General features: G+C 41.7%; 54 protein-coding genes (2 of these 54 only partly in view). 6 read left to right on the top strand and 48 right to left on the bottom strand.

What is annotated here, in order from left to right; genetic code table 11:
- The 6 genes from IRB79_RS18945 to IRB79_RS18970 all read right to left on the bottom strand — a co-directional run.
- A protein-coding gene (locus IRB79_RS18945; RefSeq protein ID WP_243504064.1) for a GNAT family N-acetyltransferase crosses the window boundary here: on the bottom strand, nucleotides 1-496 show its 5' portion. 314 nt of this gene lie to the left of the window's left edge; the window shows 496 of its 810 coding nt (coding positions 1-496); its start codon is at nucleotides 494-496; the stop codon falls past the left edge of the window.
- 17 nt (nucleotides 497-513) lie between these two features.
- On the bottom strand, nucleotides 514-1455 hold the full coding sequence (locus tag IRB79_RS18950) for a hypothetical protein (protein WP_243504065.1): 942 nt from the start codon (nucleotides 1453-1455) through the stop codon (nucleotides 514-516).
- A gap of 112 nt (nucleotides 1456-1567) precedes the next feature.
- Complete coding sequence (locus IRB79_RS18955; protein ID WP_243504066.1) at nucleotides 1568-2245, bottom strand: NAD(P)H-dependent oxidoreductase; 678 nt, start codon at nucleotides 2243-2245, stop codon at nucleotides 1568-1570.
- 119 nt (nucleotides 2246-2364) lie between these two features.
- On the bottom strand, nucleotides 2365-2820 hold the full coding sequence (locus IRB79_RS18960) for a GNAT family N-acetyltransferase (protein ID WP_243504067.1): 456 nt from the start codon (nucleotides 2818-2820) through the stop codon (nucleotides 2365-2367).
- A gap of 153 nt (nucleotides 2821-2973) precedes the next feature.
- Nucleotides 2974-3672: an alpha/beta fold hydrolase gene (locus tag IRB79_RS18965; protein WP_243504068.1), complete on the bottom strand. Its 699-nt coding sequence runs from the start codon at nucleotides 3670-3672 to the stop codon at nucleotides 2974-2976.
- A gap of 5 nt (nucleotides 3673-3677) precedes the next feature.
- The gene (locus tag IRB79_RS18970; protein WP_243504069.1) at nucleotides 3678-4079 is read right to left on the bottom strand and encodes a VOC family protein; all 402 of its coding nucleotides are present in this window, start codon (nucleotides 4077-4079) and stop codon (nucleotides 3678-3680) included.
- Between the two features lie 132 nt (nucleotides 4080-4211).
- On the opposite strand from IRB79_RS18970, the gene IRB79_RS18975 reads away from it, so the two are divergent.
- Nucleotides 4212-4841, top strand: a complete 630-nt coding sequence (locus IRB79_RS18975) for a flavodoxin family protein (protein WP_279401029.1) — start codon at nucleotides 4212-4214, stop codon at nucleotides 4839-4841.
- Between the two features lie 56 nt (nucleotides 4842-4897).
- Here IRB79_RS18975 and IRB79_RS18980 read toward each other — a convergent pair whose 3' ends face one another.
- The 7 genes from IRB79_RS18980 to IRB79_RS19010 all read right to left on the bottom strand — a co-directional run bounded on the left by IRB79_RS18980 (nucleotide 4898) and on the right by IRB79_RS19010 (nucleotide 11748).
- A complete protein-coding gene (locus tag IRB79_RS18980) occupies nucleotides 4898-5929 on the bottom strand; it encodes an STAS domain-containing protein (RefSeq protein ID WP_243504070.1) in 1032 nt (343 codons plus the stop codon).
- Between the two features lie 266 nt (nucleotides 5930-6195).
- On the bottom strand, nucleotides 6196-7617 hold the full coding sequence (locus IRB79_RS18985; protein WP_243504072.1) for a sensor histidine kinase: 1422 nt from the start codon (nucleotides 7615-7617) through the stop codon (nucleotides 6196-6198).
- Nucleotides 7601-8287: a response regulator transcription factor gene (locus IRB79_RS18990; protein ID WP_243504073.1), complete on the bottom strand. Its 687-nt coding sequence runs from the start codon at nucleotides 8285-8287 to the stop codon at nucleotides 7601-7603. The genes IRB79_RS18985 and IRB79_RS18990 overlap by 17 nt, the downstream gene beginning before the upstream one ends.
- A 71-nt stretch (nucleotides 8288-8358) precedes the next feature.
- A complete protein-coding gene (locus IRB79_RS18995) occupies nucleotides 8359-9372 on the bottom strand; it encodes a hypothetical protein (protein WP_243504075.1) in 1014 nt (337 codons plus the stop codon).
- Nucleotides 9373-9511: 139 nt separating this feature from the next.
- Complete coding sequence (locus tag IRB79_RS19000) at nucleotides 9512-10882, bottom strand: MATE family efflux transporter (RefSeq protein ID WP_243504077.1); 1371 nt, start codon at nucleotides 10880-10882, stop codon at nucleotides 9512-9514.
- Nucleotides 10883-10999: 117 nt separating this feature from the next.
- Nucleotides 11000-11326, bottom strand: coding sequence for an ArsR/SmtB family transcription factor (locus IRB79_RS19005; protein ID WP_206843520.1), 327 nt, complete (start codon nucleotides 11324-11326; stop codon nucleotides 11000-11002).
- Nucleotides 11326-11748 carry an SRPBCC family protein gene (locus IRB79_RS19010; protein ID WP_430538223.1) on the bottom strand — a complete coding sequence of 141 codons (423 nt, stop codon included), beginning with the start codon at nucleotides 11746-11748 and terminating at the stop codon, nucleotides 11326-11328. The genes IRB79_RS19005 and IRB79_RS19010 overlap by 1 nt, the downstream gene beginning before the upstream one ends.
- A gap of 166 nt (nucleotides 11749-11914) precedes the next feature.
- Here IRB79_RS19010 and IRB79_RS19015 point away from each other — a divergent pair, with 166 nt between their 5' ends.
- Entirely contained in the window at nucleotides 11915-12715 is an 801-nt protein-coding gene (locus tag IRB79_RS19015; protein WP_243504078.1) for a DUF169 domain-containing protein, read from the top strand.
- A 100-nt stretch (nucleotides 12716-12815) separates the two neighbouring features.
- Nucleotides 12816-13418 (top strand): class I SAM-dependent methyltransferase, encoded by a 603-nt coding sequence (locus tag IRB79_RS19020; RefSeq protein ID WP_243504079.1) that lies wholly within the window; start codon nucleotides 12816-12818, stop codon nucleotides 13416-13418.
- 491 nt (nucleotides 13419-13909) lie between these two features.
- Here the strand turns inward: IRB79_RS19020 and IRB79_RS19025 are convergent, their stop codons facing one another.
- The 8 genes from IRB79_RS19025 to IRB79_RS19060 all read right to left on the bottom strand — a co-directional run bounded on the left by IRB79_RS19025 (nucleotide 13910) and on the right by IRB79_RS19060 (nucleotide 22473).
- Complete coding sequence (locus IRB79_RS19025) at nucleotides 13910-15082, bottom strand: phenylacetate--CoA ligase family protein (RefSeq protein ID WP_243504080.1); 1173 nt, start codon at nucleotides 15080-15082, stop codon at nucleotides 13910-13912.
- Nucleotides 15082-15870 carry an ABC transporter ATP-binding protein gene (locus tag IRB79_RS19030; RefSeq protein ID WP_110065244.1) on the bottom strand — a complete coding sequence of 263 codons (789 nt, stop codon included), beginning with the start codon at nucleotides 15868-15870 and terminating at the stop codon, nucleotides 15082-15084. Before IRB79_RS19030 ends, IRB79_RS19025 begins: the two co-directional genes overlap by 1 nt.
- A gap of 258 nt (nucleotides 15871-16128) precedes the next feature.
- Nucleotides 16129-17307 carry an ABC transporter substrate-binding protein gene (locus tag IRB79_RS19035; protein ID WP_221880173.1) on the bottom strand — a complete coding sequence of 393 codons (1179 nt, stop codon included), beginning with the start codon at nucleotides 17305-17307 and terminating at the stop codon, nucleotides 16129-16131.
- Nucleotides 17308-17391: 84 nt separating this feature from the next.
- Entirely contained in the window at nucleotides 17392-18453 is a 1062-nt protein-coding gene (locus IRB79_RS19040) for a branched-chain amino acid ABC transporter permease (RefSeq protein ID WP_243504081.1), read from the bottom strand.
- A gap of 3 nt (nucleotides 18454-18456) precedes the next feature.
- Nucleotides 18457-19341 carry a branched-chain amino acid ABC transporter permease gene (locus IRB79_RS19045; protein ID WP_243504082.1) on the bottom strand — a complete coding sequence of 295 codons (885 nt, stop codon included), beginning with the start codon at nucleotides 19339-19341 and terminating at the stop codon, nucleotides 18457-18459.
- Complete coding sequence (locus IRB79_RS19050) at nucleotides 19341-21248, bottom strand: AMP-binding protein (RefSeq protein ID WP_243504083.1); 1908 nt, start codon at nucleotides 21246-21248, stop codon at nucleotides 19341-19343. The genes IRB79_RS19045 and IRB79_RS19050 overlap by 1 nt, the downstream gene beginning before the upstream one ends.
- Nucleotides 21249-21300: 52 nt before the next feature.
- The gene (locus IRB79_RS19055) at nucleotides 21301-22071 is read right to left on the bottom strand and encodes an ABC transporter ATP-binding protein (RefSeq protein ID WP_206843501.1); all 771 of its coding nucleotides are present in this window, start codon (nucleotides 22069-22071) and stop codon (nucleotides 21301-21303) included.
- A 207-nt stretch (nucleotides 22072-22278) separates the two neighbouring features.
- On the bottom strand, nucleotides 22279-22473 hold the full coding sequence (locus IRB79_RS19060; RefSeq protein WP_243504086.1) for a hypothetical protein: 195 nt from the start codon (nucleotides 22471-22473) through the stop codon (nucleotides 22279-22281).
- Nucleotides 22474-22604: 131 nt separating this feature from the next.
- Between IRB79_RS19060 and IRB79_RS19065 the strand changes: the two genes are divergently transcribed.
- Nucleotides 22605-23069, top strand: a complete 465-nt coding sequence (locus IRB79_RS19065) for a hypothetical protein (protein WP_243504088.1) — start codon at nucleotides 22605-22607, stop codon at nucleotides 23067-23069.
- Between the two features lie 96 nt (nucleotides 23070-23165).
- Nucleotides 23166-23540, top strand: coding sequence for a nucleotide excision repair endonuclease (locus tag IRB79_RS19070; RefSeq protein ID WP_243504090.1), 375 nt, complete (start codon nucleotides 23166-23168; stop codon nucleotides 23538-23540).
- A gap of 125 nt (nucleotides 23541-23665) precedes the next feature.
- Here the strand turns inward: IRB79_RS19070 and pssA are convergent, their stop codons facing one another.
- The 20 genes from pssA to IRB79_RS19170 form a co-directional block, all read right to left on the bottom strand.
- Nucleotides 23666-24361 carry a CDP-diacylglycerol--serine O-phosphatidyltransferase gene (gene pssA / locus IRB79_RS19075; protein ID WP_009333556.1) on the bottom strand — a complete coding sequence of 232 codons (696 nt, stop codon included), beginning with the start codon at nucleotides 24359-24361 and terminating at the stop codon, nucleotides 23666-23668.
- Between the two features lie 192 nt (nucleotides 24362-24553).
- A complete protein-coding gene (locus tag IRB79_RS19080) occupies nucleotides 24554-25681 on the bottom strand; it encodes a CaiB/BaiF CoA transferase family protein (protein ID WP_243509543.1) in 1128 nt (375 codons plus the stop codon).
- Nucleotides 25682-25701: 20 nt separating this feature from the next.
- A complete protein-coding gene (locus tag IRB79_RS19085) occupies nucleotides 25702-27270 on the bottom strand; it encodes a fatty acid--CoA ligase (protein WP_243504091.1) in 1569 nt (522 codons plus the stop codon).
- A gap of 19 nt (nucleotides 27271-27289) precedes the next feature.
- Complete coding sequence (locus IRB79_RS19090) at nucleotides 27290-28441, bottom strand: thiolase family protein (protein ID WP_243504092.1); 1152 nt, start codon at nucleotides 28439-28441, stop codon at nucleotides 27290-27292.
- Nucleotides 28442-28453: 12 nt separating this feature from the next.
- Nucleotides 28454-29599 carry an acyl-CoA dehydrogenase family protein gene (locus IRB79_RS19095; RefSeq protein ID WP_243504093.1) on the bottom strand — a complete coding sequence of 382 codons (1146 nt, stop codon included), beginning with the start codon at nucleotides 29597-29599 and terminating at the stop codon, nucleotides 28454-28456.
- Between the two features lie 169 nt (nucleotides 29600-29768).
- Nucleotides 29769-30536: a 3-hydroxyacyl-CoA dehydrogenase gene (locus tag IRB79_RS19100; RefSeq protein ID WP_243504094.1), complete on the bottom strand. Its 768-nt coding sequence runs from the start codon at nucleotides 30534-30536 to the stop codon at nucleotides 29769-29771.
- 151 nt (nucleotides 30537-30687) lie between these two features.
- Nucleotides 30688-31209 (bottom strand): RNA polymerase sigma factor, encoded by a 522-nt coding sequence (locus IRB79_RS19105; protein ID WP_243504095.1) that lies wholly within the window; start codon nucleotides 31207-31209, stop codon nucleotides 30688-30690.
- Nucleotides 31210-31241: 32 nt separating this feature from the next.
- Nucleotides 31242-33218, bottom strand: coding sequence for a DUF6449 domain-containing protein (locus IRB79_RS19110; RefSeq protein WP_243504097.1), 1977 nt, complete (start codon nucleotides 33216-33218; stop codon nucleotides 31242-31244).
- Nucleotides 33172-34068 carry an ABC transporter ATP-binding protein gene (locus IRB79_RS19115; RefSeq protein WP_243504098.1) on the bottom strand — a complete coding sequence of 299 codons (897 nt, stop codon included), beginning with the start codon at nucleotides 34066-34068 and terminating at the stop codon, nucleotides 33172-33174. The genes IRB79_RS19110 and IRB79_RS19115 overlap by 47 nt, the downstream gene beginning before the upstream one ends.
- Complete coding sequence (locus IRB79_RS19120; RefSeq protein WP_243504099.1) at nucleotides 34052-34450, bottom strand: GntR family transcriptional regulator; 399 nt, start codon at nucleotides 34448-34450, stop codon at nucleotides 34052-34054. The genes IRB79_RS19115 and IRB79_RS19120 overlap by 17 nt, the downstream gene beginning before the upstream one ends.
- A 157-nt stretch (nucleotides 34451-34607) precedes the next feature.
- Nucleotides 34608-36398, bottom strand: coding sequence for an L-lactate permease (locus tag IRB79_RS19125; RefSeq protein WP_243504101.1), 1791 nt, complete (start codon nucleotides 36396-36398; stop codon nucleotides 34608-34610).
- 255 nt (nucleotides 36399-36653) lie between these two features.
- Nucleotides 36654-37430 (bottom strand): IclR family transcriptional regulator, encoded by a 777-nt coding sequence (locus IRB79_RS19130; protein WP_243504102.1) that lies wholly within the window; start codon nucleotides 37428-37430, stop codon nucleotides 36654-36656.
- A 44-nt stretch (nucleotides 37431-37474) separates the two neighbouring features.
- Complete coding sequence (locus tag IRB79_RS19135) at nucleotides 37475-38254, bottom strand: fumarylacetoacetate hydrolase family protein (RefSeq protein WP_243504105.1); 780 nt, start codon at nucleotides 38252-38254, stop codon at nucleotides 37475-37477.
- Between the two features lie 81 nt (nucleotides 38255-38335).
- A complete protein-coding gene (locus IRB79_RS19140) occupies nucleotides 38336-40513 on the bottom strand; it encodes a malate synthase G (RefSeq protein ID WP_243504107.1) in 2178 nt (725 codons plus the stop codon).
- A 238-nt stretch (nucleotides 40514-40751) separates the two neighbouring features.
- Nucleotides 40752-42212 (bottom strand): FAD-linked oxidase C-terminal domain-containing protein, encoded by a 1461-nt coding sequence (locus IRB79_RS19145; RefSeq protein ID WP_243504110.1) that lies wholly within the window; start codon nucleotides 42210-42212, stop codon nucleotides 40752-40754.
- Nucleotides 42209-43567, bottom strand: a complete 1359-nt coding sequence (locus tag IRB79_RS19150; RefSeq protein ID WP_243504115.1) for a (Fe-S)-binding protein — start codon at nucleotides 43565-43567, stop codon at nucleotides 42209-42211. Before IRB79_RS19150 ends, IRB79_RS19145 begins: the two co-directional genes overlap by 4 nt.
- Nucleotides 43568-44890, bottom strand: a complete 1323-nt coding sequence (locus IRB79_RS19155) for an FAD-binding oxidoreductase (protein WP_431833448.1) — start codon at nucleotides 44888-44890, stop codon at nucleotides 43568-43570.
- 61 nt (nucleotides 44891-44951) lie between these two features.
- Entirely contained in the window at nucleotides 44952-45644 is a 693-nt protein-coding gene (locus tag IRB79_RS19160; protein ID WP_243504118.1) for a FadR/GntR family transcriptional regulator, read from the bottom strand.
- A gap of 760 nt (nucleotides 45645-46404) precedes the next feature.
- Nucleotides 46405-47694, bottom strand: coding sequence for a C40 family peptidase (locus IRB79_RS19165; RefSeq protein ID WP_431833392.1), 1290 nt, complete (start codon nucleotides 47692-47694; stop codon nucleotides 46405-46407).
- A 358-nt stretch (nucleotides 47695-48052) separates the two neighbouring features.
- Nucleotides 48053-48412 (bottom strand): Na-translocating system protein MpsC family protein, encoded by a 360-nt coding sequence (locus tag IRB79_RS19170; RefSeq protein WP_009333537.1) that lies wholly within the window; start codon nucleotides 48410-48412, stop codon nucleotides 48053-48055.
- 180 nt (nucleotides 48413-48592) lie between these two features.
- Between IRB79_RS19170 and fdhD the strand changes: the two genes are divergently transcribed.
- Nucleotides 48593-49390: a formate dehydrogenase accessory sulfurtransferase FdhD gene (fdhD, locus tag IRB79_RS19175; protein WP_243504120.1), complete on the top strand. Its 798-nt coding sequence runs from the start codon at nucleotides 48593-48595 to the stop codon at nucleotides 49388-49390.
- A 136-nt stretch (nucleotides 49391-49526) separates the two neighbouring features.
- On the opposite strand, the gene IRB79_RS19180 is transcribed toward fdhD, so the two are convergent.
- The 7 genes from IRB79_RS19180 to IRB79_RS19210 all read right to left on the bottom strand — a co-directional run.
- Complete coding sequence (locus IRB79_RS19180) at nucleotides 49527-49850, bottom strand: 8-amino-7-oxononanoate synthase (RefSeq protein WP_243504121.1); 324 nt, start codon at nucleotides 49848-49850, stop codon at nucleotides 49527-49529.
- Between the two features lie 17 nt (nucleotides 49851-49867).
- Nucleotides 49868-50764 (bottom strand): HD domain-containing phosphohydrolase, encoded by an 897-nt coding sequence (locus IRB79_RS19185; protein WP_243504122.1) that lies wholly within the window; start codon nucleotides 50762-50764, stop codon nucleotides 49868-49870.
- Between the two features lie 223 nt (nucleotides 50765-50987).
- Nucleotides 50988-51554: a helical membrane plugin domain-containing protein gene (locus tag IRB79_RS19190; RefSeq protein WP_243504123.1), complete on the bottom strand. Its 567-nt coding sequence runs from the start codon at nucleotides 51552-51554 to the stop codon at nucleotides 50988-50990.
- The gene (fdhF, locus tag IRB79_RS19195; protein ID WP_243504124.1) at nucleotides 51547-54513 is read right to left on the bottom strand and encodes a formate dehydrogenase subunit alpha; all 2967 of its coding nucleotides are present in this window, start codon (nucleotides 54511-54513) and stop codon (nucleotides 51547-51549) included. Before fdhF ends, IRB79_RS19190 begins: the two co-directional genes overlap by 8 nt.
- A 237-nt stretch (nucleotides 54514-54750) precedes the next feature.
- Complete coding sequence (locus IRB79_RS19200) at nucleotides 54751-56109, bottom strand: LVIVD repeat-containing protein (RefSeq protein WP_243504125.1); 1359 nt, start codon at nucleotides 56107-56109, stop codon at nucleotides 54751-54753.
- A gap of 486 nt (nucleotides 56110-56595) precedes the next feature.
- On the bottom strand, nucleotides 56596-57267 hold the full coding sequence (locus IRB79_RS19205; protein ID WP_243504126.1) for a GNAT family N-acetyltransferase: 672 nt from the start codon (nucleotides 57265-57267) through the stop codon (nucleotides 56596-56598).
- A gap of 20 nt (nucleotides 57268-57287) precedes the next feature.
- Nucleotides 57288-57671, bottom strand: partial view of a GNAT family N-acetyltransferase gene (locus tag IRB79_RS19210; RefSeq protein ID WP_243504127.1) — the 3' portion only. It continues 285 nt past the right edge of the window; 384 of the gene's 669 nt are visible here — the last part of the coding sequence; its start codon lies beyond the right edge, outside the window; its stop codon occupies nucleotides 57288-57290.

Below are 57671 nucleotides of genomic sequence, written 5' to 3' on the forward strand. Positions count from 1 at the left end.
CTATCCCCTGGCTAAGGAATCCAGGCATGCCAAATCCCTTTGTATACACCTCACCGAAAAGACCAAAATCCTTTCTTTGCATCCTGCGTATATCAATACCAGCATGAATGGGAAGGTCCATAAGATCTGAAGGCTCCGCAAACAAAGTGGTATGGAAATCACATTGATAAAATCCTTTTTGATGAAGCATCTTCAGTAAATCTGATGATCCGTTTGATGGTGTGATCTCCAATCGAGTTGGGATTCCTTTTCCCAGGTAAAAATCAACTATTTGATCCAGTACTTCGGCATCAGCTTCGTTAAATCCTTTTACAAGATTGAAGGATGGACCCGGTATATTCCTGGCAAAAAAAGCGGTTGTCTGGCCAATTCTTTTAATTTCCACGCCCATGGGGTTTCCATCCCGATTTTTAATAGCCGTCAATCTGGAGTGCAGCACATCTGTCTCTGCCTGGTCCAGCCTCTCAGCTAAGTCACTTTTCATCACTAGATTCATAATTTCCACCTCATTTATTAAACGTCAAGCCTTCCAAAAGAATGCAATATTTTATATCGCTTAACTGCAAGTATTCCTTTCCAATGATTGCGTGCAACTTGGAATTCATTATCAAATTGTCCCCAGCTCCAGGAAATATCCCATGTCCCTTCATTTGAGATCTGCTCAATATAGAAATCAAGATTATCATCAATTAACGTTCCAAATTTCATAGAAAGAGAATCTTCAGGATGCTCAGCAAAATCCAATGGAGTGGCTGTATAGCCTAATCCCCAATTTCCTTTGTTCTTCCCGGCAGCTTTGTATGCAAGTGCATTCACTTTTTCAGCCGTATGCTTGAGAGGGTAATTAATTCTGGAATTAAATTCAGTTTCCTGCTTAGACATTAACTTTACCAACTGCTGAAAATTGTTTATTTCATGTCTATCCATCTCATCAGCTTCCATTAAGTGAACAACTGCATTCTTAATCGTTTCCCACCCTATTTCAGCAGCACTGCTTCCGGGTGGTGACCAATGCAATAAGAACCCAGCAAGCTCTGCACTTGGATTATAAGACCAATTTTCCTGGACTCTCTCTGTCCAATGCCACCATGGAGCATGTGGGTACTCATTGTTTGAAGGCACCACAGATGGCCACAATTTCTTCTCATGCATATATGTAAGTTCTAAATAATTTACTAGTTTTTGTACAACATTTAACTCGGGTTTTGCTTCAATGTCCATCAAAATTTGTCCGGCCGCCCATGAAGCCATCGGTGATGAGTGAGCTGACCAGAAATCAGGTTCAATGCCATGGCCAAATCCTCCGTCGTCATTCTGAAAAGCTTCAATACATTTTATTACCCCTTCAGCATTACGATCTTCAAAATGGTATGACCATAAAGCTGATTCAAGCGGCCTTGCATTTCTCTTTATCCATCTGCTTGTGTTCTCAAATCTTTCTTTCGTTATCTTCATAAATAATTTCCTTTCTTAATTAGGCGCATTTGATTTCTTATTAGTTTTCTAGCTATAATTTCAATTTCCTTTTTTAAACAATAAAAAAAGGAAAAGAGTCAAAGCTCTTTTCCTAATCAATCCACTTTACAATATCATCGAATGGTCTGCGTGTTTTCGGCCTTGGGTCTTTCACTCTGTACCCAAAGGTACACATTACCGACAGCCCGAAACTTCCTTCTTCAAGCAAACCTTCCTCATCCAGCAGCTTATTCATTTTTTCAATGTCAAAACCTTCAATTGGGCAGGAATCTATTCCAATTTGTGCAGCAGCAGTCATCATATTTCCAAGTGCGATGTAGCTTTGCTTACAAGCCCAATCAAAGAGAGGGCGGTCTCCTTCCAGAAGATCAAAATCGGACTTCTGGAATTCCTCAATCCGCTGCAAATATTTTTCCATCATTTCTTCCGGCATCCCCAGGGTATTTCTAAAATGATCCTGCAGATACTGGGAATCATATTTAGTATCTTTTTTCGTTCTTGCCAGGATTAAAACAAAATGGCTTGCTTCAGGCAATTTACCGAATGCTCCCCAGGAGGCATTCTTAATTTTCTCACGGAGCTCCTGGTTCTGAACAACCACAAAACGCCATGGTTCAAAACCAAATGAACTTGGTGACAGACGGCCTGTCTCCAATATAAATCGAAAATCTTCTTCGGGGATTTCTTTATTTGGATCAAATTCCTTTGTCGCATGCCTGAATTGATAGGCATTCAGAATGTCTTCCTTTAAAGTTTCCTTTTCACGCAAACCCAAACACTCCTTTTCTGACTGTTCTAATTTTAACGTAACACATTACAGCATAACATTCATGAAATCAGCTTTTAGTTTGCCCTTTTCACTGCCGTTCCTAATTATTTGGGGCACTCTCATTGTAAATCCATAGACAGTCTGATCATATCCCTGCAATGAATTCCATTTTCAAGGATATCTTCTTTGTAATGCCGCACAAAAAAATCTTTATCGACCCCAGTGATTCTAAAACCGCATTTTTGATAAAGAGCCAGCTGCCCAATACTGGAATTCCCCGTACCAATTTCAAGGGTCTTATTTCCTCCTTGAAAAGCAAGCCCTATTGCATGCTGAAGAAGTTTTCTGCCGATGCCCTCTCCCTGATATTTTTCACTAACGGCAATATTAACAATCTCACAGGTTCCTGGCCTTGTGGCAAGAAGGATATAAACGCCGACTACTGCTCCGTTTAGTTCAGCAATATATGTTTCCCCTCGATTTAAATAATCCTCAATAAATTCAATTGAAGGATCCGCCAATAATAGCAGATTCATAGGAGGGGGCTCTGAATGATCAATTTTTCGTATATTCATTACGTCCTCCTTTTTATGTCAAGGCTTGCAAAATAATCTTTGAAAATACTTTCTGTCTGTTCTTTCGGATCAAAAACAGAATGTCCTGCCCCTGCAATCACCTCTTCTTTTAATGAAGGATGATATTGTCTAAATTCTTCTGCCTCAGCTTCATTAATCAGAGTTCCTTCTTCCTCTCCGTAAGAGAAGTACCGGCCCTTCAATTAGATTCAGTCCGTGCGTTAAGTCCAGATCCTCTGAATCTATCTGAAGTTTCATGGGGAGATCTTTATGAACCCTTGCATGTATTCCATCTTCTTTTTTCACATAGAATTCCTCCTTGCGTTCTGCAAATTCTTCCGGGCTGATTTCCTGATTCGGGGAGATAGACTGATAAAGCTCCTCCCACGTCTGATGAATTTTATATCTGGCGATTAAATTTTCAACCCATTCCCTCTTCATAACAAAGCTTTTTGCAGGATAGTCCCCTACAACAAAGCCCTGAATTTTCCCCGGAAAATCCAGGGCAAATTGCACAGTAATCGGAACTCCCCTGGAAAATGAAATAAAGTGTGCTTTCACAATTCCTGTGTGCTGGAGAACCGCCTCAATATCGCTGGCTAAATGCCTGATTGTAAAGCCGGTCTCCGGAAGGCCGCTGTCCCCGCACCCTCTTAAATCAATCGAAATGACCCGTCTTGGTGTTCCCCATCTCCCTTGAGATATTTTTTCTCCAATCCATCTAAACATTCTTCCATTTGAAAGGTTCCCATGAATGCATATTACTGGAAGGCTGTCATTCTTGAACGCTGGCTTCCATTCCAGATAATGAAGGGCAAAGCCTTCCTCTCTTTCTATAAAATGATGATCCATAGCTCTCATCTCCCCAGTTTATTTTTGATTACTTTTTTTATTTGAGTTTCCTTTTCATGCTTATCGATAAATTCAAAATATCCAATTCTATTTCCCCAAGGATCCGAAAATGTAGCCCACTTAACAGGGACTTCTTTCCTTGTATGAATATCAAATGGTGTTATTTTTAATTCTGTGATTAGCCTTTCACGTTCCTGTTCAAGATCAGGCACACCCAGCCTAATCGGACCGCTTCCTTTACTGGGGGAACCCTCAGCTATCTGAAGCCAGCACCCTTTGATGAGTTCCCACTCTGCAAATCCTTCATGCGGAATGAAATCAGGTTTTTTATTAAGAAAAGTTTCATACCACCACAGTCCCTTTTTCATATCCAGCACCTGGAATTGAACCGTCATTTCATAGATCATTTCAGCCCCTCCAATCTCATACCAAATTATGTAATTCGTTGAATTTCTCACATTTCCTTCATTTTTATTGTTTTTGGTCCTTAGCACAGGGAATTAAGAGTAGTGAATAATAGAAAGGGAGTTGTATGAAACATGTCAATTAAGGCTTTAGTTTTAAACTGTACACTTAAAAAAAGCAGTGACCCTTCCAATACCGGTGCACTTATAGATGAAATTGTTAAATTTTTTCATAAAACGGAAGTGGAAACAGAGGTCATTACAGCTGCAGACTTTAAGATTGGATACGATATTACTTCTGAAGCAGTGGATCAGGAGGATGAATGGCCGGATATTTTTAAGAAGGTTGAAGAGGCAGATATCCTAATCCTTGGTTCTCCCATCTGGCTTGGCGAGCAAAGCAGCATCACCACTAAAGTAATCGAAAGATTATATGGAGGAAGCAGTCTGACCAATGAAAAAGGCCAGTATATTTATTACAACAAGGTTGGCGGCGTTGTGGTGACCGGCAATGAAGATGGAGCCAAACAAGTTTCCCGTTCCGTGTTATATTCACTCTCCCATATGGGGTTCACCATACCGCCAAACGTTGACACCTATTGGGTTGGTGAGGCTGGTCCCGGCCCATCCTTCATTGAAGCAAAGGGCTATGAAAATGACTTCACAAGACAGCATGCCAAAATAATGGCCTACAATTTAATCCATTTTGCTAGAATGTTAAATGCTCATCCGATACCTGCAGAAGGAAATATCGTCAAAGGCTAGTTACATTAATAAGCAGTAAAAAACCAGCATTGGCCCTAAATGCTGGTTTTTACTCTTTATTTTTTAGGAGAAATCTCCAATCCCAATTGATTTAGTGCGTGGGTGATTCCCTGCTGCAGAATAGAAAAACACGGAATTTGTGTTTCTTTATTTCCGCTCTCGATTATTTGGAGGCTAAGATCCGGTGAAATCCCGACAAATATGCAGTTGCTGCCCAGTAGTGAAGCGGCTCTGACGAATTTTTTCAGGAAATCAAGAGTATATTGATCGACACCCTTTAATGCAGTTAAGTCCAGTATTAAATACTCAGCTTTATATCGGGGAAGATTCAGTAATGTTCTGTTCAGCAACTCCTCTGCCCGCAGCTCTTCATATCTTCCAACCAAAGGGATGACCAAAATGGAGTCGATCACAGGTATAATAGGAGAAGAAATCTCTTTAATGATTTCCGACAATACTCTGGTCTGCTCAACAATTTCCTTTTCCAGCTCTTTTTGGGCGCTTTGAGTCCGCTCTTTTATCATTGCGCTAATATTCTGGGAAGGTGTAATTTCGGATTCAAAAAATTCATATTCGGAATACTGATCCCCCTGGACCTGGCTATGTCTCACCTTATACCACATATTTGTTTCAAACAGGCCGCTTAACACCCCTGCCCAATGTCCAGGCAAAAAAGTGCCTTCTGTTTTTTTCTTTTGAGCAATATTAATCTTATATTCCCAGCCGCTGTTAACACGTACAATGGCTTTCTTTTCTTCGAGACAGAAGGAAACAATGTCTGTTTTTCCCCATCCGGCAGTTAGATAAATATTGGGCAGATGATTGATAATGTCTTCTTTTTCTTTATTCGATTCCAAATAAAATTTGCTGACAATTTTCCCTGTACGGTACCCAGCTGTTTCTAGCACAAGCTCGGCCGACTTTTCACCAGAGATTTCTTCAATGGAGTCCAGCAGTGTCTTGAATGCTGTGTTTACCCAAAATACCACCACTTCGTCATTTTCAAATCTAAACGTTGCATCATCCAAATCCCAATCGAATAAAGATCCATTTACATTTATTTCATACTTGGAAGAGTAAGTCTCCATCGAATGTCCTCCTCATCTTATACATTCATTGCTGTCTAGTCATCTATTTAAAGAACATTATTATTCTACCCTCAAGATTATTTCGGAGTCAAAAATGTATATGCTGCCGTTAAAACCTTATTAAATATGAAAAAAATCAATGTAATATAGCTCCTGGAATTTGCCGCCTGCGTGCCCAAAATCTATTCAACTTTCCGCATCTCATCGTGCAGAGTTTTTATTCACCTCCAAAAAAGGATAGGCAAGCAAGTCTTCCCCGCTTATACCTACCCTTCTTCTTCCCACTTAATCATAAATGCACTGCCTTTTGCCGAACTTTCTTTTAAAAATAAATTTGCGTTCAGAGCATCAGCCAGCAGTTTGCTGAATGGAAGCCCCAAGCCGAGCCCTCTTACTTTCAGCTTCTTCTGTTCACCCCTGTAAAAACGCTCAAAAATATAAGGCTGCTCCTCTTCGGCTATTCCTGATCCATTATCATGAACCTCAATAAATCCCTCACTCAATATAACAGTAATGCTGCCAGCTTCATCAATGGCATGATAAGCATTATTCAACAAATTAATCATAATCTGCTGCAGACGGTACGGGTCTGTTGATCTGCAGATGGTTTCAGCGGGCGCTTCAACACTATAGTGAAAATTGCCTTTCTTTGCTAGTGCCCATTGCCTTACAATATCTTTCACGAGCTTATTCATATCACAGTATTCGGGCCTGATTGAAAAAGCACCGGACGAAAGTGAATTGAAATCGAGTAAATCCTCAATCATTTTCTGCAAACGGCTGACTTCTTTTAGAGAAATATCAAGAAATTCCTCTTTTTCTTCACCGCTTACAACATCATCACGCACCGCCTGAATTAAACCGCTTATAGATGTGACAGGTGTTTTCAAATCATGTGTGACCCCAGCCAGCAATTCTGCCCTAAGTTTTTCAAGGTGCATAAGCCGCTCTGTCATTTCTTTAAACGATATGATTAAATTATGAATCTCTTCCTCATTGGCCCTGGCTTTCAGATCGATTTTATAGTCACCTTCGCTGACTTTCGAGGCAGCTTGAGCTACTTCCTGAATGGGCCTCGAAATTTTCCTGGAAAGAAAATAAATGACACTCCATCCAAGAAGACCCAATCCTGTGAGCATGATAAACAACAGGGAATATTCCTGATTTACGTTCGTCAAATCATCTGCGCTTTGGACCACTACGACCCATCCCACCTGGTTATTATCGAATGTTATATCCGACTTGACCGCATACACGGCTTGCCCATCCTGTGTATCCAGTTTTTGAACATTCTTTTGGTTCTCAAGCAAATCTGCAGGCAGAGTTCCGAGATCAGGGCCAGTCTGGTTATTCCTCTGCATGCGTCCGGTTTTCTTATATAATATTTGGCCATTTAAATCGCTTATAAAGACCTGGGGTTCAAACTTAAATTCCAGCAGCTTCGCTCTTTCCTCCAGCATTCTGTTAAAAAAAGGATCAAATTCGATGCCGCCGTCCTGCTGCACGACACGATCTGCTGTTTCAACAGCAACGTACTGCAGCAAATTCAGCCTGTTTTCAAGAGTTGTCTGCCTAATCCACCACATAGATCCTGCTGCCAGTATGATAAGTCCGATGACAAGTGTAAAAAGATAGCGGGTTGTCCAATAGCGGAGCAGTGTTGTTCTTTTGTTATTTTTCATAAACATGGAATTGGTACCCCATTCCTCTGAGCGTCCTTATTTCACCTTCTGTTTCCGGCCAGTCCGTTAATGCCTGCCGTATCCTCTTTACGGCCAAATCGACAGCACGGTCGCTTCCGTCATAATCCATTCCCCAGACATGTTCAATCAACTGATCCCTGGTGAAAGTTCTGTTAGGCCTTTCAGCCAAAAACAGCAGCAAAGATAAATCCCGCGGAGTCAAACTTACTTCCTTGCCATGCAGGAAAATGGTATGCGCATCAAAATTTATCGTTAAGCTTCCATATTGCTTTATATGTTCATCCGTGTACACATTTGCTGATCGCCGTAATACAGCGTTCACACGTGCAATTACCTCATCCCCGATAAAAGGCTTTGAAATATAATCATCTGCACCTGTATTCAAGCCCTTTAACTTATAATCAATATCCCCCAGCGCTGTAAGCATGATGACAGGACATGCGCTTTTTTCACGAATTTTTTCGAGCACACTCCAGCCATCCATGCCAGGCATCATGATATCCAGGATCACAAGCTGAGGTGAGTGATTGAAAAATTGCTCAAGGGCATTGCTGCCGTCATATGCTGTTAGAACTTCAAACCCTTCTCGATGCAAATAGGCGCTTAAAACTTTGGAAATAGCCAATTCATCTTCTGCCACAAGGATTTTTTTCATATTACCTTCCTCCAATAAGTTAACTATAAAGAAAAATCCCCGAATTTGTACACGGGGATTTTTAAAACTTATTACAAAGAGCCTGAATCTGTACTTGTATCAATTTGACCTTCTTTAGATACCCGCTGCTTCATGCTGCCATCTTTGCCATGCCCATGACTGCCTCTCATTTCCTTCATGCCCAATCCTTTGATCCCCATAAAAGTTTCTCCAAGTACATCCTGTAATTTAGCACTGTCTTTCTCTTCTATTTCCGCGATAAGGTCTGCTGTTGATTTATCATTGGTGGAAATACCCAAGTCCTTAGCGAGATCTGCCACTTTTTTCTCCCTAACCTCTTGAGCGATTTGCTGAATGAATTTCCCATCTATTGAAATGCCCAGTTCCTTCGCCTCTTTTTTGACCTTCACTGAAAAGACCTCTTGTGCCGCTTCCCGGATATCTTTGCCTTCTATGGAGATTCCTAGTTTTTCAGCCTCTTTTTTTACTGATGCTGTGTATATCTCTTGTTTTAGAGTCTGCAGATCTGTGCCATCAGCAGAAATTCCAAGCTCTTTTGCCTTCTTATTTAAGGAAGCTGTCTGAATATCCTTCTTGAGGGTCTCCAAATCTTTGTTTTCAGTCGTCACTCCCAGTTCTTTGGCCTCCTCTTTCAGTTTTGCTGTACCGATTTCTTCATGGAGAGCTTCTGCATCTTTTCCTTCTGTCTTGATGCCCAATTCTGCAGCTTTCTTTTTCAGCTTAGCAAGCATTACTTCCTCCATAAGGTCTTCAGTGTCTTTTCCATCCGTTTTAATCCCAAGCTCCTTCGCTTCTTTCAGAATTTCTGCTTCGCGGATTTCCCCATTTAAAGTTCCGGCACCTTTTCCTTCTGTTTTAATGCCGAGCTCTTCAGCCCTTTGAAGGATAGATTCAGAGTCATTAGTAAACCCCCTGCCATGATGGCCAGACCCCTTGCTTTTAAATTTCCAGCTTAACTCGCCTTTTTCTGCAGAAGCTTCTGTATCTGCTGCAAAAGATGTTGTTGCATACCCCCCTGCCAGTAATAAACCTGCAAGGCTAAAACCAATGATTGTTTTTTTCATTACTATACCTCCTGATCATTTTCAAGGCCAAGCATTCTTAACCTCGACTTTACTATATCGGTGCAATATGTCAGGAAGATGTCAAAAAAACTCAACAATAAAAAAACCGCCAATGCCGCAATAATCGGCCAAACGGTTTTTAGCCTGCTTCCCGTATTTCTTCATTGATAAATTTCTTCTTCTGGATAAAGATGAGCCTCATTGAAAGACAAACACCTGCAGCAAGAAGCCCGAACGTAAGGCCAAGCCAATATCCAGTAGCCCCGAGGCTGGTATGATGTGCAAGAACGTACCCAGCAGGCAGACAGATCAGCCAATAGGCAATCAATGTGATAACAAAAGAAATATTCACATCTTTATATCCTCTTAATGCAGCTTGTGCAGTAGCTTGGATGGCATCAGAAATCTGGAAAAACAGGGCGTAAATTAGAAAATGGGCAGTTAAGGCAATAACAGCACTATCAGTAGAATAAAAACCTGCAACTTCATATCGGAAAAATACGACAAGCAGCCCAGTAAACAAGGCAATCAATACGGCTAAATAGATGCCAAGCCAACTGTAGGACTTTGCATCCTTATACCTGCCTGCACCCACTTCAAATCCGACTAACACTGTCTGCGCCATGGAAATGCTAATCGGGATCATATACAGGAAGGAAACAATGTTTAATGCAGACTGATAAGCGGCAATTGTTGTCACATTGAACTTGCTGATTAAGATGGTCACCACGGCAAACATACTCGTTTCAAAAAAGATTGACAATCCCATGGGTACTCCAATCTTTAAGATTTCTTTGCATTTTCCCCATGAAAAATCTTTAAGACCGCTGAATATCCCATAGCTTGAAAAAGGCTCCTTCGTTTTTATAATAAAAGCAGTCATGATAAGGATGAACCAGTAAGTAAAAGAAGTTGCATACCCGCCTCCTGCTCCTCCCAATTCAGGAAATCCCCAATAGCCAAAGATCAGGACATAATTCAGGAAGAAATTGATTGGAAGTGAACAAAACAAAATCACCATTACAACTCTCGTTTTGCCGAGTGCATAGATGAAAGATCTTAAAACATTAAATATGAATAAAGGAATGATTCCAAAGCTGAGTCCCACAAGATAGCCCCGAGCCGTTGCTTCCACAGCATTAGTCAGATTCATGCTATCAAGCAGCGGGTCAAGCAAAAATGAACCCAATAGGATGACTGCGAAGGCAATAACAAAGCCCAGAACTATTCCATTTTTAACAATAGAAGTAACTTCTTTGTTCTTTTTCTCTCCAAACGCTTGAGCCGCAATTGGAGATACAGCCATTAAAATTCCGCTGAGCCCGGTAAAAACAGGATTCCAAATGGAGGAGCCTATCGCTACGCCAGCAAGGTTGGAAGCATTATATCTTCCCGACATGATCGTATTAAAAAAGACCATTGCAAACATGCCAAGCTGCGTAATTAAAATAGGAATTAACATGATTGTAATTTGCCTGATCTTCTCCTGAAAAGTAAACGTTTGATACATCCTAAGGACTCCTTCACAAAATATTAAACACAAATATCATTATATTATATCTTTAAGAAGAAAGACCTTACTTTTATACAAAAGAAAAAAGAGCTTCAGAAGCTCTTTTTCAGGACATCACTCATTTTCTTCTTCAACTATATATTTAAGTTTTTGCAGCTTATTATTCCAGAATTGTTCATAATAGGATAGCCATTGCTTCAATTCTGTCAGCGGCTCAGGCTGGAGATGGTAGATTCTTTCTCTGCCTGCCTTTTTCCCTTTTACTAACTCAGCTTCAGAAAGGATATGAAGATGTTTTGATATGGCGGTCCGGCTTATGGGAAAATGAGCACTTATCTCTGAGATTGGGCGTTCTTTTTCAGCCAGCAGCCTTAATACTTCTCTCCGCGTTGGATCGGCGATTGCCTGAAACACATCATGTTTCCTGGCAGAAGCACCCATTATTCCTCAACAACCTTGCCAAGCTTTGCGAGAATTCCAGTCCATCCCTGAGACATTCTTTCACGGATAACCGCACTCTCGGCTTGAGCTTTCTCAACCAGTTCATCTGACTGTTTCCAGCCGCCATGTATAAGAGTAAATTCAGTTTTGCCGCCCAAATCTTTCAAAAGGAAAGATACAAACCATCCATCTGTATCCCATTTAAAAGAAAGCCGGTTAGGTTCATCCAGTTCTGTGACCTTACACGGGGACGGACCAAATGGTGACTGAATATGAAATTCATAGCCCAGCTCAGCCTTAAAATCATTTGGCATAAACCAGGCTTCGATCCCTTCAGATGTAGAGACTGTCTTCCAAACTTTTTCAATTGGCGCATTAAGTATGACTGTTTGTTTAATATCCTGAAGTGTTTCCATTTTCATGCTCTCCTTTAATTATAAAATACAACCTTTTGGTTTCATTTAAATCATATACAACCTTTTGGTTTTATGTCAACTGGAATATTATGATGTTTCCTAAAATAAAGCCTAAATATGCAGGTTAATCCATATAATTTACAGAATTATTCTTATATCTAAAGGAGGGATAATGATGCAGGAAACGATTCATGCCAAAAAACTTTCTGATCTGGAAACTGCGATTCTTACATATGTGCGACCCGATACTTTTCCGCTGGCTATAAGAGTTTTGAAAAAAGAGGAGGCACTGCCTGACAGGATAAAGCGTCCGGCAAGAGACTTTGGCAAAACATTCAGCATCTGTCAGGGTGTGACAATGTCAAGAAGATATGGCTGGTCCATTGCCATGGGCAAAGAAGACTTATCATGCCCCATTGCCAAAATCGCTTTTGGGTTTGAAGAGGAACTGGACTATTACTCAAAAGGCAGTTTAACAGATGGCATGTACACAAAAACCTGTGACCTTGGTGCCTTAACCGAAGCGGCAGTTCCTAAATTTTCAAAAGAGGAAGCCGGAACTATTTTAATGGCTCCTCTGGGGAGAGCAGCATTTGAACCGGAAGTAATCACAGTTTATGGGAATTCAGCACAAGTCATGAGAATGGTTGCGGGTGCACTCTATCATACGGGCGGAGAAATCACATCTACTTTTACTGCTAGAGCTGACTGTGCCGATATCGTTATTAAGACAATAAAAACCGGTAAGCCGCAGGTGATCCTGCCATGCTATGGAGATCGGGTTTTCGGGCAGACACATGATCATGAAATGGCCTTCACCATTCCTTTTTCCATGGCAGATGAGTTTGCTGAGGGATTAAAGCAAACCCACAAAGGCGGTGTGCGCTACCCTGTCCCAACCTACCTTCAATATGAGGCAAAGTATCCGGACACATATGAGAAGCTGAACGAGATGTTTGACAGCCTCCCTTGATTTATTGATGCTGGTACCCCTAAGAAGAGGTACCGGCTTGTTTCATTTTGGGAAAAGGGTAAAATAAAAACAGACAGCTATTAAGAAAAGAGTGAAATTTTTGAGCAGCTTATTCCCATCTCTATATGATTTGGCCATGCAGCCTTTTGAAAAAAGAAAATTCCGGCAAATCAGAAGTAAGATTCTTTCCATGGCTGCCGGCCGTGTACTCGAAGTTGGTGCCGGCACAGGCATTAACTTCCCATTATACAAAAATGCGGCTCGGGTCGATGCCATTGAACCAAATCAGGCAATGATTGAGAAATCTATTCCACGCAAGAATGCGGCTGCGGTTCCTATCCATATCCACCGGCAGTCTGCTGAAGATCTTGAATTTGCGGACAATACATTTGATTCAGCAGTTGCTACTCTTGTTTTCTGTACGATACCAGATCCTTACAAAGCACTCTCGGAGATCAAAAGAGTCTGTAAGCCACAGGCAAAAATACTATTCTTTGAACATGTAAAAATGGAGCAGCCCGCTTTGGCATTTGCCCAGGAAGCCCTAAACCCTCTATGGAAACGAATTTGTGACGGCTGCCATCTAAACCGTGATACACTTCTGGCTATACAGGAATCCGGCATGAAGGTTTCGAACGTGACTTCCTATTATAAAGGTTTGTTTCTGGTAGTGGAGTGTGAGAATAGTGATGGCGGCCGTTAATCTTCTGCTAGCGGCGCCATTTTTGATTATTTTGGGATTGGAACTCTATTTTTGTTGATAGCAGCCGATTAGCTGCCGTTTTTTCTCCCTCTTACCTCTTTACGGCGTTAATCCGGCTGGTTAACTACCATTTCCCTCTTCACTACCACATTTTCGGCGTTAATCCAGTTGATTAACTACCATTTTCCTCTTCACTACCACATTTTCGGCGTTAATCCAGTTGATTAACTACCATTTTCCTCCCCACAACCACATTTTCGGCGTTAATCCAGTTGATTAACTACCATTTTCCTCTTCACTACCATATTTTCGGCATTAATCCAGCTACTTAACTACCATTTTCCTCCCCACAACCACATTTTCGGCGTTAATGCGAAAGATTAATTTCCATTCTAATTCATGATCCGCTTTCGTCTTTTTTCATAGTACAAATTAGAAATCCTTTTCAGTTCTCCACAAAAAAGAAGGCCGATTCAATCAGCCTCCTTTGACTACACCTTTTTTAATTCGTAATTCCGGTTATCCACCAGCTTCTTATCATTCTTTTTAATTGAGCCTGCCGATGTTAATTCAAGGATTGGCTTGACCCGGATCACTTCCTGAATTTTTGATGAAAGCTCAGATTCTAACCCTTCCTCGGAATCTATGAAAATTGTAAGCTGATCCTGTCCGTTCTCATTTGTGACAACTGCCTGGAATACCGAATACCCTGCTTCATTCAAGACCTGTGCAAGCTGTTTTTCTCTTACAAACATTCCTTTTACCTTTACTCCATCACTAACACGTCCCAACACTCCTGCAATCCTTTTTCCCTCGTACCCTTTAACCCAGCGGGAGAGGTCGCCTGTTCCAAAGCGGATGAGCGGGTAGCTTTTATCAAATAGAGTGACAACCACTTCTCCTTCTCCACCTGAAACCTCCCATCCAGTCTGCGGGTCACAGATTTGTACGATGGCAGAATCAGTTATTCTCAGCCCAGGGCCCTGCTTGTCTTCAAAAGCAATACATCCGCAATCCGCAGTCCCATAGCCTTCATATACCGAAATCCCATTGTCTTCACACCTTTTCCGCATTTGTTCAGTCAGCATTTCAGCAGTAAAGAATACTTTGTTAACCGCTATTTCGTTACCAATCTTCCATCCTTTCTCTTCAAGGGCATCAAGCAAAAGGTTAAAAAAGCTGGGGGTTCCGACATAGCCGGTTACCTGGATATCCTTCATAATCTGAATCTGCAGCTCCCGATTCCCGGTTCCGGCCGGTATTACAGTTGCGCCTAATTCACGAAGTGCCGAGTCAAACATAAAGCCTGCCGGTGAAAGATGATAGGAAAATGTATTCTGTACCATATCACCACTGTTAAACCCAGCTGCCCTGAGAGCCTCTGAAAAACGCCAGAAATCTTTCTCCGTAGTTTGCGGATCATAAATTGGACCTGGTGACATAAAGATTCGTGCCATCTCATTTGGCTTTACAGCTGCAAGGCTTCCGAAGGGCTGATCTGCAGATTGCATATCCGGCAATCGATCTTTTTTAAGCACGGGAATTTTTTGTAAATCTTTTAGGGATAGAATGTCACTTGGAGAAATGCGTGCATCATCAAGCTGACATTTAAATCCTTTGGCATTGTCATATGCATGCTGAATCACTTCCTTCAGCTTTTCCACTACAGCCACCTCTTTCTTCTTTTATAAGATTTAATATCTTTATAGCTTTTCCGTCCCTTATCTCCCATTCCAAGGTAAAATTCACGCACATCCTGATTGGAAAGGAGCCGCTCCACCGTTCCATCCATCACAATCCGGCCGTTTTCCATGATGTATCCATAATCAGCAATCGATAAGGCAACATTGGCATTCTGCTCAACTACCAGTATCGTAGTCCCCTCTTCTTCATTGATTTTTTTTATGATCCCGAAAATCTCTTTTACTAATAGAGGGGCCAGTCCTAATGAAGGTTCATCGAGAAGCAGCACCTTTGGCTTTGCCATGATACCCCTGCCAATGGCCAGCATTTGCTGCTCTCCACCTGACAGATATCCGGCCTGCCTGTGCTTCAGCATTTCAAGCTTTGGAAAGTAATGATAGACTTTTTGAATATCACTTTTAATATTCTTCCGGTCTTTCCTGGTATGCGCACCTGCAATCAGGTTATCTTCCACAGAAAGGTGCTTGAAGACACGTCTTCCTTCCATGCACTGAAAAATGCCTTTCTTTACGATGGTTTCAGCATCGCTTACATCAATGCGCTCCCCATACAGCTCGATAAACCCGTCTGTTACTTCACCATTCTCACTCTTCAACAGTCCGGAAATGGCTTTAAGGGTAGTCGTTTTTCCGGCGCCATTACTGCCGAGCAGAGCAACTATTTTCCCTTTAGGCACCACCATCGACATCCCCTTTAGTACAAGGATGACCTTATCGTACATCACTTCGACATTGTTAATTGTCAGCATGCATCTGTCCTCCCAGCTTTTTATAAACTCTTTCTCTATTTATTCGTTCCAAGGTCAAGTTCTGAATCATATGTTGTTTGCTGGTTTTCTAGGTTTATTTGCAAAATCTGAGATTTGTTTGCTGATTCCGATAGTTTGTTTGGAAAATTTCATGTTTCTTTGCCAAATTTCGAGTTTATTGCTAAGTTCACACTTTAGCGATGTTCCAAGCCTTTAAAAGCTAACAGGAGGCGGGTATCAAACCTCGCCCCCATCATTTTAGTAGCCGATATAATCAGTGAACACTTCAAACTGCCCGTTCTTCACTTCTGCCAATCGAATTTGGTTGGTTCCAGCATGATTGTCAGGGGAAAAAGTAACTGGAGCGGCTAGACCGCCAAGATCTAGATTTGAGATTTTCTCCAGGCCAGCACGGATCCCTTCACCTGAAGTCGGGTCTTCAGCAAGTTTTAGGCCTTCAACCATAATTTTTGCGGAAACCCATCCCTGGATAAATTTCTGGTTCTTGTCTTCCAGCTTTTCACCCTTGCTTTCTACGAACTTCTTGATTTCTTCCATTCCAGGCAGATCTTCATAAGGGAATGCATGTGTGACAACCCCGATAAATCCTTCAGCAGCATCACCGGCAATTGGAAGCAAGCCTTCACCGGCAGCCCAGTTTAAACCGATGAATTGTGTATCAAGGCCAAGCTTTTTAGCATCTTTTAGAATCGTTGCGGTTGCACCCCAAGTTTGGTTGATAATCGCATAATCAGGATTTTTCTTTTCCATGTTCAGTAATTGGGAGGTTGCATCAAGTGTTTTCAGGTCAACTATTTGCTCATCAACAATTTCGATGCCATTTTCCTTTGCATAATTTTTGGCATCTTCAATTGGGGATTTTCCAAAAGCCGTATCGTTGTAAATTAATGCTACAGTAGGTGTGCCGCCAGTGTGATTGTCTTTTATCCATTTCAGTACGGATCTTGCCTGGTCGGAGTATGAAGCCGCGGCCAGGAAGTTATATGGGCTTTCATCAATATTTTTTAGATTCTCTGAGTATGAAGCCGAAATGAATGGGAGTTTGTCAGCTGCCACCTGCTGGCGAAGGGCTTCTGTATCACCTGTGCCCCATCCTAAAATAGCCGATACTTTATCTTTTGATTTTAATTTCTGATAAAGTTTTTGAGCTTCAGGAATTTTATAAGCATAATCATCACCGATTAATTCGAGCTTATAACCATTGATCTCCTCACCTGCAATGGATTCAAAAAATGCTTTTTCACCCTCTGCATATGGTGTTCCTACATCACCGGTACCGCCCGTAAGGTCAAAGATACCGCCGATTTTGACAGTGCCTTTCTTGTCACCCGATGCTTCCTCGCTGCCTCCTGAACAGCCAGCCAGCATTCCAGCCATTAATGTTGCTGCCAATAAACCTTTCCAAACCTTCTTCATAATGTTCCCCCTCATTTTTTCCTCTTTTTTTATAAAAATTTGAAAGTTTTACTTTCAAAATTTTCAGAAATTATTACCCGGGAATTAATAAGAAAACGGCCACAGTTTAAAATAATCTTTAATATTTTTCCATATTTTCGCGAGTCCCTGCGGTTCATAAATCAGGAATAAGATGATCACGAGGCCAAATACTACCTCTTTCATTCCTATTAAGACTGCAGACAAGTCTGGAAAAACACCGCTCATCATTTCTACACCTGATCTTAGAACAACTGGCAGCAATGTAATGAAAACAGCTCCGTAAATCGACCCGAATACACTCCCTAATCCGCCGACCAGTATGATTGCCAAGTATTCGATGGACACTGTAATGCTGTAAAGTTCGGGACTTACAACCATGGTATAGTGGCCCAGTAAAGCTCCAGCGATGCCTACGAAGAAGGAACTCACAATAAATGCCAATACTTTATACTTAAACAAATCGATTCCCATCACTTCTGCTGCCACATCACGGTCACGTACTGCTATGAATGCCCTGCCGACCCGCGACCGGAAGAGGTTCAGGGTGAAGATGGCCGTAATAATCAGCACTACAAACATCAAATAATAATAGCTCCGCTCACTGTAAAAGACAAAACTGCCAAGTTCAGGCCTTGAAAGGACCATTCCGGCTGTTCCTCCAGTCAGCGCATCCCAGCGGGAAATAACAAACAAAATGATTACCTGTGCTGCCAGTGTCGCAATGGCTAAATATAATCCTTTTAGCCTTAAGGAAGGCAATCCGAATAGTCCGCCTACAATCGCCGTCACAATGCCGGCTGTCGGCATGGCAATCCAGAAGCTTAATCCCAGCTTAGCTGTCAGAATGGCCGACGTATATCCGCCTACCCCCAGAAAGGCGCCTACCCCTATGGAAATCTGGCCGGTAAAGCCCGTCAGGATGTTCAGGCCAATCGCACCAATCGCGGCAATTCCGCAAAGCGTTGCCAGTCCAATGATATAATCGGATGCAAACATCGGGAAGACTGCAAATATAGCCAGAAGAATGAATACCCGCATCCTTACTCTGGAGATTTTCCAGATAGCCATATCTTGTTTATAATTTACATGGAATTCTCCACAATCCATTACAAAAGGATTTCTCATCGGTTACACCCTCTCGATTTCTTTTTTTCCGAACAAACCATATGGCTTGAACATAAGGATAAATACGAGGATGACAAACGGCATAACCTCTTTCAGACCGCCACCAACCAATGGATCCAGATATCCGCCGGTCAAGCTCTCAAGAATGCCGATGATCAGTCCGCCGATGATGGCCCCGGGGATACTGTCAAGTCCTCCTAAGATGGCAACCGGAAGTACCTTTAAGCCGATCGCTGAAAGGGATGCATTAACACCATTTATGTTCCCGAGAAGGATGCCTCCAACTGCAGAAACAATAGCAGCAATCGCCCAGGCAACTGCGAAAATCATTTTAACGCTGATACCCATTGACATCGCCGCCTGCTGATCATCTGCGGTTGCCCTCATCGCAATTCCCAGCTTCGAATATTTGAAAAAGAGGGTGAAAATGATAAGCATAGCCACAACGATTAAAAGTGACCATAAATAGACGGGCGCAATGACAATTTCGCCAAGATTAACAGGCTGTTCTGAGAAGATTTTTGGAAACACACGTGTTTCATGGCCCCAAATAATATGGACAATCCCAGCAAGAACGCTCGATAAACCGATCGTCGCCATTATCATCGATATGACCGGCTCTCCGATAAACGGCCTCAGAACAATTCGTTCAATGACAAATCCCAAAACCGCACTGAACATCAGCGCAATTAAAAGGGCAGCTATAAACGGGATCTTGTAGGCTGTAATAAGCGTTAAACATACATACGTTCCAATTAAAAGGAACTCACCTTGTGCAAAGTTGATGGCGTCACTGGATTTATAAATGAGCACAAAGCCCAGTGCCACAAGTGCATAAACACTTCCTACCACGATTCCTGTTACGAGCATCTGCAAGAAAAAAGTCATTAAGCTGCCCCCTCTCCTTCATCCATAAAAATGACTTGAAGCGTTGTTTGGATGGTTTGTTCCATGCCATCACGATACTTGATCGTGCCATTGACACGTATTTTTTTGTCCTCTGTATAAAGCCCATCGATCAAGGCCTGATATTTTTTAGCAACAAATTGCCTGCGGACTTTCTTTGTTCTTGTAAGCTCTTCATCATCTGCATCCAGTTCTTTATAAAGAAGAACGAATTTTTTCACCCGGGCTTTTTCAGGCAGGGTCTGATTGATTTCCTGCACTTGTTTTTCGATCAGTTCCAGCACTTCCGGTTTGGATGATAAATCGGTATACGTGGTATAGCTGATTTGATTTTTCTCTGCCCAGCGCCCTACATTTTTCATATCGATATTGATCATGGCAACCACATATGGGCGATCCTTCCCGATTGCTACTGCTTCCTGGATGAACGAACTGAATTTCAGTTTGTTTTCGATAAATTGCGGGGAGAACATCTCACCCGAATCAAGGCGGATGACATCTTTTATCCGGTCAATGATATACAAATGCCCATCTTCATCCAGTCTCCCTGCATCCCCTGTATGGAGCCAGCCATCCTGAATGGTTTCGATTGTACTTTTCTCGTTTTTGTAGTATCCCTTGCAGACGCTTGAGCTTTTGATCAGAATTTCTCCTTCATGAGAAATTTTCACTTCTGTTCCCGGAATAGGAATTCCAACACTATCAAGCTTAATGTCGCCGTCCCTGTGCACAATAGAGATGCCGGAAACTTCTGTCTGCCCATAAATGCTTTTCACATTGACTCCTATGCTGTGAAAGAACTCAAATACATCTGGGCCTAAAGGGGCACCGCCGGTATAAGCACGCTTGATCTTCAGGAGTCCGAAATGATCGCGGATCGCACCGAACATCAGATAATCTGCAATTTTATAGAGAGCCTTCGTTCCAGTGCTGACAGGCTTATTTTCAAAATGTGCTTTGGCTGCTTTCTCACCAATTGGCTTGCACCAGTTATATATCTTTCTTTTCAGCCAGCCGCTGTCCTGAATTTTAACCTGAAAGCGTGATACCATATCTTCATATATTCTTGGCGGTGAAAACATAACCTGTGGCCCAATTTCCCGGAGGTCTTCTAATACGGTTGCTGGCTCTTCAGGGAAATTAATAGTTATTCCATTGTATAAGCCCATAGCAAAGGTCATCATTTGTTCCCCGATCCAGGCAAGCGGAAGGAATGATACATATTCATCCTTATCTGTCAGCGGATCGATGTCTGATAGGTTTTTAGCCATGTCTATCAGATTCCTGTAAGTAAGCATGGTTCCCTTTGGATTGCCTGTAGTTCCAGAAGTATATGACAAAATTGCCACATCATCAGCAGACCCTTTATCGACTTCCTGCTTAAATAAATCAGGATTCTCTAAGTGATATCTTCTTCCCATCTCCAGAACTTCTTTAAATTCAAGCAGAAAATCCTCCCGGTAACTTCTCATGCCCCGTGAATCATAATAAATAATCGTTCTGACTTTAGGAATGGATCCTTTAATTTCCAGCAGTTTATCCACTTGCTCCTGATCTTCCGCTACTATTATAGTTGCGTCACAATTATCAATAATGTAACTAAGCTCAGCAGATAAGGATTCCTGATAGATTCCGACTGAAATGCCGCCCAAGCTTTGCGCAGCAAGCTCACTGATTACCCATTCAGGTCTGTTATCGCCGATAATGGCTAGCTTATCCTCCCTTTTTAGACCTAAAGATGCCAATCCCAGGCTGAAATTCATAACTTTCTCCAAGAACGCATCATACGTGATTTCATTCCAAATTCCAAATTCTTTTTCTCGTAAAGCAACTTGTGACCCATTTATGTAAGCCCTTTCAATCAGCAGCTGCGGAAATGTCATGGTCATAGAATCGCTCCCCCTCCTCAAAATACAAAACTAACTTTTAGCCTATATATCTTTATACGGCATTCTCCTCTCCCAGATAAGCTTCTATGACTCTAGGATTATTCTGAATCTCTTCGGGCGTCCCGTAGCCAATCAGCTTACCGAAATCAAGAACTGCAATGTGATCGGATAAATCCATTACAACCCCCATGTCATGTTCAATTAATATAATGGTTGTATTCATTTCTTCATGAATGTCGATAATGTATCTGGCCATGTCCTCTTTTTCCTCACTATTCATGCCTGCCATCGGCTCATCCAGAAGAAGGATGTCAGGTTCCAATGCCAGAGCTCTGCCGGTTTCGACCCTTTTCTGCAATCCATACGAAAGGGTTCCCACGGGAGTATTGCGGATATCCTCAATTTCAAGAAAATCGATCACCTGCTCAACTTTTTTCCGATGTTCAATTTCCTCTCTTTGCGCCTTTCCCCAATAAAATCCTCCTGCAAGAAGTCCGGTTTTCATTCTGACATGCCTGCCAAGCATCAGATTGTCCAAAACAGATAAATGCGGAAAAAGTTCGATGTTCTGGAATGCCCTGGCAATACCCATACTGGCTCTTTTGTGAGGTTTATAGCGGGTAATATCTTCCCCCTTGAAATGGATGGAACCAGATGAAGGCTTGTATAGTCCGCTAATACAATTCAGCATACTTGTTTTCCCTGCGCCATTTGGCCCAATAAGCGAAAAAATCTCTCCTTCCTGCACTTCATATGAGACATGGTCGAGAGCTACTACGCCTCCAAACCTTAAAGTAGCATCTTTTATCTCTAAAATCCCCAACCTTCCAACCCCCTTTATTTCGAGTAGCAAAATATTTTTTATAAAATTATGAATAGTTTAAATATTCTTTACATGTTTATTTTCTCCTTTTAATATTTAAAATATTTTTCACTCCTGAGCTATTTTTCATTTTTATGTGACTGGGAATATTGATATGACTAATTCCTTATGTGTAAGTATTTTTCACTATGAGCTAAGTGATAAATATTATGCAAACTCTTTATGTAAATAGAAAGAAAAAAAGCTGAACACAAATGTGCCCAGCTTAGTTTGGTTCCGGTCCAACTTCACCCTGCAAGAAGGCTGCTGAAGCCCCGCTTTTGGATTACTAGTTAAATCCACACCTAAATCCCTTTCCAGCTCAGCTTTTTCCTTAATTGTATCCGCTGCCACTTTTTTCATTTGGACTGCCACATGGCAGGTTTGCAATCAAATCCATTAATATCTTTATTTTCTTATCGGATGGTGATTAAAAAAATGCCACTTACATAACAATGCTAGTAAAACAAAATTAAATAAAAGGAGAATCTGACTTGATCTGTTTGTGTGAAGAGCTTTCCTTATCCCGATGCGGCCTAGACGGAAAAATTGCCATTTTAGAAGATAAACATACAGTTTTAAAAAACTTTGGTCTAAACAATGAAAGCTGGCTGAGCTTTTGGAATATTGACTGCAGACTCCTGACTATGTTTTATCAATCCCTGGATGCGCATTATGACTGGTTTATTGTCGTCTATGATTATGAAAAGTTCTGTTCAGACAGAGAAATAAAACAAGCCATAATCTGGCATGAAATTGGACATATTACCTATCCGGCTGGAAAGAATATAATCTGTACAGATACTGAAGTTCAATGTGATCGGGTAGCTATTGAATACGGCCAGAAGGAAGGAATCAAAAAAATCTTGGATCTCACCCTTAAAATGGCACACTCGCTCAATAATGAAGTGCTGCTGAATATGACAAAAGAAAGACAAAAACAATTACACTTCATATAAGGAGCAGATGGCCAGGCAGGATCCAATGATACTTTTAATGTGGATTACATATGAAATTTATGGTACTCTTTAATCTTAGAATAGGAAGTGATGATATTGATAAAAATTGAAATACCTCAGCCCGATCTCGTCATTACAAGAAGCAGGCAAACGGGACAGGCAGGAGAAAGTGACCTTAGCAGTGTCTATGGTTTCACAGATTATCATAAGATACCAAGAGACAAGGGCGGCATGATTCTGTTTTTCGATGCGAATGAAGATCTGCTCTTTGCAGGGAAGGCACGAAAATTAAGGCAGCGCGTGAAAAAGCATTTTGAGGATAATGTTTCTCCAATAAAAAATCATCGCGATGATGTCTATAAAATTGCGGTCATTTACGTTGAAGACAGCATGGAGCGCGAAATTTATGAGACTTATATCATTAATACCCTTCATGCAAAATATAATATAGACAAAGTATTTTACAAATAAAAAAGGCCATCCCGGCCTTTTTTTATTTGTAAAAAAGAATAACTTTGAACTTCGATAACTGTCTAGCGCAAGCAGCCTACCCCCTCGAGGTGTCGGGGGTGGGCAAGGCGCTTCCGCATTTCTAATTAATCGATTTCTTTTTTGTTTTTACCTTTAATGAATCTGTATGTCAAATACGCAATGTATAGCGGAATCGCAATATAAATTAAATCGGGAAATGGTCCATAGGAGCCCTTATAAATAACGTACAGGACACTTCCTAGAAAAATGGTAACAATCGTCCCGTATTTTGGAAGAGGAACTTCCTTAAAGCTGGGAATCCGAATTCTGCTTACCATAAGAAAGCACAGTGCTGTGAACACAACAGTTGTGATGATATTGGGAATACGGTCACCAAAAAGGGTCAGTATGGCCATGATCCCTCCTGCTGCTGTTATCGGAACTCCTATAAAATAATTTAATGAGGACTTTGGGGGACTGATATTGAATCGGGCAAGCCGATATGCCCCGAATAGAGGAAAAAGACCTGAAACAATTAATCCAAGGATTCCAAATTGAAAAAAGTATGTATAAAAGACCAAAAATGAAGGGGCAACCCCAAATGTAACAATATCTGCCAGAGAATCAAGTTCTTTTCCAAGCGTACTATCCGCTTTCAGCATTCTTGCCAGCCTGCCGTCCATGCTATCGAGCATCATGCCGATTAATATCAATATTGCTGCATTTTTAAATTCGCCATTGGCAGCCATTCCGATTGAAAGAAAACCGCAATATAAATTACCCAAAGTGACCATATTGGGGATTGTTTTAATAAAACGCACTAGTGACCATCACACTCCAAAAATAGAAAAAAGTTTATTTTATTATATATTCCCTTTCATTATACCATTTAATCTTCTACAAAACCTTCACTTTCAAAAGAAGACAGCCATGTCTCCCCGTCTAAAAAAGAGCCTTAATCAACACATGGATTAAGGCCTTTTCAAGCGAATTCTTCAATTATATCTCAACCATTAAAATATTTTCTCTGTTGCCAAAGTCTTAATTTTCTCCTCTGGCAATCCTGCAATATTTCTTAAAACATCCTCATTATGTTCTCCCAGTTTTGGAGGGCCAGCCACTGCTGAGTCAATTCCTCCATGCATTCTAACTAAAGGATAATTCCCGTCTCGTTCATAAATCCCCTTAAAAAGTGGAAAGTCTCTTAATTCACCCGTCTCCAATACCGGAGTCAGGCAGCAATCAACTCTTTGCCCGAATTCAGTCCACTCTTTTAATGTCCTGCTTTTAAATAATTCGGTCATCTCCAGATATACAGGATTATTGCCAGAGGCACGGGAGAAATGGGAATCAATCCAATCCTCCCTGCCGGCACTCTTGCAGAAGTTTATCCAGAACTTCGGCTCTAATGCAGCAAGAGCAGCAAACCGCGAATCCTTTGTTTCATAAATGGAATAGGCAACGATCTCCCCGCTTAGCACCGAAAGCCCATTTGGATAACCCGTCTCGCTTTCGATCAGCAAATGGTTTCCCATGATGGAAGCCATCACTTCAGCAATGGAAATGCAGTGATGCCCGCCTTTGCCGGAAATCCTGCTGGAAAGCAGGGCGGCCAGTATCCTTTCACTTGCGGCCATTCCTCCCATAAAATCCGCTATTGTATTAGACGGGTGAACAGGGCGTCCGCTTCGGTCCTTTAGCTGAGAAAGGGCGCCGCTTACTGCCATGTAGTTTAAATCATGGCTGCCTAAATATTGATAGTCTTCATTCTCCCCGTAGCCTGTTAGGGAGCAATAAACAATAGTGGGCTTGTGTCTTTTTACAGACTCATAATCAAGTCCGAGTTTTTTCATAACACCGGGCCGAAAGCTTTCCAGCACAGCATGACTTTCAGAAATAAGCTTTAGGGCCGCACTTCTTCCTTCCTCACTCTTCAGATTGAGTGTAATGCTTTTTTTACCGCGGTTGTTGGCGGCAAACACTGCTCCTGTACCCTCTATTTTAATATCCAGCTGCCTTGCGGGGTCACCAGTAAAAGGTTCAACCTTAACCACTTCAGCTCCAAGCTCTGTAAGCCTCTGGGAAGCAAACGGACCAGGGAGATAATTGGAAAAATCAATTACTCTTATGCCTTTTAACATCATGCATCCCTTTCTTCCGGCTAAATTTTTCCGTCAGCGAACAGATCCTCCAGCTGCTTGCGGAGCATAAACTTTTGGATCTTGCCGCTCGCATTCCTTGGCAGAGCTTCACAGAATACGTATTTTCTTGGCCGCTTATAATTAGCAAGTTCATCACTATTCCTGCACAGTTCATCCAGCTCATTTTCAGATAGTGCCGGATCTTTTTTAACTACAAATGCTGTGACCGTCTCACCCCAGCGGTCATCAGGCTGGCCGATCACTGCCACATCCAGTACGCCATTATGCGTATATAAAATATCTTCTACTTCCCGAGGGTAAATGTTTTCTCCGCCGCTAATGATCATATCATCGACTCTGTCTTTGACGTACAAATAGCCTTCGTCATCCAGATATCCTATGTCACCAGAGTGGTACCAGCCTCCATGCATGGCAAGGTCGTTTGCCTCATCCCGATTAAAATAACCACTCATCATGCATGGACCTTTTACGATGATTTCACCCGTTTCCCCTGCCGGCACCACATCATCAGGATCTGAAGGACCATTTTCATTCGGCCTTACAATCCTAATCTCATGGTTTAAACAGGCCTGTCCTGCAGACCCTGCTTTCCGGATTTGATCATTTTCAGATAAAAACGTAATGGCAGGCCCCATCTCAGTCATTCCATATGCCTGTACGAGGGAAATGCCTAATTTCTCCCGGCATGCATAAACAAGTGCAGGAGCCATTGGAGCTGCTCCATATAGTCCCATCTTCAGGCTTTGCAGATTATAATGGCTTAAGTTTTCCTGCAGCAGCATATTCCACATGGTAGGAGCTGCAAAAAACTTTGTAATCTTCTCATCTGAGATTAACTGTAATACTTCTTTTGCATCAAAGTGATGGAGGATCGTATTTCTAGCCCCCACATGCACCCTCGGCAAAAAGGCACAGTGAAGCTCTGCACAGTGGAACATTGGAGCAGTCACGAGACCATTGTCACTGCTTTCAAGCTTAGTGGCTCCTATTACGATTAAACTTTGTTCAGCCATATCCCGGTGCCTGTGGACAACTCCTTTAGGCCTTCCAGTGGTACCGCTAGTGTACATGATCGCGTACAAGTCATTTTCGTCAATTTCTATTTCGATTTCATCGTGCGATGCTGCATCCACTTTTTCCCGATAGGATGAAGCATATCCGGGTGCATTGTCATCAATGTACCAGAAGGCTGTTTGCGGAAAACGTTTAGCAATTGGGGTAATGCCTGACTCCAGCATTTGTTCAAATAACACTACTTTTGGCTCTGCATCCTGAAGGATATAAGCAACTTCTTCTGACATCAGTCTAAAGTTGATCGGATTAAAAATGGCACCGATTTTTGCACATGCAAAGAATGCTGTTGCAAGCTCCTCTGTATTAAAAAGGTAGGTTGAGACCCTGTCACCCTTCCTGACTCCCGCATTCATTAAGGCATTCGCCAATTTATTGATCTCAAGACCCCATTCCCTATAAGTAAGACGCAGATTTTTTCTGACATCATACAGGGCTTCTTTATTCGGAAACTTTCCGGCAGTCAGATCAAAAACTCTTCCAATAGTAGTAGTCATTTTCATTCCTCCCCATTCTTCAGTCTAATCGTTCAATAATAGTCGCATTTGCCATCCCAAGGCCTTCACACATGGTCTGCAATCCATAGCGCCCCCCTGTTCTTTCGAGTTCATGCATCATGGTGACCATCAGCCGTGCACCGCTGCCTCCCAACGGATGGCCGAGTGCAATGGCACCGCCGTTTGGATTAAGCTTTGCAGGATCGGCTCCAGTTTCTTTCAGCCAGGCAAGCGGAACAGGAGCGAAAGCTTCGTTCACTTCAAACACATCGATGTCCTCAATAGCCATTCCAGCTTTCTTTAACACTTTCTCAGTTGCCGGTATCGGTCCAGTCAGCATTAAAGTAGGATCAGAGCCGACTGCTGTACGAGAAAGAATCCTGAACCTCGGCTTCATTCCAAGCTCCTCTGCTTTATCGCGTGACATAATTAATAGTGCTGCGGCTCCATCACTGATTTGACTTGAATTTCCTGCATGAATCACTCCATTCTCTTTAAAAACAGTCCTTAGGCTTCCAAGTGCTTCCAGTGACGTTTCCTTTCTGGGGCCAGAGTCCTCCGATACCGTCATGAGCTGCCCATCAGGCAATGTCACATCTAATGGTGCAATCTCTCTCTCAAAACGGCCTTCGGCCTGGGCTATTAAAGCCTTTTGGTGGCTCTCTAATGAATAGCGATCAAGTTCTTCTCTTGTAAAACCATATTTTTTAGCAATGCGTTCAGCCGATAAGCCCTGGTGGATGATTTCATGTCTTTCTGTCAGTTTTTCACTGAATCCGACACCCTGATAACTGGAACCGATAGGGACACGGGACATGCTTTCAACACCGCCTGCGATAACAATATCCATATCTCCCGCTAAAATCGCCTGAGCTGCAAAATGGACAGCCTGCTGGCTGGAGCCGCATTGGCGGTCAATGGTGGTCCCTGGCACTTCAATCGGAAAACCTGCGATCAATGCTGCGACCCTTGCAATATCCCCTGTTTGTTCGCCTATTTGCGAGACACATCCAAGAATGACATCATCAATGATTTGCGGATCTATACCTGCACGTCCGACAAGTGCCTTTAGTGCTTCAGCAGCCAGATCATCCGCCCTGATATCTTTTAAAAAGCCGTTTTTTCTTCCTACTGGTGTTCTGACACCTTCTACGATGACAGCCTCACGCATGCTTTCTCCTCCTTATAAACCCATGTTCTTCGCAATAATGGTTTTCATGATTTCATTTGTACCTGCATATATGCTGGCAACTGGTATATCCCTGTATCTCCTTGCAATCTCGTATTCTTCCATATAGCCATAGCCGCCATGAAGCTGCATGCATTCAGCAGCAATATTCCGGGCATTTTCTGTAAGCTTCCATTTCGCCATGGAGACCTTTGTAACTACATCTTTTCCTGCCATATGCTCTGTAATCAATTGATCAAGGAACGTCCTTCCCATTTCTATATCTGTTGCCATTTCGGCAACCTTAAATTGAGTGTTTTGAAACTGGCTGACCGGTTTTCCGAATGCCTCGCGATTCTTAACATATTCCACTGTTAAATTAAGCATTTCCTCTGCAGCCACCTGGGCAGCGATTGCTACGACAAGTCTTTCCTGCTGCAGCTTTTCCATCAAATATAGAAAACCTTTCCCTTCTTCTCCAATCAGATTTTCTTTCGGAATCTTGCAATCTTCAAAAATTAACTCTGCCGTATCCTGACAGTGAAGACCGACCTTGTTTAATTTTCTTCCTCTTGTAAATCCCTTTGTTCCCCTCTCGATCGCAAGCAAGCTTACCCCTTTATGCCGGGGAACTGCATTGGGATTAGTTTTACAGGCTATGATGATTAAATCGGAATGAATTCCATTGGTTATAAAGGTCTTTTCGCCATTCACTATGTAATGGTCCCCTTCAAGCCTTGCTGTCGTTCTGATGCCGGCTAAATCAGATCCGGCGCCAGGTTCAGTCATTGCGATAGCAGTAATGATTTCACCTCCTGCACACTTTGGCAGCCACCTTTCCTTTTGCTCATCTGTTCCATAAGCAGTAATGTAAGGAACAACAATATCATTGTGGAGCCCAATTCCCACCATGCCTGAGCCAACCCGTTCAAGTTCTTCATTAATGACTACTGAGAAGCCCCAATCAACATTGCTTCCGCCATATTTTTCTTCAATATCAGGGCATAAAAAACCCTGCTCCCCCATCTTGTGCCAAAAATCACGGGGAATGATCCTGTCCTCTTCCCATTTGTCATAATTCGGATAGGCTTCCTTCTCTAAAAACTTACGCAAAGATTCCCGAAAAATTTCATGCTCTTCCTGAATGTATGAAGCAGCCATATTATGATCCTCCGAATCTAAAATTTTTTTGACATAACACAAAGTATTATTCACTGCCTTTGTAAAGGCTTACAATTATATTGTACAATAATTATCAATATTTTTAGAACATTTAAAATATATTTTTCAAAAAAAACCTATCCTTTGTAAAAAGGGCAGGTTCTCTCATTTACTTTGGCTGCATGCGGATGCCGCCATCCAGACGGATAGTTTCTCCATTCAGCATAGGATTCACTAAAATACTCTCAGCCAGCCTGGCATACTCCTCAGGATATCCAAGCCTTGAAGGAAAAGGCACCATTTTCCCCAATGAATCCCTTGCCTCCTCAGGAAGCGATTCAAACATTGGTGTATTAAACAATCCAGGGGCAATCGTCATAACACGAATCCCATAACCCGCCAGTTCTCTGGCAATTGGCAAGGTCATCGCAACCACACCGCCTTTTGATGCACTATATGCAGCCTGGCCAATTTGTCCTTCAAAGGCTGCTACGGAAGCCGTGTTAATAATGACGCCTCTTTCACCTTGATCATTCGGATCATTCTTTGCCATTTGTTCAGCAGCCAGACGAATGACATTAAAAGTTCCGACCAGATTAATCTTAATGACCTTTTGGAACATGTCCAGTGTATGGACTCCCTTTCGACCAATCAGCTTGGCGGCAATTCCTATGCCGGCACAGTTAACTGCAGTATTAAAGCTGCCAAATTGTTCAGAAGCGAATGCCACTGCTCTCTGCACGTCTTCTTCTTTTGTTACATCCGTTTTCAAAAAATGAACATTTCCCCCCAGTTCCTTGATTAGATGGCTTGCCCGATCTTCAGCCAAATCTGCAATAAGAACTTTTCCGCCGCATCCGGCTATTTTTCTCACAGTCGCCTCGCCAAGCCCTGAGGCGCCGCCAGTGATAATGGCCCTGCAATCTTTCACTTCCATAGTGAACCTCCTTTAATTAATCAGGTTTATCTATGAAGACATTTCCATTAGGAATGCAGATTTTCCTGCTGACTGGCCGAATTCTCTGCTGCCTATTTATCAATTCCTTGTAAGTGCACAAAAAAACAGCTCCTTTTCAGAAGCTGATTTTCTATGCCAAATACCGATCGCCAAGAATTTCTCTAAGGTGCTGCCTGACCCGATACAATTTTGTTTTGACAGTGTTTGGGTTGAGATGGAGAATGTCCGCTATTTCTCTCTCCTTTAGCCCGTGCTTTGTTTTAAGCAGGAAAACCCTTTTCTGTTCATAGGAGAGGGTATCCACATAAGCGTATATCTGCTCCTCAAGTAAATTGACTTCTGCTTCCTGCCCAGCATCAATATATTTACTTTCCATGCAGTTTTCAAAATCAACAGAATCCTGTATTCTCTCATTTGTCCTTCTTTCTTTTCGGACAAAATCAATCGCAGTTCTGGTTGCAATCGAAGATAACCAGCCCCCCAGCTTTTCCTGATCATCAATGCTGTCCATTTTTTTATATGCTTTGAGCAGCGATTCCTGTACAACGTCCTGTGCAAGATAATGATCCCTAGTAATATTATAAGCAATATGATAGAGCCGTTTATTGTAGAGCCTGCAGATCTCTCTCATATCCATTGAAGGTTTAATCACTATAATCCCCCTCTCCTATAGGTTTCAACATTTTATTGAAGCCGTTCTTTTATAAAGGCTGGAACTGTTTCTTCCGTGAAGCTTTTAATATCAATTGTCCTTTGCTCATCAAAATAGAACGCAATAATATAGTCTCCATCCATGAATCCATCTGAATTCTTCAAGCTGCTTTCTATTTGTTCCTTATCCGTTAATTTGACGGCAGATTTACTATCTCTCATTTCTTCAAAAACTTCTTCATACGAGTACCCTGCTGCAAAATTGATATCGATATCCTTCGCTTTTGCAGCTAAGGCATAAGAGATATCATTGCTGTTCACTCTTGCTTCATTCAATAATGACTTTTCTTCCAGCCATTCCTCAAATCTTGTATAAGAAGGATACCAAGCCATATAAGCTTTATTGCTGTCATTATAAAAAATCTCAATGTGCGCATACGGCTCGTCACTTCCCTGGAGCTCTTCAAAGGAAGCAGAATCAACTTCTTCAGTCAATATCTCAATAGCCTCTTTTAGATCTTTATCGTCTGTAATGACCGCCCGCTTAGTAATAGGCCCAGTTGGAGTAATCGTTAATTTCGTTGTATCATCTGCTGAAACCTGATAAATTTCATTTGTTGCCTTTTTATATTCATCCGATTCATAAATTAGTTTAAGAAATGGCTTGTATTCCTTTTTATTAATCCTGTAATCGCGGACTAGCTTTTCGCCATTCTTCAGTTCATACACGATAAAAACTGAATCACGGCCCGGAATCTGCGCTAGTCTGTTTTCATCCTTTACAATCGTCTCATGAAATTTTCTGACCAAATCAATATTTTCGTATTCTTTCAAATATAAGGGTTCCTCATGATCGATATCACTATAAAGGTAAAAACTCTCGCTAAAATGAACCCGCTCAATTTCATTGCCCCGTGGTATGCTTTTTTCATATTGAGTAAAGTCAAATTGAAATATGATGAATAAAGCCGCCATTAGAGCCGTGTATGCCATCAATCCTTTCACATTAATGGTCACACGCCATGATTTTTGCAGAACCATTTCGGCGGCCGCATACCCAATCAATGCTCCAAACAGATATCCAGCTATAAGCCAGCTCATGCCGCCGCGCATCTCACCGAAATACCCTCCCCCTAAAAGCATCGTGCAAAAAGTTACACTATATTTAAAAATGGGCTTTGTAATCGGAAAAACCAGGGCATGGGAGACAGCCTCCATCCTTCTCCTTTTATAGATCTGCAAACCAAGACAATACAGAGACAAAATAAGAAAGAGATAAATGGCAGTCTCTACGCTTGAGGGAGTACGCATGTTCATCTGAGTCAGTGCAATCAAGGGAGAAAACTTCTCAAATTTGCTTGCCATATAATATTGGTCTGGATAGCCGAATAAATAGAATGGCAAATTAATAGAGACTAAAATGATCAGGCCTACAGGGAGCAAGAGGAAAATATACGTTAAGGCACCTTGTACGGCGGATAATCCCGTCAGCATTCCCACAGAAACTCCTGCCAGGTAAATCACAATATTAAATAAAAGAGTGATGCCCACCCAATTGAATATCTCCCCAATTGAATAGAACTCCTGCAAATTCATGGGCTGGTAAAGTATCAGGACTATTAAAGCAATGAGTATAACCGGCGAAATTAATAGCATGATTCCAGTTAACGCATACTGATGGAAAATGGATGCCCGCTTGACTGGGAGGCTATGAATTAAATCGCTATATTGTTTTACCTGCGTGTATCTGAATAAGAACACAGACAAGATCACCGGTACTGATATATTAAAAATAAACTGGAGCTGGAAGTTGTATTGAAACAGATTGTCAATGTCCAGAAATTTCCGCTGTTCCTCTGAAGAATTCATTATTATATCAAGTGGAATAGCGAAGAACAGACCGAGAAAATATACAATGGAAACCCAGCCGACACTTCTGAAAATCGTTTTTAAAATTTCCCTTTTAACCAAGGATGTTCTGGACTGCATATCCAATGTCCCCCATTTCATAAATGAAGATCTCCTCTAATGTAAGGGGAAGCATATCGAAAATCACTGGCTTAAATTGTTCTACATATGACGATATTTCCTTCGCATCTCCCTTTACAATGCAGATCATAATGCTGCCTCTTTTTTCTTTATGAAGGATTTTCAGCGGATCGAAAATGGCTGGTACAGATCCTTTAAAAGCCACTTGAATCTTGTGTGTATCTGTTTTAAGGTCATCCAGGTCTTTTTCCAGGATCATACGCCCTTTATGCATGATGCCAATATAATCACATAAATCTTCCACTTCACGCAGATTATGAGAAGAAATAAGGATGGTCATTTCTCTTTCAGCAACCTCATCTATTAGCAGGCTTTTCACTTTCTTTCTCATGACCGGGTCAAGCCCATCCATAGGCTCATCCAAAATTAAAACTTCCGGCCTGGCAGACAAAGCCAGGATAAAAGCAGCCTGCCTCTGAATGCCTTTTGAAAATCTATGAATCTTTTTATGTATGTCCATTTCAAAAATAGCAGCAAGTTCTTCAAAGCGGCCGTCATCCCATCTGCTGTAAATATTTTGATAAAATTGTGCCATTTGCTTAACTGTATATTGAGGCAGAAAATAGGGATGATCCTGAATAAAAAACATCTTATCTTTAATTACCGGATTTTCGAAGACCGGCTGGCCGTCAATGGCCACAGACCCTTCATCCTCCGCATAGATGCCTGCCATAAGCTTCAAGAGCGTTGTTTTCCCAGCTCCATTGGAACCAAGCAAGCCGTATATGGACCCTTTATTGACTTCGATGCAGACATTTTCGACAGCATCCATCTCCTCGAATGATTTACGTACATTACGGATTTTGATCATCTTCTATCCCTCCCCCTATAGCTGCTTCTAATTCCTGAATCATCTTAAATAATTCATCTTTTGTGATTCCAAGATATATAGCTTCTGATAAAAGCTTTGAAAGCTCAATTTTCACTTTTTCTATTTTTTCGCTGTTCAGATTGGGAGTCGCTGGACTGACAAAACTGCCCTTCCCCTTTATAGAATAAATATAGCCCTGGGATTCAAGTTCCCTGTATGCCTTTTGAATCGTATTGGGATTGATTGTCAGCTGATGGGCCAGCGTTCGAACGGAAGGCAGCTGTTCATCTGCTGTTAAGACCTCGGTGATGATCAGCTCTTTAAGCCGCTCAACCAGCTGTTCATATATAGGCTTTCGGCTCCTTACGTCCAATTCAAACATGCTTACCCTCCCATCTGTATGCAGTGTACTATCATTCATAGTACAGTTAATACAGTTAGATTATATTACAAGTAATTGGAAAAGAGAAGAGGAAAATTAAAATTTTTATAAAAAGAAAAAACTGGCTCAGCCAAAGGGCTAAACCAGTTATAATTGATTATTTAGCTGATTTCACATTCACCGGAGGCGGAGGCAAAATCATGTTGGAGCGTCTATTGTTTGTTGCGATGATATAAACAGCTGCGACTGCGATGCCAACCGCAACGAAGGAACCAAGATTGAAAATTCCTTTTTGCGAATACCATACAATCGAGTAGCCTACTGACCCAGCCAGCAATGCATAATAGAAGAATGGGAAAAGGGTTTTACGAATGACAGCGCCTTCTTTTCCAACAAGACCAACAACAGCTGATGCAGCAACCACGTTATGGACACATATCATGTTTCCAGCTGCTCCGCCGACTGCCTGAAGGGCTACAATCCAGGTTGCATCCACTCCAATCTGTGAACCAACATCATATTGGAATAGAGAAAACATCATATTACTGACAGTATTACTCCCCGCGATAAAAGCACCAATACCTCCTATAAACGTTGCGAAGAACGGCCAAAATTCTCCAGCAAGAGCTGCTGCACCATTTGCGAGCTCGATCGGCATCTGATTATAGCCAGCCTCTCCCCCGCCGGTATTGATGAAAACCTGTACCATCGGAACAGTGAAAATTAAAGCTGTTGAAGCAGCAACAGTTGTTTTTCCTGAATCTGCCCAGGCTTTTTTGTATGAACTGGAATTCATTCCATGAATAAAATAGGTGATAACGGATACAAGAATAAAAATGGTACCCGGCAAATACAGCGGCTGGAAACTTGAGGTGATGCCGGAATCAAAAATGTTTTCAAACTTAACAGTCCACGACTGAAGCCACCCTAAAAATGGAAGCGATTTCAATCTCGACAATACTAAAAACAGACCTACTAAAACATAAGGAGTCCAGGCACGCATCATGGTCATGCTTCCGCTTTTGTGAGCAACTGCTTTGATTTCAAGTTTGCCGGTCCACTCCGGATCCCACTTGGATTTCTCTTCAAAATCCCAAACCTGATCCTTAGGAGGCATAAGAAATCCTTTTTTAGCCGCAAAAACAACAATTGCTAAACCAGCTAATCCTCCAATCATAGACGGGAATTCAGGTCCAAGAACATTTGCAACAATTACATAAGGGATTGTCATGGCAAAAGATGCGAACAGGGCAAACTTCCAAATCTTTATCCCTTCTGTAAATGATTTGTTCTTGCCAAAGAATCTTGTCATTAAGGCTACTACAAATAAAGGAATTAATGTGCCTGCAATCATATGAAGAATAGCTACTTGTCCGGCAATTTGCGTTACCAGGCCAAGCAGATTATCTGTAAGGCTCGCATTGCCAGATAAACCGGTCTGCACACCAACGAGCATCGGAGTGCCTACTGCACCGAATGAAACTGGTGTGCTTTGAATGACCATCCCGGCAATTACAGCTGCCATAGCCGGGAAGCCCAGACCAACTAATAGCGGTACAGCTACTGCTGCAGGAGTCCCAAACCCGGATGCGCCTTCAATGAAAGATCCAAACAGCCAGGCAATGATAATCACTTGAATTCTGCGGTCAGGAGAGATATCGGTAAATCCCTGGCGGATGGTCTTTAAGCCGCCGCTTTCCTGCAGAGTATTCAGAAGCAGAATTGCACCAAAAATAATGTATAGTAGTGTTCCGGCGACAACCAGGCCATTAATGGATGCAGCCGCCACTTTTGCACCCGACACCTTCCAGACAAATAGCGCCAGGACAACCGCTACAAGGTACGAGATGGGCATGGCCTTACTTGCCGGCCATCTCAGTCCGACAAGGAATACTGCGACTGCGATAATTGGCAATAATGATAATAAAGCTAACATTCCAGTACTCATTAATTACTTTTCCCCCTTTTGTTTTGTAATAGCGAACAATAATTGCACTTTGTTGCGGACTGCGAAACATGTTATATAACTATAATTGTTTTGTTATACAACAATGAACCAAGCTTATTTTTATTATACAAACATTTTTCATAATTTCAATAATATTTGGAAAATTTAATCTATGTATTTACACAAAAATATTTGTATGTATATACAAAAAAATTAGCCCAATATATCTTTTTATCAAGATATATTGGGCTAATCCTAACTTATTCGGCTGACATGTCCCAGCCGGGCGGAAATCCCTTGTCCTGTTCTTACCATTATAGATTTTAATGCATCAAGGCGATCACTTGTCATCCTCATTGTCGGGCCTGAGATACTGACTGCAGCAATGACTTTGCCGAGGTGGTCAAAAATAGGAACAGCAACACAAGTAATCCCATATTCATTTTCTTCCAGATCAAGGGCATATCCATTTTGCCTCACCTGCCCCAATTCTTTCATAAATTCATCTTTATCTGTTATGGTTTTATCTGTATGGACCGGCATCCCTTTTCTTTCAAGGATATCAAAAACAACGCTTGAAGGCAGATGAGCCAGAATAGCTTTGCCGACAGATGTGCAATGCATCGGAGCGCGTTTTCCGACTTTAGAATGCATCCTTAAAGTCTCATTGCCCTCAAGCTTCTCGATGTACACAACCTCTCCCTGATCATAAACGACCAAATGAATGACTTCATTTGTTTCATTTTCCAGCTCCTGCAGAAAAGGTCTTGCCTCTGCACGCAAATCGATTGATTCCAGCAGTTTTGAACTGATCTCCAGAAATTTATACCCTAATTTATACTTGCCGGTTTCGCTATCCTGTTCTATATACCCGTACTGAACAAGAGTTGAGAGAATACGATAAACAGAGCTTTTATTGATATCAATCTGATTGGCAATTTCCGTAACGCCAAGACCGCTTTTTTTCAGGCTGATCAATGTAATAATATCCAGTGCCCTGCTGACGGACTTGACCATGTTTTCTCTTTCCACAACACTCACCTCTGGTGCAAAAACCTTAATCCATTACAAATAGATTATACCGTTTTTGCGCTTTCACGTGCCACTGCAAAGGTATTCCGCAGAGTTCCAATCTCTTTAATCTCACATTCGATAACATCGCCAGACCTAACCATCTCAGCTCCAACAGGACTTCCTGTAAGGATTACGTCACCTGGCATCAGAGTCATGACATTAGTCAGGTAGGAAATCATTTTTCGGATAGGGATGATCATTAACTCTGTGCTGCTGTTCTGCTTCTCTGAGCCGTTTAATTTTGCCTCAACTTTAACCTGAAATGGATCCAGGTCTGTTTCGATTACGGGACCAAGCGGAGTAAATGTGTCAAAGGATTTGCCAATTGTCCAATGTCCATCATTATGGAAGAATTGCGGTGCGGTAACATCATTCCCCACTGTGTAGCCAAAAACATAATCAAGCACATCTGACTCTGCTACATTTTTAGCTTCTCTGCCAATGACCACTGCCAGTTCTGATTCGAATTTCACTTCTTCAATGCCTTCAGGAATGATAATATCCTCATCAGGCCCTATAACAGAAGATACAGGCTTAAAGAAGAATACAGGAATTTCCGGCAGTGTCTCAGGCAAATCTGATTTCACTGACACATAGTTAGCTCCAATTCCAATAATCTGATTTGGAACCAGCGGTGCAAGCTGCTTAGCTTCATCCTGCGAGAAGCTTTGGCCAGTATACTCCCAATCTCCAAAAATATCACCTTTAATTTCTTTAAATATGCCACCCTCAGACACTCCTGTATGTACTGCTCCTTTAACTTCAAATCTTGTAAATTTCATCTTTTCCCCTCTCCCTTCAATTACTTTAAGTCTGCAGCTCTTTAGAAAAACAGGGCACATGCATGCCCTGTTCTAATACTATTACTGTTTAACAGCATACTTAGACTTCGCTTCAAGACGGCGGCGGTGCAAAATCGGTTCTGTATAGCCATTTGGCTGATCATAGCCCTCAAAAACGAGGTCACATGCTGCCTGGAATGCAACCGATTGATCGAAGTCAGCAGCCATTGGGCGGTATGCGGGATCTCCACTATTTTGTTCATCTACAACCTTAGCCATTTTCTTTAGTGTCTCAAGCACTTGCTCCTTCGTGCAGATTCCATGGTGCAGCCAATTCGCAACATGCTGGCTTGATATTCTTAATGTCGCACGGTCCTCCATTAAACCAATATTATTGATATCAGGAACTTTGGAACAGCCGATGCCCTGCTCAACCCAGCGGACAACATATCCCAGAATACCCTGTGCGTTGTTATCCAGTTCTTCTTGAACTTCCTCTGGATTCCATTGTGGATTTTCAGCAACCGGAATCTGCAGGATTTCATCACGAAGGTCTGAAATTTCTTCCAGCAGCTGTTTTTGCACCTTTTGGACTTCCACCTGATGATAGTGTAAAGCATGAAGGGTGGCAGCAGTTGGAGACGGTACCCAGGCAGTATTGGCTCCAGCGTTCAGATGGCCGATCTTCTGCTCCATCATATCAGCCATCATATCAGGCATAGCCCACATACCTTTTCCAATTTGCGCGCGGCCTTGGAAGCCTGTTTCAAGGCCTGTATTGACATTGGATTTTTCATAGCCTTTTAGCCAAGCTGTTGCCTTCATGTCATTCTTGCGGATCATTGGGCCAGCTTCCATGGAAGTATGCATCTCATCCCCAGTTCGGTCCAGGAAGCCGGTGTTTATGAAGACGATGCGCTGCTTTACTTCACGGATGCAGGCTGCAAGATTCAAAGATGTACGGCGCTCTTCATCCATTACACCAATTTTTAATGTATTTCGCTCTAGTCCGAGCAGATCTTCTGTCCGGTCAAATAACTCGTTTGCAAAAGCAACCTCCTTGGAACCGTGCATCTTTGGCTTAACGATATAAATGGAACCTTCTGATGTGTTTTGGTATGGGCCATTTCCAAGCAATGTATGCTTGCCAATCAGGCTGGTAACTACTGTATCCAGGATACCTTCCTGCACTTCATTTCCATCAGCATCCAAAATGGCGTTAATGGACATTAAATGTCCGACATTTCTGACAAACATCAATGAGCGTCCAGATAATGAGAACTCATTTCCATCAGGAGAAACATACGAACGGTCGGGATTTAGTGTACGTGTCATTGATTTAGCGCCCTTTGTAAAGTTGGCGGAAAGGTCGCCCTTCATTAAACCAAGCCAGTTGCGGTACACAAGAACCTTGTCTTCAGCGTCAACTGCTGTTACTGAATCTTCACAATCCATAATTGTGGTAATTGCAGCTTCAAGCAAAACATCCTTTACTCCGGCATCATCCGTTTTTCCAATTGGGTGGCTTCTGTCAATTTGAATTTCAAAATAAAGGCCATTATTCTTTAGAAGTACCGCAGAAGGCTGATCCTGCTCTCCCTGGTATCCGGCAAACTTTGCTTCTTCTTTTAGATTTGCAGTTTCACCATTGTTAAGTAAAACAGCCAGCTTATCGTCTTCCACTTTATATTGAACAGCGTCTTTATGAGAACCGCTTGACAGAGGAACGGTTTGATCAAGGAATTCCCTGGCAAACGCAATAACCTTTTCTCCCCTTACAGGATTATACCCGCCGTCTCTATTTGCCCCGTTTTCTTCACTGATTGCATCTGTGCCGTAAAGTGCATCGTATAAGCTTCCCCAACGAGCATTTGCTGCATTGATCGCATAACGCCCGTTATTAACTGGCACGACCAATTGAGGGCCAGCCTTCACAGCTACTTCATCATCCACGTTTTCTGTAGTAATTTTAAAATCTTCGGCCTCTGGCTCAAGATAGCCGATCTCTTCTAAAAATAATTTATAGCTATTAAAATCAAAATCTTGATTTTCTCTGTGCCAAGTGTTCAGTTTATGCTGAATTTCGTCACGCTTCGCCAGCAATGCTTTATTTTTAGGCGACAGATCGTTTATAAGCGCTTCCAAACCTGACCAAAATGGTTCCTGATCCACTCCGCTTCCCGGCAGAGCTTCGGAATTGATAAATTCATAGAGTTCACTTGCAACTTGCAGGCTTCCTGTTTTCACATAGTTTCCCATTATTCATTTCCTCCTTTGGTTGCTGCTTTATCATTATAAATTTAATGCGGTTGCCGATCCTTGTTTCTTATTACGAAACGGCGTTTCTAACTTTCTCTTAAAAAAATAATAGCATGTTTCCAAATGGATTTTCAATAATTTTCACACAACTTTATTCTTCTCTAATTGATAAGGCTTGATTTATGTTTTCAACATTCGGTAAATGCCCAGCCTTCTTCTAATGAAGGCTGAACAATTCTTATGAAATTGCCTGGGCCTTCATCTCTTTTTTGATTTCAGCACATCTGCTCGGCGATGGGAACAGCTTTCCAGCATTCAGCAGATTATGAGGATTAAAGACTTCCCGGATTTCTGTCTGGGCCGCAATTTCTTCTTCTGTGAAAACAAATCGCATTTCTTCCCGCTTTTCAATGCCTACACCATGTTCTCCAGTTATGGTCCCTCCAACATCGGCGCAGACTTTTAGGCACTGGCTTCCAGCTTTAAGTGCTTTCTCTGATTCTCCTGGTTTCCTTGCGTCAAAAAGAACTAGAGGATGGAGGTTTCCGTCTCCTGCATGAAAAATATTGGCAATCCTTAATCCCGATTCACTGCTAATCTGGTTAATTCTGCTTAAAACTTCAGGCAGCTTGCTTCGAGGGATGACCCCATCCTGAACCAGATAATCAGGAGAAATCGCTCCCATGGCACCAAAGCCTGTCTTACGGTTCGCCCACCATCTTGCTCTTTCCTCTTCACTTCCGGCCGCCCGGACTTCACGGACATTCCTCTTTCTGCACACCTCAAGGATTTGGTCGATCTGTTCCTCAATTCCCGCAGCAATTCCATCCACTTCAATTAAAAGAACTGCTTCTATATCTTTTGGATGGCCTACAGGAAAAGCAGCAGCTTCCACCCCTTCAATAGCTGTCTTATCCATCATTTCAAGAGCTGCTGGTACAATACCCGCAGATATTATATCTGATACTGCCTGGCTTCCATCATCAACCCGATCAAAGTAGGCAAGCACAGTCTGCTTTCCTTCAGGATTTTTCAGTACCCTCACAGTTATTTTTGTCACAATGCCAAGGGTCCCTTCAGAACCTGTAATCAGACCCAGCAAATCATATCCGGGAGCATCGGGAATACCGTTTTTGCCAATTTCCACTATTTCGCCATTAGGCATGACCACTTCAAGTCCAAGAATATGGTTTGTAGTAACTCCGTATTTCAGACAATGTGCACCGCCAGCATTTTCTGCAACATTGCCTCCAATAGTACAGCAGTATTGGCTGGATGGATCTGGTGCGTAATAATAGCCTTTATCGGATATTGAATTTGTGAGTTTCAGATTTACAAATCCAGGCTCCACAACGGCTCGGCGATTTTCCAGATCAACGCTAATAAGCTTTTTCATCCTAACCATACTGATAATTATTTCCCCATTAAGAGGTATGGCTCCTCCGCTCAGCCCTGTTCCTGCTCCCCTGGCCAGGAAGGGGAGATTGTTTTCTGAGCAGTATTTAACAATCTCCGCCACTTCCTGTGTATCCTTTGGAAAAACGACTGCCTTAGGAAGGTGCTTATGGATCGTAAAGCCGTCACAGTCATAAGCAACAAGGTCTTCTTTCTGATAAAGAATGGAACGGGCCCCCCCCACAATTTCAGCCAAATTTAAAATGTGTTTATCCTGTGATTTAACCCGATCTTTCGCTCTCACTCTTTTCCCTCCTTCACACGGTCTTCCTTCTGATAAGCCCAGTCAAGAAGCTGGACAGTATGGACAATTTTCTGATTTCTGCCATATTTTTGCACTCCCATTGCCATTTGCAGCATACAGCCGGGATTTCCCATTGAGATCATTTCCACATCATCTGGAACATTTTCCATTTTGCTTTCAAGGACCGCATTGGCCATTTCCGGATTGGTAATATTGTATATTCCTGCACTCCCGCAGCAGCGGTCTGAATTTGGCATGTGCACCATGTCTACACCAGGAATATCAAGGAGAATATCGCGCGGCTGCTGGCGGATTCCCTGTCCATGCGCTAAATGGCAGGCATCATGGTAAGTAATTCTAGTGTTCATTTCAGCCTTTGGCTTTTCATAGCCTGTATCATGAAGAAATTTTGAAATATCCTCTACCTTTTCAGAGAACTCTTCTGCTTTTGCATGCATTTCCGGGTCTTCCTTAAATAATTCTGCGTATTCCTTCATCATGCACCCGCACCCGGCAGCATTAACAATCACTTTATCAAAGTCTTTAAATGCTTCCATATTCTGTTTCGCCAGCTTCCTGCCCATATCACGGTCTCCCGCGTGAACATGCAAGGCTCCGCAGCATGTTTGGCTCTGGGGTATGACAACATCATTTCCATTTCGGGTCAGTACATTTATGGTGGATTCATTAATATCACTGAACATGACATCCATTACACAGCCAGTCAGCATCGCAACTTCCTGCTTTGTCTCCCCTTTTGCTTTTATTACTTTTACATCTTTATATTTCTTTTTTACAGGCTCTTTCACTTCAGGCATGATGGATTCCATATCGACAAGGTGCTGCGGCATGATATAGATTAATTTGGTTTTCCGGATTGCTTTTTGCACGCCGCTTTTTTGGTAGAATTTCAGAAGGCCGCCGAGCGTATTTAAGCGATTCTGGTGCGGGAAAAGGTCATGAAGAAAAAACTTGCTGATGGCTCCTTTTACACCAGTCAATGGCATCGCCTGCCGAATCTGGCCCCGTGCTTCCTCAATCAAACCGCCAACATCGACATCAGCTGGGCATGCAGTTGTACAGGCGCGGCAATCCAGACATTGAAATACTGGGTCCATGAATTGCTCATTTACTTGAAGCTTCCCTTCAGCCACAGATTTGATTAGGTGTACACGCCCCCGTGGAGAATGCTGTTCCTGACCTGTCTGTTCATATGTCGGGCATGATTCCAGACACATGCCGCAATGGACACAGTCAGCCCATTTCTTTTCATCTGGCGGATCGCTCCATAAATAGTTTCCCAATCCCGACGTACATGGCGGTTCCTGCTTTAAATCGAGTTCCCGGACACTCATTTAAATCCCTCCTATGAATCTGTTTGGGCTTAATGTTTTATTTGGGTCGACCTTTGTTTTAATCCCCTGGAGCAAAAAGAAATAAGAAGGTTTATTTCCCCATACATCCACTTTTTTCCGAAGTTCAAATGGCAGGTGTTTTGCAATCGCGTATCCTCCATCTTTTTCAGCGGTCTGCCTTACATGTACAGCGGCATTGGCGACATCTGGCTCTGCTCCTCTAATGGTCACTTGACTCAATCCATGGCCCAGACCTCCATGTGATTCGATTTTCACATTGAATTTATCCTGGAGCAGTTCAGTTTCCTTTAATACTTTTACCGCGTCGAGATTAACTGTTCCAATTTTAAGGGAGGCTTCAGTTTGGATTGGCAATTCCTCATCTGCCCCATTAGGGATGTGCCTATAAAAGCGGTTCCAAAACAAATCCGCTTTTTCCTTAGAGCTTATACTCAATTTCGCATCTTTCGGCAGCATATTTCCCACAAAAACTTCCTGATAACGTACTGAACTCTCCACATCTTCAAAACTCATGGCAACGGTGAAGGAATTTATTCCGGCAAGCTTATCTGAAAGTGCCGGATTTAGCAGCTCAAGCGAAACCGGTTCAATCATAGAATCCAAAACCTTAACTGCAAACGCCTTTATTTCCTCAAGATCTCCTGTTGGGAACGAAACGAGAACCAAACTCTCACATTTAGGAATTGGGCGAAGCTTTAAGGTAATTTCAGAAATTACACCAAGTGTGCCCATCGATCCTATAAACAATTTATTCATGTCATAGCCGGCAACATTTTTTACAACTCTGCCGCCGGAGCGTATTACCTTTCCATCCGGATAAACAGTCCTTAATCCAATGACTGCATCACGGGCTGAACCGTAGCCCAATCTTTTGGGTCCGCTTTCATTTGCTGCAATGACTCCGCCTATTGTGGCATTTTGTGGCCAAAAAGGATCGAGAGATATTTTTTGATTATGTTTTGCCAGATATTCCTGAAGGTCTTTAAAGCGAGTTCCGGATCTTACTGTTACTGTCATATCACCAGGTGTGTGTTCCACAATCCCTGTATATTTTTCAAGCGATACAAGAAGATCCGCTTTTTCATTTAAACCTCCGAATCCACGTTTTGTGCCACCGCCCATAATGTTGATGGTTAGACCATTCAAATCTGCATGCTTAAGTGCCGCTGCAATCTCTTCTTCTGTTTCCGGTAATAAAATCATTTCTCCTGAGTTGCCAAATGGGCTTGAAACTTCATTTTTACTTATCTGGTCTTCTCTAAAATAAGTTTTTAAAACACTTATCGATTCTGCTGCAATCAACATATCCACCCCGCTTGTTTCGTAATAGCAAACAACGTTTCTAATAAATTTCAAAAAAACTTTAACGTTCCTGCAGGATACTCATTTGCAAAAATTTCTCAACCAGCTCTAAATGTTCAATCATATTCTTATGCGCCTGATCGGGCTGCTTATTTTTAATAGACAAATAGATACCCAGATGCTGCTCTTCAATCTTTTTTGCGATATCATCTCGTGTTTGAAGATATTGATGGAAATCGATCATGGATTTTTTCAATGTTTCAGATATAAATTGCACAAATTGGATAAGTATATCATTGCCTGCTGCATGGGCAATCGCCATATGAAACTGATAATCCTCCTCCCATCCATGGATGGCTGCATCGGAAATCAGCTTATTCATCTTCGCCAAATCCGCTTCCGACCGATTTGCGGCTGCCATTTCAGCGAGACCCGTTTCAACCATTTTTCTTGCCTGGAATAACTCGTGGATGTCTTTAATGCCAGGATGCAAATGAGGACTTTTAAAAAGCTTTGATGAATCAAATCGGGATATATAAGTGCCTTCTCCCTGTTTCACATGCACTATTCCTTTTCCCTGCAATGAGGTTAGAGCATCCCTGACAGCGGATCGGCCGACACCAAACAGTTCGCATAACTCTCTCACTGATGGCAGCTTTTCTCCTGGTTTAAAGGATCCTTTGGCAATCATATCTTCAATTTGCTCTGCAGCAATTTCAGAAATTTTTCGCGTTGAAATCTTTTTTACATTCATTCTCTTGCCTCCTTCCTTGCAGACGTCACATATCTGATATGTTATATGATACTTCCTATTAAATCACGGCAAATTGTAATAATCAATAAAATATTTAGAATTTATTAAAAATTCTTATTGGGGTTTGAACATAGGGTTCATTCGGACAGGTGCAGAAGAAATCCGGGAGGTTGAGTCCGAATACGATGCTCATTCGGACATATGTAGAGGATATCCGTGAAATTGAGTCCGAATACATTGCTCATTCGGACAGATGTAGAGGATATCCGTGAAATTGAGTCCGAATACGATGCTCATTCGGACAGGTGTAGAGGATATCCGTGAAATTGAGTCCGAATACATTGCTCATTCGGACAGATGTAGAGGATATCCGTGAAATTGAGTCCGAATACGATGCTCATTCGGACAGGTGTAGAGGATATCCGTGAAATTGAGTCCGAATACATTGCTCATTCGGACAGATGTAGAGGATATCCGTGAAATTGAGTCCGAATACGATGCTCATTCGGACAGGTGTAGAGGATATCCGTGAAATTGAGTCCGAATACATTGCTCATTCGGACAGGTGCAGAAGATATTTGAGAAAACAAGTCCGAAACTTAGGTCTGATAAAGAAGTTAATACAATCTCCATCTTCGCTGAAAGCAAGAACCTGAAGGTGAAAATCGACTTTCACATTTACAAGCTAAAACAACAATCTAAGTGAAAACAGCAAAAAAACTGACTTCCACGTTTTCACATGAAAGTCAGGTCAATTTTTCTATTCTATAATGCGTACAACTCGGCCATTAAACTTAGTTTTCCAATAGCCGCTGGACATGTTTGCAACCGCAACACCCGTTGAGCTTTGTGAACCGATGAATTTGCCGCCGCCGAGGTAAATGCCTACATGGCCGTCCCTTTTATAAGTATCAAAGAAAACAAGATCTCCCGCTCTCATCTCGCTTGCTGAAACCTGGCGCCCAGCAAATTTAAGAGAATCCGTGCTGGCTCCTACACTGATTCCAGCCTGGGAGAATGCCCAGTGTACAAAGCCTGAGCAATCGAATCTTCCATTGGCGATATCATAAGCATTTCTGCCGCCGCCAAAAACATAAACAGAATTACCGATATATTTATTACCCGCAGTTGTAACAATGCCGATTGCACTGCTGCTATTTACAGTTGGCTTTGGAGCAGAGCTTGCTGACCCTTTTGCTTTTTGGGCAGCAGGAGTTTGCTTTTTGGCAGAAGCTGAACCTGCAGAAGCAGGAGACACTGACTGTGCTTCTGGTGCCGGTGCTGTTTGCGCCGCAATGCTTTGTTCGATTTGAGCAATCATAGAAGCATATTTAACATCTTCACTTTGCAGCTTTGCCTTCTTATCAGCAATAGAATTTTCTTTTTCTTTTAACTGCTGAATTAATGAGCTATTTTGCTGTTTTTGCTCCTCCATGATGGACTGCATGCCTTTTAATTCGGTCATCATGCTGGTCAATCCCGCTAACTCTTCTTCCACTGCAGCCTTCTTTTCTTCAAATGCTTTTTTATCCTGTTCCTGTTCTTCCAGTAATTGTTTGTCTGCCTGAACAAATGTGGTTACTGCTCCGACACGGTCAACAAAGTCACTGAAACTGGAAGCACCAAGAAGAACATCTAAATATGCCACTGTTCCGCCGCTTTCCTGAAAAGATTGTGCACGCTGTTTTAGAATAGCACTTCTCTTTTCGATTCTTTCCTCAATGATAGCCATTTCTGCCTTCAATTGATCTACTTCGGATTTAGTGCTGGCAATATTAGTTTGCGTTTCTGCTATTAATTTATTATTGTCTTCAATCGCCTTTTCAACTTTACTAATTTTAGTATTTAACTCAGCGATTTCTTTAAGTACAGTTACCAATTCCTTATCCGCTTCAGCCAGTGTGGCCTGCAAGCTGGAACGCTGCTGCTGAATTTGGCTTTTTTGATTTTCGAGCTTATTGATTGATTCAGCATTTACACCTGGGATTGAAAAAGCACTTCCAAGCCCAAGGATAATAGTTGTATTTAAAACGAGGAGCCTTTTTCTCAAAGTCATTACCCTGCTTTCTAATATGTACTCGGTCATTTAATCGGCCGTAAGAATATCAAACTATTTATCTATGTATATTTTTTTAAGCGATTACAATAAAAACCTCTAGTAAATTTGTCTTTCCATGGAGGATTATACCATCCTTATTTGACAGACTTGTTATAGAAATATTACAAAAATATTTCAAACGTGACATTAAACCCCTTTTTTCGCCATCCTTATATGACATAATTCCCTATTTTACTGAGAGAAGATATCCAACGACAGTTGTGTGCTGCATTCCAGAAAAATAAAAAAAAGACTGGAATCCGGATGATATCTTCCAGATTTCAGTCTTTAATGAATAGAATAATACTTTTTAATCCATAAACTTGCTTTGAATATCCTGATCGAACACGAATACCGACATTCCAAAATCACGTTCGATATCAATATCCACAAACAGGTCTATTAGTCTTGCCTGCAAAAATTCTTCCATTTCTGCCGGCCGGTTTTTTTTATACATTTCCTTGACCATTTCTGTTCTGGCAGCCCGAAGCATTTGTTTCCCCTCGTCTGCACTTGCTATGAATTTTTCCACAGGAGATAAATTACCTTCCATTTCACATATAGCCCAATGTTTGCAGAAAGTTGTCCTAACTTTACTAGGTCCTTTGCCCATATGTTTTTTTCGGAAAGAGCGCACTAAATTACTGAATTCTGCTTCATACTTGTTCATAATCAACCCTCATTAACCTATTTTCATGTATAATCCCAATTATACATGTCCAATGCAGGTTTCACTTTAATAAGTTAATCAATTAATACAATTATTGTCAAACTATAAGTCTAAATTTCTTGTTTAACTGAAATTATATGCTAATATTTTGTTAGTCAAAAGGTTCTAGGAGGAAGAATTATGGATATTCTAAGCAGCAGAAAAATTATCAGATTTCAGAATGGAGTTCTGCAGGAAGCAGAAGATTCTATTGTTTCCGAACATCCTCTCACGATTCATCTAAATGGAGAAGAGTTCGCAACAATGGTCTGCAGCCCAGAGAATATTCGGGAATTAACAATCGGCTTTTTGGCTTCTGAAGGCTTTATCAGGAGATTTGAAGAAATCAAGGATATTCAAATAGATGAAAGCAAAGGATTTGCATATGTGGAGTTACATACCCAAACTTCTACAGCAAGCCATGAGTTCCATTCCAAGCGGTTTATTGGTTCATGCTGTGGAAAGAGCAGGCAATTTTACTTTCATAATGATGCCAGGACAGCCAGAACTTCTACATCTAAGCTGACTTTGTCTCCAAACCAGTGCATTTCATTTATGAAACAGCTTCAGGATGGCAGTCTGACTTTCCAAGAAACCGGTGGAGTACATAATGCCGCCTTATTTTCTGCAGATGAAATGATTGTCAGCAGAACAGACATTGGCCGTCATAATGCTCTGGACAAAATCCTTGGGTACTGTATTGAGAACAGGATTCCTGTAAGGGATAAAGTCATTGCATTCAGCGGCCGAATCTCTTCTGAAGTTCTGCTAAAAGCCGCCAAAATCGGTGTAGGCATCATTCTATCAAAATCAGCTCCGACTGATCTGGCCATAAAGCTGGCAGAAGATCTCAATATCACAGCTGTTGGCTTTATTCGCGGTCAGTCTTTTAATGTTTATTCTCATCCGGAAAGGATCGTTTCAGGGAAGAAAAATTAATAAAAAGAGGAACATATTTATTACTAGCTAGAAACCAAGGTGTTTGTATGCACCTTGGTTTCAATTTTAAATTAATTTTTTCAGACAATAAAAAAAGCCAATCAAGTTCTGATCGGCTTTTCACACTGTAATCAATTTAATTATACAATGGAACCGGAGGATCAATTCCTAATACAGGCTGTCCATCAACTGTTAACCATATATAATAATGATCAATCTCAGTTTTTAGAATCACTTCAATTTTTGCGATTAATTTTTCTTGCATTTCAAATGATAACCTTGCTGTTTCCTCTCCTAATGGGACATCTTTCAATCCCAGCAAATCAGCAATTTTCCTTGCATCTTCATAGGAAACTTCGACATATTTATCATACTCCGGTAAATATGCAGCCTCTGCAGTTTTAATTCCTAAAGCGGCAGTTAAGAATACTGCCATTAAAATAAACCCAATCTTTTTCATTTTTTTCCCCCATAAATTTAAATTTGATCTATAAGCTCCAGGAAAACATCCAGAATTTCAGGATGATACATGGTTCCACGGTAATTCAATAATTCTTTTTTAGCTTCTTCCTTACTCCTGCCCTTTTTGTATACTCTATCCGTCGTAATAGCATCATAAGAATCAATAATCGAAATGATCGAAGCTTCAATAGAAATCTCGCTGCCTTTCAATCCCTGAGGATAACCTTTTCCATCAAATCTTTCATGGTGCTGCTCGACTACCTTTCCTGCATCTATCAAGAGTGGCAGTCCAGTTTCCTCTAGTATTTCTCTTCCGAAAGCAGAATGTTTCTTCATTGTCTCCCATTCCTTTGGAGTGAGTTTACTGGGCTTTTGCAATATTTCCAGAGGTATGCGCAACTTCCCAACATCATGTAGAAAAGAAGCTAAATTCAAGTTTACTAGTTGCTTAGAATCTAACTCTAGTGTTTTTCCAACCAGCATAGAAAGCTTATTAATTCTTTGACAGTGATCTCTGGTATATCCATCTTTTTCTTCAATTGAAATTGATAACTCCATCATTTCCTTTGTTACCTTACTATAATGAAAAAAAACTGGTCTTGAAGTTACATAAAGAAATTCAGTGGTAGCTGCTGCTTCAAAAACATAATGTTCTTCTACTGGTGCCCTAAAAAAAGAACTCCCTGTTTTTATTTTCTTGGTTTCATTTCCATTTCTAAGAATTAATTCCCCTGAAAGTACACATAAATATTCTAATGCTTGCCATCCTTCTTGGGGTTCAATCCCCCACATTGTACCAGGATCAAGCTTATGATAAATTACTTCTGTCCCATCTCCTGAAGCAATCAAGGAGATTTGCAACCCTTTCATGTGGACTGTTTCAATGAAACTATCTTCATTTATAATGCCCACTTTATTACCCTCTTTCTAATACTTCTCAAATGATGTATGTATTGGGTTTGACAATTAAATTTCCTATATTGCCATTCTAGTACATGATTTTCCATTTTTCCACAAAAATTTTGCTATAAAATTGATATTAAAGAGAATATTGACAATATTTAAGGCTATTTGCCTAATTTTATCAATTCCATTAAAAAACCAGTGACCTGAAATGGCGGTCACTGGCTTTCTGTCATTCTCTTTTGTTGGGAGGGACATCTCTTTCGTTTTTCTCCATTTTGTGCATTTTCTGGTCTTCTGGAAGCTGGGTGTTCCTTTCCATGTCACTTGTGTCTTCTCCCATTCCTTTTAGGAAGGTAATCAGAAGCGTAACTGCCCGATTGACTTCTGGATCTTTCAATGCCTTAACAAGGTCAAAATAGCTTGTTTTTTCATCCGTTTCTTTATATTCCGCAACTCTTGCAACACCGGAATTTAACTTTAACAGCAAGGGCTCAAGCTGCCGGACATTAATGGTACCGAGGGTTCCAACCATCAGCAGCAGGTTTTTAATTGTGTTTGTAGCTTCCGGTTTATCCAAAGCTTTAACAAGTACATTCAATACTTTATCTCCCTGTCCAAATAGTCCATTCAATAATGAGAGAACTCCCCGATCATGCATATGGCCTACTGCTGTCAGAAGCTCAAGAATGGAATCCTTATTATCTATCAGGGCATTTTCCACTTCCTCCAGGTCCTTTTTGCGTTTATCCTCTGGGCTTAATTCAAAACGCTTGATGTTATTAATCGCTTTAGCCATGCTGCTTCCGCTCCTTTTTCACCATTTCTCCCGGGAAAATATAATCTTTTCTTGCCCATTTCTTTTGCACGTTCACACCAATCTGCGGCTGCGGATTGCCATAGCGGTGATTGATCCTTGGAAGCGGATTGATCCCTTCTTCACTCAGAATCTCAAGCTTAACCTTTGTCTCCTTGTATGCGGGAGTATCAGTATCCTTGTCGGCATAACTGCTTGTTAATAAATTTATGGCAGCCTCGCCTCTATCATTCATTGGAAGGTAAACTTCCTTTCCTTTAACCCTATCCGTTATATGGCATTTAACTTTAACATTGCCGTACGGTGAAGTCAGGCGGACAAGCGTGCCGTCCTTCAACCCTCGTTCTTCGGCTAATTCAGGTGATACCTCCAGGAAAACCTCCGGTGTTTTCGAGCTGATTCCTTTTGACTTGTAGGTCATATTGCCTTCATGGAAGTGTTCCAGAAGACGCCCATTATTGACATGAATATCATATTCCATTGGGTATTCAAGAGCAGGAGTCCAATCTACTGGAAAAAGTCTTGCCTTGCCATCCGGGAAAGGAAATCCCTCCGTATAGAGGAGAGGACTGTCCGTTCCATCCTCAGCCACCGGCCATTGCAGACTATTGTATCCTTCCAATCTATCATAAGTAACACCTGCGTATAACGGCATAAGTCTAGCTGCTTCGGCCATTATTTCGCTTGGGTGTGTATATGTCCAGCCCGCTCCCAAACGGTTGGCAACTTCAATGATAATCTCCCAATCCGGCTTCGAATCCCCAAGCGGCTCGAAAGCCTGGTAAAGACGCTGAATTCTCCTCTCTGTGTTCGTAAATGTTCCTTCCTTTTCCAAACTTGGACTTGCAGGAAGCACCACATCTGCAAACTCAGCTGTACGGGAAAGGAAAATGTCCTGCACCACAAAGAAATCAAGCTTCTCAAAAGCAGCCTGCACATAATTGATATTTGAATCCACAAGTCCCATATCTTCACCCTTCAGATACATCGCTTTCAGCTGACCTTCATGAATCCCTTCTACCATCTCGTGATTATTCAGTCCGGCTTTTACCGGAAGCTTTACTCCCCATGCATTTTCAAACTTCTTTCTCACATCAGGGTCTGAAACCTTTTGATACCCAGGCAAATTATCGGGGCTGCTTCCAAAATCACCTGCCCCCTGGACATTGTTATGGCCCCTTAAAGGATACGCACCTGCACCAGGCTTGGCGTAATTGCCTGTTACAAGAAGCAGATTTGAAATGGCTGTACTTGTATCACTGCCTCCAAGATGCTGTGTGACACCCATTGCCCATAATGCAGAAACACTATTGGCTTCATGAATCATTTCTGCCATTTTGATTAAATTGTCTTTGGATATCCCGGTCGTTTCTTCTGCAAATTCCAGTGTATATTTCTCCAGGTTTGAAACAAATTCTTCAAGACCATTTACTTTTTCCTGCAGAAACTTCTCGTCCGCCCATCCCTGGTCGATAATGTATTTGGTAATGGCAGAAAGCCAGACCATATCCGTACCTGCACGAGGACGCACAAACAAATCAGAACGCTCTGCCATTTCATGTTCCCTTAAGTCAGCCACAATTACTTTTTGGCCATTGAGTTTCTGGGATCGTTTCACCCTAGTCGAAAGAACCGGATGGGATTCAGATGTATTGGAACCGATAATAAGCACTAATTCGGAGTTTTTAATATCTTCGATTGAACCAGCATCCCCTCCATATCCCACAGTTCGGAATAAGCCTACAGTTGCAGGGGTCTGGCAATATCTTGAACAGTTATCGATATTGTTTGTCCCTATGACTGCCCTGCCAAGTTTCTGCATTAAATACGATTCCTCATTGGTGCATTTAGATGATGTAATAAAGCTCAATGCATCTGGGCCATGCTGTTCTTTAATTTCCGAGAATTTCTGTGTAATCAGGTCCAATGCTTCGTCCCATTCTGCTTCACGGAATGAATCGCCTTCCCTGATTAGCGGCTTCGTTAATCGTTCATCGCTATTCACGAAATCCCAGCCAAATTTCCCTTTTACACATGTAGAAATTCCGTTGGCAGGTGCTTCTGCCTGAGGCTCCACCTTCAGTATTTCGCGACCCTTTGTCCATACGTCAAAGCTGCAGCCGACACCGCAATATGTGCAGACTGTTTTGGTCTTTTTAATTTTCTCTTCTCGCATAGCTGCTTCCATATCGGATATAGTCAGGATGGATCCATATCCTGTTTCAACATTTTTAGTGATATCAATCATTGGACGAAGGGTGTTTTTGGCAATGCCAGTCAGAAATCCGGCTTCCCCCTCCATTCCCTTTTCCATCATGGCATTACATGGGCAAACAGTGGAGCAGTGTCCGCAGGATACGCAGGAAGACTCGTTAATGGGCACATCGTTATCCCAGATAACCCTTGGTCTCTTCCTCTCCCAATCAATGGTAAGGGTTTCAGTAACCTGGACGTCCTGACAGGCTTCCACACATCTTCCGCAAAGAATGCACTGGTCCGGATCGTACCTGTAAAATGGATGAGATTCATCCTTTTCATAAGGCTTCTGATCAAACGGAATGCTTTGGTGATTGATTTTCATCGCCTTAACCGTATTATGTATTTCACATCCCCCATTGTTATAATCACAAACCGTACAATACAGTTCATGATTAAAGAGAATCTTATCCATGGCAATGGTCTGCGCCTGTTTTACATCAGGATCCACAGTATCGATTGCGTCTCCATCTTTAATTTTTGTGGAGCACGAACGCACGAGTTCTCCATTAACAGAAACAATACAGGCATCACAGGTTTCAATTGCACCCAGGCTAGGATGGAAGCAAACCTGGGGAATTTCAATCGAACTATCATTTAATAATTGCAAAACGGTTTGATCCTGCTTTGCCTTCATTTCTATACCATTTATCTTTATATTGAGAGATGCTGGCAAATCAATCATCCTTTCAATGAATCAGTTTCTTTGGTTTTCAGTACCCTTGTAAGTAAAAGTTAAACGTTTAGTTAATGATATTGGCAGATAACTCCAGGCATTCTAATAAAAAAATAATAGCGGACAAAAAAAACGGCTGCATATTACCTTTTCCTTGCCAGGTTAATAGATTATCTTTAAAACTTCCTTTATTTAGCAGATATAAAAATCAGGAGCCCCCCACGGGGACTCCTGATTTTAAAAATATTATTGGCTGCCGTTCTTTTGCAGAACTTTCAGTCCAGAACCCATATCGGATGCAAGTACATAATTGCGGTCTACGAATACACCCCAAATGTTAGACTTGCTTGGAATATAGACACCAATTTCTTCCGGATTGGACGGGTCTGTAATATCCACAGTCCTTACACCCCCTGCATAATGAGAGAGATACAATGTGTTCCCCTGAACCTTTGGATCATGGACCGTTGCCCCTCCAGGAATCTTCTCAGTGAAATCAGTTCTAAAGGTGCTAAGAAGCTTTGGATTGGCCTTATCTTTAATATCATAAATCATTGTGTAGCCATAGGCACTCTCAAAGCCCTCTCTGGTTGGTCCAAATACCTCCCTAGTCTCAATAAGCACATTTCCGCCTTTGGCTAGATCCATAGAATGAGCAGCTCCCTGAACACCGTTGGCGAAATCTGTTCTCCCAAGATATACCGGATTTTTGGCATCGCTGATATCAAGCATGATTGTTCCCAGATCCCAGTACGAAAGGAAGGCTGTTTTGCCAGTTCCATCTGTTTTGACGCTATGAGCAAACGCTGCCCGTTGAATTCCTTCTTCATCAGTCCAGTTATATCCGTCATAATTCCCATCGCTTACTTCAGGAATATAATTGCGCGGGTTAAATTCATAAATAGTTTCAGGTGTTAAAGGATTGGATACATCTACAATATTCACATCCATTTTCTCACCATGAGAATAAAGGTCCGCATAGCAATTTGCGGTCAGCACATAAACATTATTCCCTTGAACTGTCAGGTAAAGTTCATGTGTTCCCCGTGCACCCGATGTATCTTCCCAGAATCCAAGCTCTTTTGGCTCCCTGGGGTTTGTTACATCATATAATACAAATCCTCCTTTTGCATTTGGGTTAGTGCGATCAACCTTTTGAACGCTGACTGCAGCCAAGTCGCCTTTAAAATGCTTTGTATTAACTGTTTTTACTATTACTTTTTCCTGCCAAGTCCCTGGAATATGAGCGAATGACGATACTTCCACAGGGTTTGAAGGGTCTTTCATATCAAAAACACGCACTCCGCCTTCTCCGCCATTTTTCGTATGTGTGCCTACATAGGCAAACCCTTTATGCGCATAAACGTCACCCGATGAATTTTGTACCCCCTCTTTAACTTCTTTTAGCGGCACAGCAGCAACTTCTTGAAGATTACCTGTATTCTTAGTGCCTTCAAGTAATGGTACAGATAATTCGACACCGGCCAGACTATCACCTTTTTCAATACCTCCGCTGAATTCATCATGTGCAAGTGCTGTTGTGCCACCCGCAGAAAGTACAAGAGCTCCAGCTAATGCGGTTTTAATTAAGATTTCCTTTTTCAAATGGATTCCCCCTTAATATAATGCTGCTATGTAGTCGGCACTCTAAGATATAAGTGTCCCGAAATACTGCATTTTTATATTAAAGAAAATTCAGAATTTTATACATCACCCGGATTTCCTATAATTTCTACAAAATAATACATGTCCTCCTTCATCCTATGTAACTATAAAAATGTTCAGTGTATGAGATTTACACTATTTGATTGCAGATTATTCTGCATTTCTATTGTCCCGAAAAAAATGCACCTTCCAATGGAAGATGCCTAAATTTATCTTCTGTTTTTCAGCTTCCTTTTAACAGCAGGGACAACATATTTTTTCACAAGCGAAACACCTTTCTTTGCAATAAACGCTTTTATTAATCTCTTTACGGCCATGAACAGATCCCTCTTTTCGGTTGAACATTACTTTTATATTCATTCCCTTTATCGTTTCCCCTCTAAACATAAAAATAAAAAGCCCTTAAGTACAAGGGCTTACTGCAGATTATAAAGGCAATAGGGAAATATATTCTTTCTCTTTTAACTGCTCTATCATTGTATACCAATCCTGTGGTTTAGCAGATAAAACAGAATAATATTCTGTTAAGAAATTAATGACTAATTCAGCAGGAATTTCGGTGGTTTCTTCATCAGCTGGCATGAAGCAAAAATCAAGTCCCTTAACTGCTTCCCCATCATTTTTCCAAGAAGGATGAAGATAAGGAAAATCAAGCTTTTTATAGCCCATATGAGACAAAACCTCACGGCGGACGAATGGGTTCATTGGCTTGGCACCGCCAAATTCATGGTCTTCAATTCCATAAGGATCGTAGATTTCAGCAAACATGCCATACAGCTCGTTTCCGTTTTTGCGGGCAAGCTCCTCCAGATCCTTTGAGCGATTTTGTGCAAGGAAACGGCCAAGACTTAGGCCCTGCCGTCCAATGATTGTAAAATCTGTCATGGCAATATTCCATTGCGGATAGTAGCGATATTCTGTGGCACCAACCACATCCCCTTCATGAACAGCAACAAATACACGAATCCCCGGATCTTCAAGCGGCTCCTTCCAAAGTTCAAACTCAAGTACTTCTTCAGGAGGAAAGACATCTTTCATTAATTCATGCATTTTAACAAAAAGCGGGTTTTGAATGCTCGTAATTCTAATGTATTCCATAGTACTATCTCCTTTGCCGCTCAGATCTTAAATGGATTCTTCCATTCCATTAAGGCACCGTAATTAAATGACTCTTCATCTTCTAAATAATTTTCTGCCACAGAAAGCGGAGTTCGGCCGCACCGCAGCAAAAATGTGATAACCGGATCTTTCTTCTTCCCATCGATCAATTGCTGGAGATAATCCACGGCTGTCATCTCATGGGCGAATTTATGGTAGCCTGGCATCCGCCCCCCACCAAGCAAGCGATCGAGCCCTAAGTTAATGACCACCTGATACATAGCCTGCATCATTAATTTGCCCAGCCCAAGTTTTCGGAACTTGGGGCGGACACTTATATCAACAATATATAATGTATTGCCTTGAGGACTATGATTGCGAATATAGCCGCTGTCGGTTATTTC

Origin of the sequence: Cytobacillus oceanisediminis (genome assembly GCF_022811925.1) — a bacterium.
Taxonomy (GTDB): domain Bacteria; phylum Bacillota; class Bacilli; order Bacillales; family Cytobacillaceae; genus Cytobacillus; species Cytobacillus oceanisediminis_D.

What these genes read in the sequence shown, in the direction of transcription:
- IRB79_RS18950 (WP_243504065.1), bottom strand. Translation starts at nt 1,455, where the DNA reads ATGAAGATAACGAAAGAAAGATTTGAGAACACAAGCAGATGGATAAAG.
- IRB79_RS18960 (WP_243504067.1), bottom strand. Translation starts at nt 2,820, where the DNA reads ATGAATATACGAAAAATTGATCATTCAGAGCCCCCTCCTATGAATCTG.
- IRB79_RS18965 (WP_243504068.1), bottom strand. Translation starts at nt 3,672, where the DNA reads ATGGATCATCATTTTATAGAAAGAGAGGAAGGCTTTGCCCTTCATTAT.
- IRB79_RS18970 (WP_243504069.1), bottom strand. Translation starts at nt 4,079, where the DNA reads ATGATCTATGAAATGACGGTTCAATTCCAGGTGCTGGATATGAAAAAG.
- IRB79_RS18975 (WP_279401029.1), top strand. Translation starts at nt 4,212, where the DNA reads ATGTCAATTAAGGCTTTAGTTTTAAACTGTACACTTAAAAAAAGCAGT.
- IRB79_RS18980 (WP_243504070.1), bottom strand. Translation starts at nt 5,929, where the DNA reads ATGGAGACTTACTCTTCCAAGTATGAAATAAATGTAAATGGATCTTTA.
- IRB79_RS18985 (WP_243504072.1), bottom strand. Translation starts at nt 7,617, where the DNA reads ATGTTTATGAAAAATAACAAAAGAACAACACTGCTCCGCTATTGGACA.
- IRB79_RS18990 (WP_243504073.1), bottom strand. Translation starts at nt 8,287, where the DNA reads ATGAAAAAAATCCTTGTGGCAGAAGATGAATTGGCTATTTCCAAAGTT.
- IRB79_RS18995 (WP_243504075.1), bottom strand. Translation starts at nt 9,372, where the DNA reads ATGAAAAAAACAATCATTGGTTTTAGCCTTGCAGGTTTATTACTGGCA.
- IRB79_RS19000 (WP_243504077.1), bottom strand. Translation starts at nt 10,882, where the DNA reads ATGTATCAAACGTTTACTTTTCAGGAGAAGATCAGGCAAATTACAATC.
- IRB79_RS19005 (WP_206843520.1), bottom strand. Translation starts at nt 11,326, where the DNA reads ATGGGTGCTTCTGCCAGGAAACATGATGTGTTTCAGGCAATCGCCGAT.
- IRB79_RS19010 (WP_430538223.1), bottom strand. Translation starts at nt 11,748, where the DNA reads ATGAAAATGGAAACACTTCAGGATATTAAACAAACAGTCATACTTAAT.
- IRB79_RS19015 (WP_243504078.1), top strand. Translation starts at nt 11,915, where the DNA reads ATGATGCAGGAAACGATTCATGCCAAAAAACTTTCTGATCTGGAAACT.
- IRB79_RS19030 (WP_110065244.1), bottom strand. Translation starts at nt 15,870, where the DNA reads ATGCTGACAATTAACAATGTCGAAGTGATGTACGATAAGGTCATCCTT.
- IRB79_RS19035 (WP_221880173.1), bottom strand. Translation starts at nt 17,307, where the DNA reads ATGAAGAAGGTTTGGAAAGGTTTATTGGCAGCAACATTAATGGCTGGA.
- IRB79_RS19040 (WP_243504081.1), bottom strand. Translation starts at nt 18,453, where the DNA reads ATGAGAAATCCTTTTGTAATGGATTGTGGAGAATTCCATGTAAATTAT.
- IRB79_RS19045 (WP_243504082.1), bottom strand. Translation starts at nt 19,341, where the DNA reads ATGACTTTTTTCTTGCAGATGCTCGTAACAGGAATCGTGGTAGGAAGT.
- IRB79_RS19050 (WP_243504083.1), bottom strand. Translation starts at nt 21,248, where the DNA reads ATGACCATGACATTTCCGCAGCTGCTGATTGAAAGGGCTTACATAAAT.
- IRB79_RS19060 (WP_243504086.1), bottom strand. Translation starts at nt 22,473, where the DNA reads ATGAAAAAAGTGGCAGCGGATACAATTAAGGAAAAAGCTGAGCTGGAA.
- IRB79_RS19080 (WP_243509543.1), bottom strand. Translation starts at nt 25,681, where the DNA reads ATGTTAAAAGGCATAAGAGTAATTGATTTTTCCAATTATCTCCCTGGT.
- IRB79_RS19085 (WP_243504091.1), bottom strand. Translation starts at nt 27,270, where the DNA reads ATGACTACTACTATTGGAAGAGTTTTTGATCTGACTGCCGGAAAGTTT.
- IRB79_RS19090 (WP_243504092.1), bottom strand. Translation starts at nt 28,441, where the DNA reads ATGCGTGAGGCTGTCATCGTAGAAGGTGTCAGAACACCAGTAGGAAGA.
- IRB79_RS19095 (WP_243504093.1), bottom strand. Translation starts at nt 29,599, where the DNA reads ATGGCTGCTTCATACATTCAGGAAGAGCATGAAATTTTTCGGGAATCT.
- IRB79_RS19100 (WP_243504094.1), bottom strand. Translation starts at nt 30,536, where the DNA reads ATGGAAGTGAAAGATTGCAGGGCCATTATCACTGGCGGCGCCTCAGGG.
- IRB79_RS19110 (WP_243504097.1), bottom strand. Translation starts at nt 33,218, where the DNA reads ATGAAATGGGGGACATTGGATATGCAGTCCAGAACATCCTTGGTTAAA.
- IRB79_RS19115 (WP_243504098.1), bottom strand. Translation starts at nt 34,068, where the DNA reads ATGATCAAAATCCGTAATGTACGTAAATCATTCGAGGAGATGGATGCT.
- IRB79_RS19120 (WP_243504099.1), bottom strand. Translation starts at nt 34,450, where the DNA reads ATGTTTGAATTGGACGTAAGGAGCCGAAAGCCTATATATGAACAGCTG.
- IRB79_RS19125 (WP_243504101.1), bottom strand. Translation starts at nt 36,398, where the DNA reads ATGAGTACTGGAATGTTAGCTTTATTATCATTATTGCCAATTATCGCA.
- IRB79_RS19135 (WP_243504105.1), bottom strand. Translation starts at nt 38,254, where the DNA reads ATGAAATTTACAAGATTTGAAGTTAAAGGAGCAGTACATACAGGAGTG.
- IRB79_RS19140 (WP_243504107.1), bottom strand. Translation starts at nt 40,513, where the DNA reads ATGGGAAACTATGTGAAAACAGGAAGCCTGCAAGTTGCAAGTGAACTC.
- IRB79_RS19150 (WP_243504115.1), bottom strand. Translation starts at nt 43,567, where the DNA reads ATGAGTGTCCGGGAACTCGATTTAAAGCAGGAACCGCCATGTACGTCG.
- IRB79_RS19160 (WP_243504118.1), bottom strand. Translation starts at nt 45,644, where the DNA reads ATGAATGTAAAAAAGATTTCAACGCGAAAAATTTCTGAAATTGCTGCA.
- IRB79_RS19170 (WP_009333537.1), bottom strand. Translation starts at nt 48,412, where the DNA reads ATGAACAAGTATGAAGCAGAATTCAGTAATTTAGTGCGCTCTTTCCGA.
- fdhD (WP_243504120.1), top strand. Translation starts at nt 48,593, where the DNA reads ATGGATATTCTAAGCAGCAGAAAAATTATCAGATTTCAGAATGGAGTT.
- IRB79_RS19180 (WP_243504121.1), bottom strand. Translation starts at nt 49,850, where the DNA reads ATGAAAAAGATTGGGTTTATTTTAATGGCAGTATTCTTAACTGCCGCT.
- IRB79_RS19190 (WP_243504123.1), bottom strand. Translation starts at nt 51,554, where the DNA reads ATGGCTAAAGCGATTAATAACATCAAGCGTTTTGAATTAAGCCCAGAG.
- fdhF (WP_243504124.1), bottom strand. Translation starts at nt 54,513, where the DNA reads ATGATTGATTTGCCAGCATCTCTCAATATAAAGATAAATGGTATAGAA.
- IRB79_RS19205 (WP_243504126.1), bottom strand. Translation starts at nt 57,267, where the DNA reads ATGGAATACATTAGAATTACGAGCATTCAAAACCCGCTTTTTGTTAAA.